This window comes from Bifidobacteriaceae bacterium, from assembly GCA_031281585.1.
Lineage (GTDB): Bacteria > Actinomycetota > Actinomycetes > Actinomycetales > WQXJ01 > JAIRTF01.
The window spans coordinates 1-57,671 of the sequence record JAITFE010000158.1 but is presented as its reverse complement, the minus strand read 5'-3'; the positions used below and the strand labels follow the sequence as shown (position 1 = coordinate 57,671).

The following is a 57,671-nucleotide window of genomic DNA, read 5'->3' as shown; positions in this document are numbered from 1 at the left end:
TCCAAGGGAAGAAATGGAACCGCGTTTCCAGCCATCATCATCAGGTTGACCGCGATGAACGCCCTAATCACGCCAAGTGAGTTGGCGCCGGCCGCCATCGGCAGAAGGAGCGCGCCCACCTGGGCCTGCATTACCACCCCGGCAAGGGCGACATCGACTTGGGCCCGACGGCACAACGCAACGCTGCCGGAAACGTCGCAGTACAGAAGAGGCACCGGACCCATGAACATGAATCCGATCCCTCGGGAACTCACGCCTGCGCGGGTCATGACTAACCCGTGAGCGAGCTCGTGCAATCCCGCCACGCCAAGTACCAGGGAAGCTGCGAGCACAGCGTGAAACGGATCCTTGACACAAGCGGGCGGGGCCCAGCATAGGAACGCGACTTGCGCCATGAGTCCTGCCAGTCCAAGGCACAGGCCAAGGCGACCGCGCAGCAGCACCGCCAGCGGGGCGAGAAACGCCAGTAGCCGCGAGGGGTCGATCAGTCTGACGGCAACCGCGAGCGGCGGACGAAACGCGATCCGGGAGCGGCGTGGCGGACCCGAGACCGGACCCGCCCGTCCCACGCGGGACACCAGTCCCAATGCCTCCATTGACGCGAGCGCCCGCTCCACGGATTCGGCATTGCGACCACAGCCCAACATGTCGCAAAGGTCATCGGCGTCGCGCGGGTCGCCTTCGGCGGCTAGAGCGTCGAAGAGGCGACCCGCGTCGCGGCCGAGTTGGAATACTCGACAATCCGAACGGGAGACGAGGAGAAGACCGCTATCGGCCTGGAGCCGCGACGTTGTTCCCGGCGCGGGCCGGAAGCGTGTTAGCAAGGCACTCACCGTCTCACTCGTCTCCTCGGATCGAAGCGCCGAATCGGTTGGCGGTGATCACCACCAGACGAATGAAGGGGCTTCGGTGGCGTCAAATTCAGTCACGGTCAGGTCAAGCTGGATATCAGAGTCGGCGGTGTTCATGCCTTATATTTCCTTTCGGGCGATGTCTGCGCGAAGAACCTCGGGGCCCTTCGCTCTTGCATCATTCATTACAGGCTGTGACGTAACGTCAAGGTCAAGCCGGATCCTGACTTCGCGGCTTGTGCGCGCGGTTTTGCGGTCTGATCAGGGGGAATGGGCTGCCTGAACAGTCAATCGCGCGCAGGGAACCGTCGCGCGGTACGTGCCAGCGCCCGCCCTTGCCGGTCAGGCCGACTCTTGGTTTCGGTCGTTCGTGGTCGCGGCTCCAGGTGACGGCGCGGTGGTAGTGGACTTGGGTCGTTGGACCGTGCAAGGCCTCTCCGCCATGCTGGCCAAGATCAGACCCGAGGCCACGGCCGCTGCATTTGCCCATGTGCTGATGCAGGCCTCTACGGTTGATGCGGCAGAATTCGCCGATTACGGCCTACCCGCCGCCGGCACCGCGCGCATGGCGGAACGCCTTCGCGCCGCTGCCGCAAGCCTGTGAAGAACGCGCCAGATTGCGCTTTCTTGACCGCCCACCCGCAGGAGGCGGGAGCCGGATTGGGCGACTACCTGGGCGTTTGGTTCAACGCCCATGACGACGGCCGGGACCGCGAACTCGGCAAGCCGATGCGCGGGGTGGCCGAATGCTGGACCCAGGCCGACTACTCGGAATTGGTCGCGGGCGCACGCTTCTTCGTCAAAGAGGGCAGCCGCTCGGTGGGCGAGGGCACCGTGCTGGAAACTTGGGAAGTCGGCTACCCCTGACCAGCCGGGTGCCGACGGCAGCCCGGCGCGCAGCCGCAGTTGGTCAGCCGAAGAGGCGCGCCCACAGGCCTTTTCGCCTGGCGGCGCCGTTTTCCACCTGCGCGTGGCGGCCGTCGCACCACTGGGACGCGGGCACGCCCGCCTTGACTTGGTCGACGTGCTGGCCACAGCCGGCCCAGGTGGTCTTGCCGCACACTCGGCAGGTGACAGGACGGCACATAAGGGTTTCCTCTGCTTCTCCAGAAATGGGGACGGTACCTTTTTCGATTTGTGTCTTTGGGTTCTGCTGCTGACCCGCGCATCGCCCGCTCCGCTCCCACGCGCGGCGCCGCTTGGCCTCTCAGGCGAGCATCATGAAGAGTTTCTCGTAATCCTGGACGGTCATGCCCGCGTCAGCGTCCAGGCCGGGCGGGCCAGCAGCCTGGGCGGCGGCGGGATCCGGGGAGGTCCCCGCGCCCGCATCGCGGCTGAAACAGCGTTTCAAGCCGGAGGCCACTATGGCGAAGCCGGCACGGTCCACCGCGGCGGACACCGCCGCCAGCTGCGTGATGACCGCCCGGCAATCCGTGCCGGCCTCGACCGCTCTGATCACCGCGCCCAACTGGCCCTGGGCGCGGTTCAACCGGTTCAGCACTTGACGCCGGACGGCGGCCGGCTCCTGGGCCGCGACTGATTGATCGGCGGGGGTTTCGGTCATGGTTTTCCTCCAGTCGAGCGTTTCGCGCAGGGTTCGGTCATGGTTCTGCCCCGCAGTTCACCAGGTCGGAGACCGAGTCCCCCAGCCAGGCGCGCAGCGTCGCCATGCCGCCGGACAGCGTGCGTGATTCGAGCCCGGCGGCGGTCAGAATGCGGTGGGCGGTGTAGCTGCGGACGCCAGATTCGCACAAAACGGCTATCTGACGCCCACCGGCCAGTTCGCGTACTTCAGCCAGGCGCCCGCGCAGAGCAGTGTGCGGAACGTTGACCGCGCCCGCAAGGTGCCCGGCCGCGAACTCATCCGGTGAGCGCACGTCAAGCAGCAGGGCCTGGTTGGTCGCCCAATCCAATTCGTCGGACTGCCAGAGCCGGGTCTGGCCGGTGACCACGTTGTCAGCAACCAATCCCACCATTGTCACCGGGTCACGTGGAGCGCCGTACGGCGGCGAATAGCACAGGTCCAAGTCCATCAAGTCGGGGGCGGTCATTCCCGCCCGAATCGCCGTGGCGATCACGTCGATCCGCTTGTCCACGCCGACGGGGCCGACCGCCTGCGCTCCCAAGAGAGCTCCCGTGGCCGGGTCGAAGTGGGCCACCAGGTGCAGGCGCTGGGCTCCGGGCAGCCATTCGACGTGTTGCGCCGCGTGAACGTGCACGGTGGCGAACTCCCGCCCGGCGGCGCGCAAGGCGGCGCGGTTCGCGCCGGTCATCGCGGCCGTCAAACCGCCGACCCGCACTATGGCCGTGCCCAACGGCCTGGGGATGGCCCGCGCCCCCGGCGCCCCAATCGCGTCAGCAACCAAGCGGCCCGCGCGAACTGCGGGCCCGGCCAAGGCGACGGGCTTCCGGGTGCCCGTGACGGCATCGGTGCTGAGGGTGGCGTCCCCGACCGCCCAAACGTGCGGCAGGTTGGTCCGGCCGTGGTGATCGACCAGGATCGCGCCGCGCTCGGACACCACACCCGCAGCCTCGAAGGGGGCGGTGTCCGGTTTGGCGCCAACGCTCAGGAGGACCATGTCGGCGTCCACCACCTCGCCACTGGACAGGTGAACGGCGCTGTGCCGGACGGCATCGGACACCTTCTCAGCCTTGACGCCGGTGCGGACGTCCACGCCCAACCGGCGCAATTCGTCGCCGACCAGCCACGCCAACTCCGGTTCGAGAGGCGGTAGAACCTGGTTGGCCAGTTCCACCAGCGTGACATTCAAGCCGCGCGACCGCAGCGCCTCTGCGGCCTCAAGCCCAATGAACCCCGCTCCCAAGACAACTGCCCTGTTTGCGCCGCTGGCCGCGCCTTGGGCCAGCGCGCGCAGGACGGCGGCGTCTTCGATTGTGCGCAGGGCGCGCACGCGCGGATTCCGCGGGTTCTTCAGCCCGTCGCCGGGCGGGAGGATCGGCGTGGCGCCCGGGGCCAGGATGAGTTCGTCGTAGGGCAGGTCGAACTCTTGAGCGCCCGCCCGGACGCGCGCCGTCTGATCCTCCGGATTCAACCCCAGGACCTCATGTCCCACACGCACATCCAGCGCGAGTGCCGCTTCCAGAGACTCTGGCGTGTGCAGCAACAGGCTCTCTTGATCCGGGACCTCGCCGCCCAGGTAATACGGCAGCCCACAGCCCGCGAAGGAAACGTGCCGGCCCCTTTCGAGCACGGTCACCCGTGCAGACTCATCCAGCCGCCGCAGCCGCGCCGCCGCAGCCATTCCGCCGGCAACGCCGCCAACCACAACGATCCTCGGGCTCCGCATGCTACAACCATATACCCCTGGGGGTATTTGAGCCAATCCCTCGGCGTGCGGCGCTGGGACGTGCGGGCGTCGGCCCCCGCTACCCATGTTGCGGCGGAGATAGGCGTCGATCGACATGGATTGCCGTGGAAAGCCGCAGTCGCACCAAGAGCCGTCCCCATGAACCCATTCGCCCTCGCGTTCACCGTCACCCCGCCCGCGCTGGCGGCCGAGAACGGCAGACGCAGGCCTTCGGGCGGGCTTGGCAAACGGCCCGTGAAGCGCCCGCACGCACGCCTTCCCACAAGGGTCTTGACGTCGCCTGCTCCGCTGCCAGACCGCCCAACGGCATCGACGCCCTGCTGAACGACGAAGTGTTGACGTTTCTTCGCCGGGCCGAACGCCTTGATCTTGGCCACCTGACCGACATGGCCGTGGCTCAGGCGATCCAAGATCCGATCGCGAACGGGGGGAGGGTGGTCGCCCCGGAAGCGCTCAGTCCCCGAACCAGGACGGCCGGCGACGACCGGTACGATGCCTCCAGGAGTCGAGCCGCTAGCAAGACACCCCGCCCTGGCACACGCGGTTGTCGGATCGGGCCGGGTGACATCCGGAAGCTTGAAGGTAGAACTATGATCCGCCGACGAACCGTTCGGTGCTGGTTGCCGCTGAGCAGCGGCACCCTCGCCGCAAGCCTTGTGCTCGCCGGGTGCCACGGGGGAGGCTTCCCCGCTTCCCCAACTCCGCTGCACGACGCCACTCAAGATACCCCGGCAACAGGGGCGCCAACGGCCGCCGAGGCCGCCCGGCTCGGCATCCCGCTTGACACCGAGACGCCGCTCGGCGAGTACTTGCCCTACGCCAACGGGCCCGAGGGCAGCTATGCGGCGCAGCAGGCGCTTTACGCGCGGAATCACGATGCCGCCGAACAGGCGATCGCCCAGTGCATGAAGGAGCGCGGATTCGACTATCAGCCTGAACCGTGGGAGCCGGTTCCCCAGCCGATGGTCTTCCCTTCGGTGGATGAATTGCCTCTGCCCTGGCTGCCTGACACCCGTGAAGAGGTGGCGGCAAGAGGTTATGGCAAGCTCGCCGCGGAGGATTACGGCGACTCGGGCGAGGATCCGCCGAAGCAGCCCTACCGCGAAGCCCTGAATGACGCGGGAAAGGAAGCGTTCGACTTGGCCCTGACCGGCCCCGATCCCTACGCGCAAGACCAGGCAGACACGCCTGTCGCCTGCTCTTTGGTCGGCCAACAAGCGGCCTCCATCGACATGTCCGTTGATGCCGGAAACGCGGGCTACGACGCCTTTTGGCAGGAATTCGGGGACCTGCTGCTGGCCGTCAACGAAATGTCATTCGTCAAAGACGCCAAGATGCAGGCGCTCGTGAGCGAGTACCGGAGTTGCATGCTGGACGCGGGCTTCGACATAGCCGGCGGCAACATGCATTCCGCGGAGGAAGCCACGCCGTGGGCGTCCTTCGTGATGGCGTTGAGGACCAAGCCCGACGGTTCGCTGGGCAACTCGTGGACTCATTACGCCAGCGAGGAGGAGACGCCCGCCGACGAGCGCAGCCTCCTGGGCACCGACGGGGAACGGCGCATCGCCGTGGCGGACTTCGACTGCCGCCAAGCCACGGACTACGAAGCGGTCTTCCTCGAGGAGTATCTGTCTTGGGAGCAGGACTTCGTCGACGCCCACAAACCGGACCTTGAGAAAATGAAGGCCTACGCGGCCGCGTGACCAGGTTTCGGACCGGCTCGTGCGGTTCCCCCACGCCGACGGGGCCGGCTCAGTTCAAACCGACGGCATCCGCGGCGGCAAGCATCCCGTCGAGGTCCGCCCTGTGGGCGTCGCCGAAAGCTTGCTCGATCACGATTCGCCTGGCCAGCAGGCGGCTGAAATAGTCGGTTTGGGCCCCGCGTCGGCTCGGGGTGCTTGGCGGCTACTTCCCCCGAGCAACCTCCGGGTCCTTCGCTGCCCGGACCGTAGTCATGGCCATAAACAGCTCTGTCGTATTCGGCGCGGGCTTGCTCACCAAGCGAATCGGCATACCCGGCATTCGCGCCGGACACAGGTGTCTCTTCACCACTGGACGGAGCGGTCAGACCATGGCCCCGGCGTTCGACCTGACGACGATCGCCGGACAACAGCGGCAACGCGAGACTCGTGAAAGTCGCACCGATTGGCTGGGGTCCGGCGGGGCCGGAATCAGGTTCTTCGGGATAGCACTTCAACCCCGCAGCGGCCACGCAGTTCGCCAATTGCCCTTGGCTGTTTCCCTTCGCCCCTTGGCTGGTTAAATGTCGGTTGGGGTCTAATGATTGTGGTTTGCGGGTCCCAAGAGAAGTCGGCGGCGGAGCTGAAGCGCCGCCCCGCCGGCCATCAGCAGGCACAACACTCCCAGCGTCCGGGTGCCCGCGTGGTTCGCGCCGGTCACCGGCAGGTCGCCGCCGGACGGCGGCGAAGGCGGCGGCGCTGAAGACGGCGGCGAACCCGCGTCGGCCGCTAACACGCCGAACGGAGCCGAGTACAAACCGGACATCTCGCCGGCCAATTCCAACCGGTGGCCGCCCAGCGCGAAGTCGCCGGGAACCTCCCAGGAGAACGCCACGCGGCCGTCGCCGTCAGCCACGGCCTGGCCGACTCGCACCGGCTCAGAACGGACCACGGCGTCAACCCGCTCGCCCGGCTGGAAATTCAATCCCGCGAGCTCCAGCACCGAGCCACGCTCCGCCGTCGCAGACGCCACTACCCTTGGAACGCCGACCCGCCAGGTCACAGCGCTGTCCCCGGCGGTGGAAACCTGCTCGACCCGAAGCACGTCACCCTCCCTGGCGGCGGGCTGGAGCACGCATGACCAGCCGCCATCCGAACCGACCGCCACAGAGCACAACACGACGCCATCCAGCGACACGGTCACCGCAGCGCCCGGCGCCCCGAAGCCCGCCAACCGCGAACCGTCAGACACCCCCACGACCGAGACCTGCGCATTCGACGGAGACGCAGAGGCCGATGGGCCGGAGCTGGGATTGGGACCAGGGTCCGGGCTCGAAGAGGGACCAGGGCCCTGCGAAGGACCAGTCGAGGCGCTGGGATCCGGGCCAGACGACGGTGTTGGCGACAACCCCGGTTGGGGGCTGGAAGACGGGTCGGGACTGGAAGACGGGTCGGGGCCAGACGACGGACTCGGGTCAGGACCCAGCGACGGGTCAGGGCCCGCAGACCCGCTCGGCGACGGGTCGGGGCCAGGCCCGGAGGACGGGAGCGGGCCCGAAGACGGACTGGGGCGGGGCGACCCGCTCGGGTCCGGATCAGGGCCCGCAGAAGGATCCAGACTGCCGGGAACAGTTGGCGACGGATCGGAACTGGGGCCCGAAGACGGGCCGCCCGACGGCTCAGGGCTCGGGGAGAGCACCGGCTCGAACACCGCCACAGCCGGGGAGCCTTCCGTGATCGCCACACCCTCGGCCACAGCTGTCACGCCGTACCCGCCGGGAATCTCAGAGGTCACCGCCAAGCGAGCCGACCCGTCCACGGCCGTCACAATCGACACCACCGCCGGGCCCTCGGACAAACCAACCCGGACACCGACGGGAACCGAAAACTCCACGTCCCGGCCCGCCAAATAGGTACCGTCCCCATTTGTGACCCACGCCGTCACGAACACCGGCGAAACGCCATCGGCCGCACCGGGCCCGCCCGCCTCCAAACGCGATAAGCCAGGGCCGGAAACCGGCACCCGCGTCGGGTCCGCCGACTGGCTGGATGAAGGGCTCGGATCCGGGCCAGAGGTCGGTGACGGGCTAGGGGACGGATTCGCCGACGCGCTCGCTGAGAGGCTAGGGGACGGACTCTGAACGACGCTCGGGGAGGGGCTGGGCTCCGGGACGGGGCTCTCCGACGGGGAGGGCGACGGCTCCGGGCTCGCCGTCGGGCTCGGGGACGGGTCCGGCGTCGGGCTCGCCGTCGGGCTTGGGGACGGGTCCAGGGGCTGGGCGAACGCGACCACGGCCGGGGAGCCCTCCGTGATCGCCACCCCGTTGACGCGGGCGGTGACCGGATAGGACCCGGCGGCATCGGACGTCAGGGCCAACACCGCCGCGCCTGTCGCGTCCGTCGCCACCAGGATGACGGCCGGTCCCGGTGAGGATCCGGCGCGGACCCCGAAGGGGATTGAGAACGACACGTCGCGGCCCGCCAGCGGGGCGCCGGAACCGTTTGTCACGTGGGCCGTGACCGACCGGGTGGTGACGCCATCGGCGGGGGTGGCGGACCCGGCGGCCGCCTCCAGGCGCGACAGGCCGGGGCCCGAGACGGGCAACTCGCCCGGTGGCTCGAGCGCGGGCAGCCACTCCCATTCCAGGGTGCGGTTGAACCGCTCGACCGCCACCTGGCCCTGGTCGTTGACGGTGAAGACACCCGTCCAGTCGCCAACGCTGCCGGTGCGCCACAACACGGCGCCGGCTTGGTCCGTGATCACGAAGTCGTTGTCGGCTTGGAAGACCGCCTTGGCGGCGCCGGCGGTGGGCGTGGCCCGGACCTCGGCGCCGTCGTAGTACTCCACCAGGCGGCCGTCCGCCTCCCAAACCACCTTGACTCGGCCGTTCGGCGAGGTGATGGCGTCGCCCGGGGCCAACGTTCGACCAGGCGCCCAGAAGGCGCCCTCCGGCGGTCCGGCCACAATCCAGGCCGCCGCCTGGTCGGTTGTTTGGGCGGCCCCTTCCCCGCGTGCCGCCTGGGCCCAGATCCTGGACCAGCCGCCGGTGGCCCATGGCAGGTCGACCCGGTAGCGGCAGACGAACTCGCCGTCCACGGGCTGGGGATTCACGTCTGACAGGATGGTGAAGCCGGTGTGATAGCCGCACGTCACCGTGGTGGACGCGGAAACGTCCGAATCGGCCGCGTCGCGCGCGGCCAGGACCATGTCGATGACGGAACCGGTGGAGACCAGGAAGTCGTAATGCGCAGTCGCGCCGGTCAGCGTGGTGATCCTCCCGTCGCCGACTATCCGCTGCACCTGGAGCCGCAAGGGCGCCGGTCCGGTCGCGACGGGCGACTGCGGGACCGTCACAGGCGCGGCCCCCGCCGGGACGGCGGTCAAGCCCCCCACCAGATAGGTGCCCGCGCCCTCGGCGGAAGCCTGAGCGGCCGGAACCACACGCCCAAACACGTCCATCACCTGCGCGGAGGCGGGCAGCGTCACACCCCCGCCCCAGGTCACGGCCCGCACTTCGCCCTGCGAGCAGGTGGCGCCCTTCGCCTCCGGGTTGTCGCACGTGAAATACACCGTCTTGCCGGAGCCGTGGGTTTCGATCTTCGCCGCCGACATCCCCGCCAGATGACGCGTCACCAGGGACAGCGAGTAGTAGGCGGGGCGCGGCGACAAATCGTCCCGCGTGATTCCCCACAGGTACGAGTTCCCCTCCAGCAGTTCCTGCCAGTAGAAGACGAAGACCCTCTCGTAACCGGCCGCGAAGCCTTCCGCGTAGGTCTGCGCCAAGCGTTCGGCCTGGAGCTTTTCCGATGGGCGTTCGGATCCGGCCGCGTCGGCGTGGATGTCGACCCCGGTCTCCGTCAGCCACAAGGACTTGTCGGTCAGCCCGGCGGCCGGGGCACCCAGGCCGGCCGCGGTTGTCGCCTCTTGCGTCTTGTTTTGCGCGGCGAACTCAGTCAGGCCGGTGTTCCCGCCGGAGGCGTAGCCGTAGAAATGGTGGTTGCGCGTGTCGAAGTCGTTGGTCACGGCGTTGGCGTAGGTTTCAGTCTCATACCGGCCCACCGGGCCGGATGAGCCGATCAGGACGCGGATTTCCGGGCGGACCGACTTGACCCCGGCCGTGAACGCCTTCAGGCCGGAGGCGTATTCGAACGGCCGCCCGTTGAAGAATGAGCCGGCCTGCTCGTTCCAGTATTCGACCGCTTCCACCAGCGGCCCCAAATTGCGGGCGTATTCCTGCCCGAACTTGTACACCTGGGCGTAGTCCAAGGGGATGTTGGGCTCGGCGGCGCCGCCGGGGCGGGCGCACGCCGGCGCGTCCTGGAACACGTGCACCACGGCCAACCCGTTGTCCACGAAGTCTTCCGCGACCGCGCCGTAGGTCCGCACCGCGCTGTTGCCCAGATACCGCCCCTGCGTGTTCCACGTTTGGCAGTCGTAGACGTCGGCCCACCTCAGCCGGTCGCGGACGCTGCCGACCCCGGCTTTCGCGATCATTGACGCGGAGCGCCCGTCCCGGTACGCGGCGGCGTTTGGCCACGACAGACCCGCGTCCAACCCGAACCGCGCCTCTTGCGGGACCTCCCCGGCGGGCACGGCGGTCAGGGAGCTGGTCCAGGAACCCCGGGCGACGGCATCGTCCGATGCCGTGAACGTCGCCGTCACGTCGTAGTAGCCCTGCGCCACCGCGGGCACGGTCACCGCGGTGGACCCGTCGGCGGCGCGGACCGCCGACGCGCGGTACGCCTCCACGCCGTCCACGTCCGTCAAAACGACCTCGAGCGGGCCGCGGGCGGACGCGGGGGTCACGTTGAAGGCCCAAGTCGCGGATTCGCCTGCGGTGATCGCGACGGGCTGGTCGCCGGCGGGCGCCACGTGGGTGCTGGGCAGCGCCTCCACCGCCGCCACCCGCCACGTGCCGGAGATCGCGCCGCTGGAGGCGGCTGTGGCCCGCGCGGCCACCGAGACGGACGCCGCCCCGGCCGGAACCGGCAACGTGTCAGACCAGTCCAGCCCGGCGAAAGAGTGAATCCAAGGCCCGAACACCTTCGATCCCACCGTGGCGCCCTGCGCGTTCTTGAAGGTCACCACGACCTCGCCGCGCAAGCGTGACAAGTCGCCGCCCAACCGGGCGTTCAGCCGGACGGCCGCCAACCCGTCCACGGGGCAGACCACGGCCGCCGAGGTGACAGCCTGGGACGGCTCCGAGGCCGATGCCGTCAACTCGCCGACGGGTCCGGCGCAGACCAGCGGTTCCGGGCTTTGGGACGGGCTAGGAGAAGGGCTCGCCGACGGGCTTGGGGACGGATCCGGGCTGGGCTCCGGACTTGGCTCCGGGCTGGCCGAGGCGCTCGGGGAAGGGCCGGGCGCGGCCTCGAACGAGAAATCCGCCTCGCCGACCACATCCGAGCCGATCCGCACAATCAGATGAACCGTCGCGGACGCGTCAGCGGACACCGCCACCGCCGCCACGCCCAACGCCGAGGACGCCATCGCCAAAGGATTCGCGTCCAGACGCCCGCCCGTGGCCGGGTCGACAAAGAACGCCGAAGCAGCCGGGGACAACTCAAACGAAACCTCCACGTCGCCCCGCGGCAAACCCGCCACGTCCGTCACCGCCACCGACGCGGCGTGGACCCCGGACGCCGGATCGACCACACCCGACGAACCCTGGAACGACAACCGGATCGCCTCCAAGTCCAGAGCCGCCGGCCAGCTTTCCGGCGGGTTCAGGCCAACCGCCGCCACGACCTCCGAATCAAGCAGCGCCGGGTCGTGAACACCGCCCTTGAAGTCCGCGAACAGGCCGAACGCGCCGTTGTAGCTCCACACGGCGCGACCCAAGTTGCGTTCCTCCAGGAGCTTGGTCATGGAGCTGAGCCAGGTCAGACGGTCGGCGCGGGGCGCCTCCCCCCCGTACACGCCGTACTCGCCCGCGTAGACGGGCACACCGCGCATGTTCGCGAACAACGCCACGGTGTCGAGCCGTTTGGCCAGATAGGCGACGGTGCCCTTCTCCGCGTAACGCGTCCAGTCGTCGTGGCCGTAGACGCTCAACCCCTGGGGCTCCTCCTCCGGCCAGCGGGCCGGATCCCATGGGAACGGAATGCCCATGCCGGCCAGCACGCCCGCAGAGGTGGCGGGGGTGCCCTGCATGGTGAAAATGCCCGGCTCATAGAAGTGGAATGTGTAAATGATCGGCCCGTCATCCGTGTACAGGTCCTCGTAGCGCGGCAGGACCTCCACGTCCTGGGTCCACTGCTGCACGTCGAACAAGAATGTGGAGTTGCCCGCGACATGGCCCACGATGATCGGATGAAGCTTGTCCTTGCCGCGAATGGCCCGGACCGCGTCTTCCTGCGCCTCGCCCCACAGTTTGGTCGACGCGCGCGACGCGCTGCCCTGCGGGGGGACCGGTTCGTTCAGGACCTCGAAGTACAGCATGTCGGTTGGATAGGCCGTGTAGTCCCCGTAATGCTCGGCGACCTGCTCCCAGATGGGCGCCAAACCGTCCGTCAAGTCCGTGAACTCAATGGTCGTCTTGGGGTGGTAGTCGATCACCACCTTGATTCCGCGCGCGAACGCCCAGCCGATGGCCCGGTCAAGGGCCGGCAACAGCCGGGAATCCAACTCGTAGCCGTTCTCGGCGGAAGACATTCCGTTGAAGTCCACCGCGATGCGCACATGGTCAATGCCTAGTTTCCGCATCGTGTCGAAGTCGGCCTCCGTGTACCGGTTCAGGTGGGACTGCTCATCCAAGAACGGCCAGTCCGGCACGCCGTCGCCCGTCAGATCGACGCCTTGGAACCAGTGATGCAGGCTGACGCCCTTGTGCAAGCCGGAATCCAACGGCGCGGGGTCTCCGCCCGGTTCCGGCCACACCGCCTCTACCGGCCCGAACACAACCCGCGCGGGCGAACCCTCGGTGATCGTGACGCCGTCCACCACCGCGCTGACCGAGTACCACCCAGGCGCCCCGGACAGGGCCAGCACCGCCGCACCCTGCGCGTCCGTGGTCACGGACACGAAGGCCGGACCTGAAGTCAAGCCAGCCGTGACGCCATGGGGGATTGAGAACGCGACTTCGCGGCCCGGCAAGACGGCGCCGTCCCCGTCTGTCACGTACGCCGTGACCGTCGAATTGGACACCTCAAGGCGCGTCAGTCCCGGACCTGAAACCGGCGGCTCTGACTTTGGCCAGGTTGACGGCGGGTTGAAGCCGATCGCGTCGAGTGCCTTGAGGTTGAGTTTGTCCGGGTCATGGGTGCGTGTCTTCCAATCGAAGATGCCGAACCCGTACGTGTAGTCCCAGACCGCGCGGCCTATGTTCCGCTCTTCCAACAACTCGGTCACGGTCCTCAACCAGGTCAGGGCGTCATCCTCGGGCGCCGCCCAGTAAAGGCCGTACTCCCCGCACCACACCGGCACGTTCCGGTCCCGCGCAAATTGGACCACCGCGTCCATCATGGCCGTCAGGTACTCCACGCTGGCGTTCTCCGGGTAGGTCGCCCACAGTGCTTTGTCCGCCTCGGTGACGCCGGCCGGCGCAGTGGCCGGCCATTCGGCCTCCGGGTCCAGCGGGAACGGCATTTCGATCTGTTGCGTCCATCCCCGCAGCCCTTGGTGGGTGAACAAAGCGGGCGTGTAGAAATGGAAAGTGTAAACGAACGGGCCCGGGTACTTGTCCTCATAGCGGGGCAGCGCGTCCGCCAGGTTGACCAGGTTCCCGCTTTCGCTCAGAACATGGGTCACCACCACAGTGTGGGTCTGGTCCACCTGGCGGATCTCCGCGACCGCGGCCTCCTGCAGGGCGCCCCAATCGGCCGCCGTCGCCGCGATGCCCCGGTCAGGCTCGTTCAGGATCTCGTAGTAGACCGAATGGGCCGGGTAACCCTTGTAGTGTTCGGCGACTTGGCGCCAGATGGCAGGCAGGCCCTCCGCCAATTCGGTGAACGGCGGCGCGTTCACGGGGTGGTAGTCGATCACCACTTTGATACCGCGGTCATTCGCCCACTTGATAGCCCCGTCCAACGGACCCCACAAGCGCGAATCGATCTGGTAGTCGTCCCCCGCCGGGGCCAGCTGGTCAAAGCTCACCGGCAGGCGCACATGATCCACGCCCAGGTTCTTCAACACGTCGAAGTCGGCCTCTGCGTACGGGTAGGGGTCGCCGGGAGGATTCAGGAACGGCCACTCCACGCCGCCGTCCCCGTCCACATCGGTCGGCTGGAACCATTGGGCCAGATTGACGCCCTTGTTCAGCCCGGAGGCGACTGGGGCGGCGGCGGCGACCGTCATGTCAGCCGACCGCGCGTAGGCGGCGTAATGGTTGGGCCAGAAGGTGACTGCCATGGCGCTGAGACGTTTGCCCAGGTCGTCTTGGGTCACCGTGTAGGTGGCCGCGGTCGCGCCGTCAATCACCGAGTCGTTCCGGTACCACCGCCACAAGAGCTGGGTCTGGGTGTTCGCCGTGGCGGATGGGTGGCCGCCGACGGCGGCCAAGGTGGTGCCGGGGGCGACTGTGCTCGGGGCCGCCGCGTCGGCGGAGCCCGCCTCCGGGGTGCCGTTCGCGGCCGCGATCGTCACCGTGACCGGGCCCAGGCGCCAGCGGACCTCGCCCGAATCGGCGAGCAACGCCAGCGAGCCGTCGTCCAACACGGCCAGCCAGGCGACCTGAGCGTCCCCGCCGTGCGTGGCCCAGCGCACCGTGCCGTCGGCGTTGTAAAGCACCAAGTTGCCGCCGTTGGAGAAAACCAATCTGGTGGCGCCGTCGGTGTCCGCCCGCCACGTCTCACGCCCGTCCTGGCGCAACTCAAGCTTGCCGTTCTCCAGCCAGGTGAAGACAGTCCCGCCGTCTGGCGACCGCAACTGGTCGCCGGGCGCGAACACGTGTCCCAGCTGTGCGAACGACCCGGCGGGAGGCCCGCCCCGCAATGCCACTCGCACCAGGTCGCCGCCCCCGGAGGCGGTCTTGACCACCGCATAGCCGCTTTGCCCGGTCGCCAGCCCCGCCCGGAAGCGGCAGGTGAACACGCCCGCCACCGCCGTTGGCGACGCCTGCCCCAACACCTCTAGGCCGGGCCCCGCCTCGCATGCCACCTGGACCAAGCCGCTCGCGTCATCCCGCTGCGCGGTCCAGGCGCGCGCCGCCACGGTGACTTCATCGCCCACCCCGGCCGTCACCTCGGCGTTGCGGGTGGACCCGCTCTGTGGGACGGGTGGCGCCGCGCCGCCTACGGTCACGCCCGCGACCTCCAGGTGCGCGGCCGGCACGGCGGCGGCGGGCGCGGCCGTCGGCGTGCTCACCGACTCGACCCCGCCCGGCAGTTGCGCAATGCCGGTCACCAGGTACGGGGCCGCGCCCGTCCGGGTGGCGGCCGCAACGCTGGCCGCACGTCCGAACACGTCTGCCACGACGGCATCGGCGGGCAGGTTTGCCCCTCCGCCCCACGTCACCGCCGCGTAGGCGCCGTCTGCCCGCTGGAAGTAGACGGTCCGGCCGCCCTCGCCGTGGGTCACGGTCGCCGCCACCTTGGCGCCGGCCAGGTGGTCGGTCAGGACGGCCAGCGCCAAGGCCGCGGGGCGCGGGGACAGGTCCTTCCGCACAATGCCGAAGGAACCGTGATCGGGCTCGTTGTGCTCCTGCCAGGCGAACTCGAAAACCCGCTCGTACCCGGCGGCGAACCCCTGCGCGTAGCTCTTGACCAGGTATTCGGCCTGTTTGAGCTCGTCTGCGGCGAAGGAGCCGGCGGCGTCCCGGTTGACGGCGTAACCGGTCTCCGTCAGCCAGCCCGGCTTGGCGGCCACGCCGGCCGCCGCCTCCACCTGGGCGATCGACGCGGACATGGCCGGCCACGGGTTCGTCATAGCGGACGGGTCCGCCAAGCGGAACTCCACCAGGTCCGTCGGTTCGCCGGAGTTGAAGGGGTTGCCCCGGTAAAAGTGCTGGTTGCGGACGTCGAAGTAGGGAGCGGCGTTGTTGGCGTAGACCTCCTCCATGAACAGCCCCGGATAATCCGCCGAACCGCCCATGACCACCCGGACCGGATCCTGGCCCGGCTTCAGCGCGACCGACTTGACGCCAGCCGCGAACGCCTTCAGAAAGCTCGCGTACTGGTACGCGTATCCCCTGAAGAAGGCGGTCGCGTTCGGCTCGTTCCACACCTCGACCGAGCGTTGTCCGTTCGCCAGCGCCCACTCGGCGTAGGCGCGGCCGTAAGAATAGGCGGCGTCGTAATCGGTGGGCGCGGCCGTGGCGTCCTGGTTGGCCCCGGGCCGCGCACACGCCGGAGAGCTCTCGAACAGCTGCACGTCCTCAACGCCAACGGCTTTCAGTTCGGCGTTGACCAGTTTGGCACGGCCGCCGCCGGGCTCGCTCCAGTCTGCGCAATCAGGTTGCGCCTCGCCCCAGGCCATCCGGTCGCGGGCCGAGCCGACGCCCAGTTCGGCCAGCATGGCGGCCGAGCGGCGCGAAACCTCGGCCGGGGAAGACCGGAAACTCAGTTGCGCGTCAACGCCAAACCGCTGGTCAACGACGGGTTCTGCGGCCGGGAGCACCGCGAATGAGCTGTCCCACACGCCCCATTCGCCTCCGGCGCCCCTGAACCGCGCCGCCACGGTGTAATACCCCACGCCCAGTTGGTCCAGGCCACCGCCCTGAACTCTGATCGGAGAGTCTCCGCTGGCGGCCGTCCGCGTGACGGTCCGGGCGGCGACTTCCTCTCCGGCGAGATCTTTGACCTGGAACTCAAGGGTTCCGGACACCGCGGGCACGGGTTCGAAGCTCCAGGAGGGGGAGGCCTCGCCTCGGCGGAACAGGGTCTGCTCAAAGCTGTAGGACTGGGAGCCGAATGTCTCCCCGACGGGGTCCAGCACCACGCCCGGCCGCACCGCCACGTCTGACAGCGTCAGCGTCCCCTCCCTGGGGGTTTGCGCCTCCGATTTGACCGTCGCAGACAGCCTGACCGTCGCCGCGTCTTGCGGGACCAGCACTGATTCGTCCAGCCGAAGGCTATCGAACTGGCCGAACCAGGAGCCCACCCGGTAGCGGTGGACGCTGCCGACCTGGGCCATCTTCGCCGACAGTTTCGCCTCGCGGCCGCCCGCCGCCCCGCGGACGTTGAGCTCATCGCCGTTGGCGTCGAAGAAGCGCACGTCAAGCGACCCCTCCGCCCATTCCAGGGTCGAATCAACCATCGCGCTGATCGTGACCGCCTGCTGGCCGTCCGGCAGCGGGCAGACCCAGGCGCCGGCCGATTCGGCCGCAGGCACCCGGACCACCAGTTGGTCGCCCCCGCCGGCTGAGTTCGCGCAATTCGCCAACACGTCCGCCACCTGCACGGCACCCAAGTCCAGCACTTTGGCTTTCCCGCCGCCGTCGAACTCCACCAGGCCGTCGCAGGTCCCACCCCAGTCGGACGGCACAGCGTACAAGTGCACTGCCTGTTCTCCGCGCTGCGCCACCGGGATGGTCAGGTTCGTGAAGTAGTACGCGCCCCCCACGACGTTCGGATACCACTCCCCGGCCACCTTCCAGGTCGAATTGTTTGCCGCGTATGGCGAACTGAAGCCGTAACGTTGGCTCAGGTCGGCGTTCTCACAGGTCGCCCCCACGGTCGCCACCATCCGCGAGACGCCGGCCAGGGCTTGCCAGTCGAACGCCCACGCCTGGGCGATCCGCACCTTGCCGGGCTCGGGAGAAGTCAAGTCCGCCGCGGCGATCCAGCCCTTCAACCGCGAGTGGGTGACCTGCACCCAGTCCTGCGCCAAGGCCCGCCCAACGGCTTCGTAGGCGACAACCGTGATCCGCCGGCCCTCCAAGCCGCCGTTCCTCAGGTCTTTGGCCGTCACCGCGTACTCGGGGCCCTCGCCAATCCACTGGCTGTCAGACGTCTCCAAGTCGTACCAGCGGTAGTGGGCAATCCCCTCGATGTCCGTTTGGACCCCCACCGTCTGGCCCAGGTAGGCGGACCCGGCGATCTTGAACTCGCCGGCCGCGCGGCCGGTCAGGCCGACCCTCACCCGGTCCTCGAGCCCGTCCCAGGCGGCGGTCGCGGAGACGAACCCCGGCACCGACCAGGTGTAGATCCCGTCCGCGTAGGTCTGGACGTGCCCGGGGACGTCCCCCACCACGTTGAACTGGCAGCGGTAGCCGCCGGATATGGCCGCCGATGCCGTCTGGTCGACCTCGATCCCCGGCCCGGCCTGGCACGCGAACCGAATGTCCGGGTCGCCCGACACGTCCAGGTTGTCCGCCCCGGCCCGCGCTTGCACGTCCAGGGTGAGCACGTCGCCGGCTTTGACGCCCAGCACGGCCTCCCTGTCGACTTCGTGGTCAATCCCCTGCGGTTCCGGCACCGGGTTCTTGTAGGCGGTGCGCGGCGGCGGGTCCTGCCCGTTGATCTTGACTCCGCCGGACCCCAGCCGGAACTGAGCGCCCTCCGAGATCTGCGCCGAGGCCTCCCCGCCGGACCCGGGCGCGGTCACCGGGACGGAGTTCCCGTCCAAGGTCACCCCGGACACCAGGAACGGCGAGTAGGACTCAAACGCCGTCCGGGCGGGGGCCAGCGCGTCGACGGCCCGCCCGTACATGTTCTTGGCCGTGGCGTCCGGGCCGAAGCTGGCCAGCGTCTTGGAGCCGTCCCAGGTGACGGCGGTCTGGTCGGCGAAGTAAACGGTGGTGCCGGTGTAGAAGCCAGCCCCTTGGGTGGTCTCGACTTTCACAACCTGCTTGTCTTGGACGTGGCGGATCAGCGCCGCCGTGGCGGCCAGCGCCGGACGCGGCGACAACACCTGCGAGCGCCCGTCCCGGTAGGTGTCGCTTTTCTCGTTGCGCGTCAGCCCCCACACCGCCGCGCACACGTCGGTGTTGCTGGTTTGCGGGCACTGTTCCAACAGGGTTTGCCAGTAGAAGGCGTAGACCCTTTCGGCCCCCCCGGCGAACGCCGCCGCGTAGGACTGGACCACCCGCTCGGCGGCCTTCTTCTCCTCCGCCGCCAAGTCGAAGCCCCCGGCGGTCGGCTTGTAGGAGTCGGCCAGCTCCGTTATCCAGACCGGCTTGTCGCCAACGCCGCCAGCCTGGTCAATGGCTCGCTTTGTGCCCACGTCCACCTGGGGGGTGCCGCCTGCCAGCTTGTCCACGTCGAACCAGCCCACGTTGGGGTGGGGCGAGGACGGGTACCAGTGCTCGTTGCGGGTGTCGAAAGAGTCCGCGGTGTTGTTCCCCAACACCTCCTGCTCGTACAGCGCGCCAGTCCGGTCTTTCAACCGGTAGCCCTCAGTGTTCATGGGGGTGTAAGAGCCGGTCAGCACCCGCATTTCCGGGTGGACCGACTTGACCCCGGCGGCGAAGAACTTCAACACGGACGCGTATTGGTACGGGTGGCCGGAGAAGAATTGGGACAGGACCGGCTCGTTCGCCACCTCGATCGAAGTGACGTGGGGCCACATCTTGGTGGCGAGCATCTTGCCCTGCGCGAACGCCTCGTCCAGGTTGTAGGGCTGGACCACGCTGGCGCGGTAGCCGGCGGAGTTGCTGACCGTCACGACCTCCAAGCCGCCGTCTTCTGCCAGCACCCGAGCCACGTTGTCCATGCAGCGGACTTCGCCTTCGCAGCTGGCGGTGCCGGCGGCCTCCAACTCGGCCAGCCGGAACCGGTCCCGGACCGAGCCCAAGCCCAGCACCCGCATCCATTGGGCCTCTTGCCGGATCTGCGCCAGGCTGTGCTCCGACCAGGTCAGCCCCGCGTCCACGCCGAAGCGGCGGGTCGCGTCCTGGTCCACCAGCCCGTCCACCAGCACCACCGCCCCCGTCCAGTCTGACGCGCCGGGGAAGGCGGCCGCCACGTCGTAATATCCGGGCTGAAGGGTCCCGGCGGGGATGTTCACGGTCAAACCGGCCCCGGCGCGGGTCGCCGGGTGGCTTGTCACCACGCCGTCGTCTCTGGTCAACGTGAAGGTCAAGGATCCCGCCGCGTCCGCGGGCTCGACTTGAAAGCCCCACGCCAGCGGCTCTCCGACCGTCGCCGCGAACGGCGCCGTCCCCTTTTCCGCCTCCCGCAGCACAACGTTCGGCGCGTCCCCGTCGTTCTCATCCGCCGATGCCGTCAAGTTGGCCACCAGCCCCACCCCGACCACCAGCGCCACGGCCGCCCCGGCTCCCAAGAGCGCCCGGTACGCCCGGAACGCCCTGCTCCAACGCGTGGACATGGCCTACACCTCTGCTTCTCTGGGTCGGACGACTCCGGCAAGAGACTCCGCCGGAGCCCCGGCGCTGGCTCGCGTGGCCGTCGAGCGGGGACGGCGCCTTCGCAACATAGAGGATTACCTTTCACGAGGGCATGAAAACGGAAACTCCCCCTGAGTCAACCTGGGGCCCCTTTGGCGGCGCGTCCCCCAGATGGGGGACAGCTAGGCGCAACGGCCCAGGCCAGCGCGTTGACGGGCCGCCAATCCGTAAATCCCGGGAAATGGTGGGGAATACCGCCCTTCAGGCAACTGCCGGCGGCGCGGCTGTGGCGAGGCCCGCTCGCCGGGGAAGTTTGGGGTACCGGCCCGGCGGCCCGGCTAGCGTGTGCTTGCGCCGCTGCTATAGCGAATCCGCACCCCCAACCGCCGAGCGAGCGCGCGCGCCGGACCGGTACCCCATTGACCAGTCCTTGAACCAAACGGGGGGCGGCACACACCATAGGAAGTGACCCAGTCCGTACTTCGAGCCCTGGAAACTCGAATAATCCAATTCGGTCAATGACCCCGTGCGTCCCGACCACCGCCCAATTGAGACCCGCGTTTTTCGGTAACGCCGTCTGGCCGCGCGCGGCCCTTAAGGCCGCCGCGCTCGCCAGGCCCCTTTTGCGGCAAGGACCCCAACCCGACCGCTATCAGCACCCGAAAAACGCCGATCGTCTCAGGGCGCCTTGGGAGGTGTTCTGGACGAACGGGGTGATTACTAGCCAACCGCCTTCGGCGGATTCGCGCGTCCCCCAAATGGGGGAATCTGAGCCTTCTTGGCGGTCCGGTCCAGGCCGCATGACGCGGGCGGCGCTCCGCGTCGAAGAGCGACCGGGGCTCACGCCAGCACCAGGGTCGCCTCGCCTGTCTCGTTCGCCGCCAGGGTGACGGCCACAGGGGGCACGCCGCTCAACTCGACTGAATACGCGCCGGGATACAGGCGGTCGAACAGGACGGCGGCGCCGTTGTACTGTTGCGCGGCCCCGACTGCCGCGCCCCCGGCCGAAGCCCACAGGGTGATCGGCCGGGCGATCCCGTCCCAATTGGCCACGTCGACCCGCAGCCGGGCGGCCAGGTCGTAGGCCTCGAAGGTCACCAGCCGGTCCGCGCCTGGGGCGAGGGTTGAGACGGCCTGGGTTGGTTTGGCGGCTCCGCCAGGCGCCACATAGGTTCCCGGCCCGTGTCCGCCCAACAGCCTGGCCTGATAGTCGCCGCCGGTCGCGGACGGCTGCACCAAGAAGAAGGCCCAGCCCTCCTCGTTGGTGTACGCGGTCCTGGCGAACCGGCCGCCGCCGCGCAATTCGACCAGGATCCCGTCACGGGGAGCGTCGGCTTTGTCCCCGCCCATCCCCTTGACCTCGACCGTGACCGCGGCGAACCCCGGCGTCAAACCCGCGCGCGGGGGAAGATGCGGCGGCAGCAGCTTTGGGGCCGTGTGGCCGGAGGCTTGGGCGCTCGCCGCCTCCCGCCAAGCTGTCACGGTCACCAGAGAGGACCACCCCTCCGCGTGGCGAGCCGCCGCCGAATCCACGCACAAGCTGGCGTCCAAACCGCCCAGGGTGACGCTGCGCGTCACGTCGCAGCGTTGGCCGTCCGTTGCGACCGAGTGCTCCGCGTTCAGGCCGCCCGCGTTCGGGGCTCCTTCCACGTTCGGGTTCACCGCCTCCCGGTTGGCACCGCGGCGCGGCTCGGCGGGAGCGACCGCCAACACCCCAAGAGCCTTTCGCCATGTCACAAACAATCAGCATCCACTGAAACGCACCCGGACAGATGTTCGCGTCCCCCAAACGGGGGACTTTGGCGCGGCGACCCGGCCGCTAGATCAGGTCGCGGGCCAGCGCCTCGGCGACGGCAGCCGCGCGATCGGCCACGTCTAGTTTCATGTAGATCCTGGTCAGCAGCGTCTTGATGGTAGACGGAGCCACGTACAGCTCCTCCGCGATTTCAATGTTGGACATTCCCTTGGCGACCAGCCGCAGGATTTCCGTCTCCCTTTTCGACAAGCCGCCTTTGCGGTTCGCCAAAGCAGCCTTGACCTCGGCGGTCAACACGGCGCGCCCCGCCGCCACCCGCCGCACCGCCTGGGCGAAGACCTCCGGGCGGCTGGCTTTGATCAGGTATTCGGCGGCCCCCGCCGCTATGGCCTCTTTGATGCGGGCGTCCGATTCGAACACCGTCACGGCCAAGACCTGCGTGTTCGCTCCCGCACGGGTCGAGTCGGCCAGGATTTGAGAAATGGCCCAGATGCCGCCTCTGCCGGGCATTTCCAAATCCATCATGACCACATCCGGTGCCGTCTCGCGGACCACCCGCACGCCTTCCTCGCCAGTGCTCGCCTCGCCGATCACTTCGATATCCGGGCTTTCCCGCAGCAAATCCACCATGCCGCGCCGCACCACGGGGTGATCGTCCACCACGACAACGGTTATGGCGAGCGAGTCGTCTGCCTCCGGCGTTGCCGCAGTTGGGGAATTGCCAAACACCATGGGGTCAACATTGACACGAATTGCCGCTCCGCGGCCATTTAGGCTGGCCGACAAGACGACATTTTCACCTAAAACTTCCCCCGGCCCCGCTGTCCCGCAAAGCCGCACCCCGACGGCCCCGGGGTCACGGCGCCGCCCGAGCGTCAGTCCCCCACCGGGGTAGGCACCGTGGCGGTGATGACCGAACCGTCCGCCCTGACGGCTCCCGTGATGTCGCGCGCCGTGGGCGCGCCCAGCAGGCGCGGGCCTTGATCCGCCAACGGCACGGCCACAGGGCCGCCGGGCCCGACTTCCACGCGCTCGCCCCGCACCCAAACGGTGGTCGCGGTCCCTTCCAACAAGGTGAACTCGATCCGTTCCTGCGTCAGCAACACGCCGAGTCGCGTGCCGCAGAAGGCGAGCTTGAATGAGACCCCGTCCCACAGTTCCGGCAACCGCGGCTCGAATGACAACTGGCCCTCCCAGTCCCGCAGCCCGGCGAAGCCGAACACCAGCGAAGACCACACTCCGCCGGCGGAGGCGACGTGCACGCCGTCAACGGCGTTCCCGTGCAGGTTGCTCAGATCCACGTAGAGCGCGGCGTAGAAGTACTTTTGGGCCAATTCCTGGTAGCCGACCTCCGCCGCCATGATCGCCTGCGCCACGGCGCTGAGCGAGGAGTCACCGGTGGTCAGCGGATCGTAATAGTCGAAATCCGCCAGCTTCTCCTCAGCCGTGAAATCCTTCGAGCAAAGGAACTGCGCCAGCACCACGTCCGTTTGCTTGAGGACCTGGAAGCGGTAGATGACCAGCGGATGGTAATGAAGCAACAACGGCCGCTTGGAGGCCGGCGTGGCCGCCAAGTCCCACAGCTCCTTTTGCAGGAATTGATCGTCCTGCGGGTGAATCCCCAGCGACGGATCGTAGGGGATGTGCATGGCCTCGGCCGCCTCCAGCCATTCGCCCGGCTCCTCCGGGCGCAGCCCCAAACGCGCCACGGCCTTGCCATAGGCCACCTCGTTGTTGTCTTTCAGCAGGTAAACGGCCCGCGCCGCCGCCCGCAGGTTGAACCGCGCCATGACGTTGGTGAAAAGATTGTCATTCACCACCGTGGTGTATTCGTCCGGCCCCGTCACGCCGTGGATATAGAACTCGACCGGGGCGCCGCGCCCGGGTTCGCGCATAAACCCAAGCCCCTGCCACATGCGGGCCGTCTCGACCAGAATGTCAATCGCCTCGCGCTCCAGGAAGCCGAAGTCGTCGCTCGCCCGCAGGTATTGCGTCAACGCGTACGCGACGTCCGCGTCGATGTGATACTGCGCGGTCCCCGCGGCGTAGAAGGCGGACGCCTCCTCGCCGTTGATGGTTCGCCACGGGTAGAGGGCGCCGACTTCCGACAATTCGAGCGCCCGCCGCCGCGCGGCATCGAGCATGGTGTAGCGGAACCGCAAAGCGTTGCGGGCCCAACGCGGCGTGGTGTAGGTCAGGAAAGGCAGAACGTAGATTTCCGAATCCCAGAAATAGTGCCCCGAATAGCCCGAGCCGGTGACACCCTTGGCCGGAATGCCCACGCCCTCCGCCCGCGCCGAGGCCTGGAGGACTTGGAACAGGTTCCAGCGCACCGCCTGCTGGGTGGCGCCCTGCCCCAGCACCTCCACATCAGACCGGTCCCAGAAGCGGTCCAGGAACTGGCGTTGATCCTCGGCCAGGCCGGCGGCTCCGCGCTCCGCGCCCCGGCCCAAGGTCAACCGGCAGCGCTCCCGCAACTCCGTCGGGGGGACGCCGCGGGACGTGTGATACGCCACCAGTTTGGTCAGCCGCACCGGCACCCCGGCCCGCGCCTTGACGGTGAACCGGGTCTCCGCCTGGTCATCCGAAACCAGGTCGGTCCGGGAGAACTCGTTGTCCGTGACCAGTTCGTGCGCTGCCCCCACCGTCACCGTCATGCCCGAGTTGGCGCACCGGTAGCCCAGGAACACCGGCCCGTCGGCGCCGTCTTGCTCCGCCAACTCCGGCAGCAGCACCCGCTCCGGGAAGGTCTCGGTCTTGCGCGGATCCCATGCCGGGTTGCCCGCGTCCGGGCCGGAGACGTGGTATTCGTCCTCGCCGTCTTGTCGGTTGATGATCCCGGAGGACAGCGTCACCGGCGCGTCGCGGTCAACCGTCACCTCATAGGTCATCAGCGCCAAATGCCGCTCCGTCAACGAAGTCATCCGCGTTGTGACAATTCTGGCCAGCTTGCCGGACGGCGTCCGCCAAACCAGGTGCCGTTTGAGCTGGCCCGTCCTGAAGTCCAGCGTGCGGCGGTATTCCTGCAAGTCGGCGACGGTCAGCAAGAGCGGCTCGTCGTCAATGTAGAGCCGAATGACCTTGGCGTCCGGAACGTTGACCATGGTCTGGCCCACGGTCGCGAAGCCGTAGGCGTCCTCCGCGTGGCGAATGCGGAAAGTCTCGTGGAACCCGTTTATGTAGGTGCCGTGCTCGTAGGCGACCCGGCCCTCCTCCGGATTGCCGCGCATGCCCATGTAGCCGTTGCCGACCGCGAACAGCGTCTCGGTCACCCCAATGTCGCGTTGGTCGTACGCGACTTCGGCCAACCGCCACGGGTCGACCGGGAAGCGCGTGCGGTCCAGCGGGTCTTCAATCGGCTGCCAAGCCATAGCCGGTCCTCCTTCGGGTGCTGGTCGCCTCGCCCGAGGGTCCGGGTCCGGCCGTGGTGGCTTGCGGTTTTCGGTGCTGGGCCGCGCCGCGGCAACGCCCAGCTTGCCACACCCGGCGACACTATCCTCCGCCCGCGCCCCCGAGGCGCAAAAACGGCCCACCCCGCGTCACAATCTGGACTCCCGCGCCCCAATTCGATAACGAAAGGATCACGTTTCGGTCACTCTGCCAGGTCGGCGCGCCCGCGAACCTCGTCTGTTCTATAGGCCACCCGCGAAAGGCCGGGCGTATCCACCCCCCCTCCTCGAAAGCCGCGTTTTGTCCAGCGCGATCCGCGTTCGTCCGGGCCGCCGGGCGAGCGGCGGGACCGAAGCAGACAGAATGGGGCTCTGGCGGGCAACCGCCGGCCGGAATCCGGCTCTCGCGGAGGCGAGTGGACGGAATCCCGGCTTTCGCGGCGTCGGCGAAGCGGACTAGTCTGAACCAATCATGACCCGGCTAGACCTGCCCACCCGCGTCCCGCGCCGCAAGCCGTCCCTGCGCAAGCGAGCCGTCCAAATGGTTGGCTGGGTCGGCTTTGTGGGCGGCGGTTTGCTGACGCCCCGCCTGGCCGCCAAGGCGGCGGCCCGCATCTGGTGCAAGCTCCCCGGCAACCCCGGCCGCCGCAAGGACAACCGGCCCTGGCCCGGCTCCATCAGCCGAATCCCCACCGTCTTGGGCTCCGACCTGGTGGTCGAGACCTGGGAGCCGCACAGCCACCCTTCCGCCGATGCCGCCCAGCCGCCCCCAGCCTCCCCGCCGGCCCGGCAACCCGCGCCCGCGCCCGACAGTTCCGCGCCGGCCCAGGGCCACTCACCCGCCGCCGATGCCGCCCAGCCGGCCGCCGGCCGCCCGGCCCGCGCGGGCTGGTCTTCTGCGGCCGAATCCGAACCCAAGACCGTTCTCCTGGTCCATGGTTGGGGCGGGTGGCGCGGCCAAGTTGCCGCCTTCGTCGAGCCGCTCACCCGAGCCGGGTTCAGGGTGGTGTCCTTCGACGCGCTGTCGCATGGCGACTCGGGGCCGGGAGAGCACGGCCCAACCCACTCAAGCGGCGGCGAACTGATGCGGTCTCTGAAAAAGGTGGCGGACGGGATCGGGCAACCGTATGGCGTGATAGCCCACTCGCTGGGCTGCGCGGCGGCATGCCGTTGCTACCTCAACGGGAGTGCGGAGTTTGAGAAGCTGACGCTGGTTTCGCCCAGTCCGGACATGCGGGCGGTGGCGAAGACGTTCGCGCGCAAACTGGGGTTCGGCAAGCGGGCGGAGCGAATGCTGACGGAGGAAATGGAAAAGCGGGCCCACGTCAAGCTGGCGGACTTCGACATCGCGGAAATGGGGGCGAGCGGGCTGTTGCCGGACGCTTTGGTCATCCACGACGCGGTGGACAAGGAATCCCCCTACCGTGTTGCGCAGGGGATCGCGGCCTCTTGGGCCGGCGCCACGCTGGTGACGACCGAGGGCCTGGGCCATCACCGGATCCTGATCGACCCGGCGGTGGTGGCGGCCGCCGCGGCGAACATGATCGACTGATTTCGGGAGGGAGTGGGGACCGGCTATGGAGGGAAGCGTCCTGTTCATTGGCGGCACTGGGACTATCTCATGGTGGTGCGTGCGGGCGGCCCAACAGGCGGGCTGGAACGTCAGCGCGGTGGGGCGGGGGTTGTCGCAAATCCGGCCGCTGCCGGACGGGGTGGAATGGATCAAGGCGGACGTGACGGACTCGGGCTCCTTGCAGGTGGCGCTGGCCGGGCGCGAATTCGACGTGGTGGCGGACTTCTTGTCCTTCGACGTGGCCCGGCTGAGGCGGAACGTCGAGCTGCTGGCCGGCCGGTGTGGGCAGTACATTTTCATTTCCACGGCCTCGGCGTATCAGAAGCCTGTCGCTTCCCTGCCGATCACCGAGTCGACGCCGCTCGTCAACCCGTTCTGGCAATACTCCCGCGACAAGATCGCATGCGAGGATTACTTGGTCGACTTGGTCCGGCGGGAGGGCTTCCCGGCCACCATTGTCCGGCCGTCCCACACCTACGATGCCGCCATGTCGGTGACCCTGGGCGGCTGGACCGACGTGGCGCGCATGCGGGCGGGCAAACCCGTGATTGTGCAGGGCGACGGCACGTCGCTGTGGACTTTGACGCACGCCTCAGACTTCGCCTATTGCTTTGTGCCGCTGTTCGCCGACCGCCGGGCCATTGGGAACACGTTCCACATCACGGGCGACGAGGTCGCCCCGTGGGACGCGATCTACCGGGACCTGGCTTTGGCCGCGGGGGTCAAGAACCCGACGCTGGTCCACGTGTCCTCTTCGATGATCGGCCGGTTCATCCCGGAGGCGCTGGACGGGTTGATTGGCGACAAAGCCCACTCGGTGGTCTTCGACAACTCGAAGGTGCGGGCGATCGCGTCCGGGTTCGCGCAGAAGATCCCCTGGCGGGTCGGCGCTGCCCAATACGTCAGCTTCCACGATTCCCACCCGCATTTGGCCGTGCCCTCGCCGGAACTGGACGCGGCCTTTGACAAGCTGGCGGCCTTGTAGGCCCTGATTCGGCCGCGTGATCCGTTATCGCCCCACGCTCCGGCGGGCATGATTGACCTCAAACGGCCACCGAAGCCAGTTTCAGGTCAATCCGGCCGCGCCCGAAGTCGGTAGGAAGCCTGGCGCGCAGCGGGCTCCGGGCACGAAGGCCCCCTTTTATCCACAGGCGGCCGCCTTGTCAAGTTAGGCAGCTGGTCCTCGTTTCCGCAGGTCACCGCTCTATCCACAGGTGTTCAACCATGTTATTCACAGGGTGCACCTCTCTTTCCACAGGGCATTGCCGCGCTTCTTCGCCCCTGTGGAAAACTCTGGGTATAACTCTGTCTCGCTCCAGACCGCCGCAATGACGCCAGCCGGGCCCCGGTGGTCAAGATGGCCTCCCGCACGGCCAGTCTGACCAACGACAGCGGACTGTCACTGGGACCGGTCGGACCGTGTGGCCCGTCTTACGGCCCCGCCCGAGGTCATCATCGACTGCCGGCCGCGGCGCCACGCCCCGGCTTTTCGGACCGGGTCTATGGCCTCAGGAGCGCCGCCGGGACCACATGCACTCCGTCGGGACGGGTGTAGGCGCGCGGGCCTGTGGTGACGCAGACTTTGGCGGCGACCTGACCGGGCAGGGCGCTCTCAAGCCAGTTGAGATGACGGACGTCTTTGTCCAGCGCGGCTGCCGCCAGCTTCACCTCCAGGGCCACAATCGACCGGCCGCGCTGCACCACAAAGTCCACCTCCCGGTGCCCGGACACCGTGCGCAAGTGGAAGAGCTTTGCGCCGCAAGCGGCGGCGTAAGTCTGAAGGCTCAAGGCCACCAACGACTCGAACAGGCGGCCCAACAGCGAGCCGCCTTGCAGACCCAGCGGGTCCGGCCCGGGTCCGGCGAACAAGGTGTTCGAGGTCATGTCCGCCAGCCTGGCGGCCAGCGCCGGGTCGGCCAAGTAGTGCTTGGACGCCTTGACCAGCGGGGTCGCAAGGCCTGTGCCGGCGGCGTCCCAGGCCGGGACCGGGTCGACCAGCCACAGGGATGCCAAGGTGTCCCGGTACGCCAGTGTTTGCGCCTTCGACGGCTTGTCGCCAACGCCCCACGTGGCCGCATCCAAGATGGTGGTGTAGCTCGCGGTACTGCCACTCGCCAACGCGTAGGCCCTCATCCAACCCCTCAACAACTGCGGCTTGCGCACCGTCAGGCCTTGCTCGGGGAACTCCTTGGCGACCACGGCCTCAAGGTAGCCGTCAAGTGCCCTGTCCCGCGCGTGGACGGGAAGGTCCCGGATCGCCGGGAAGCCGGATCTAAGGATTTCGTCAACGTAGTCCGCCAACCTCAGCTTTGATTCGCCCGCGACCGGGCTGGCCTCCCCGTCGCCCAAGAGCCGCCCGAGACTCACTCCGCCGCCCTCAAGGCGCTCCGCAAGCGACAACGGCCGCATTCGGATCGGCAGAATTCTGCCTGCCCCCGAATGAATCCGCGCCCCACGGGGCGCCGAACTGCCCGTAAGAACAAAACGTCCCGGCCGGGGTTCCTGGTCCACCCACTGCCGGACCTCATCCCAAATCCAGGGTGCCCGCTGCCATTCATCGAGCAAAACTGGTTCGGCGGCGGCGGCCACCGCAGCCGGATCCGCCTCGACATTCAGCAGCACATTGCGGCTGGCCAGGGCAAACACCGATCTCGCGACCCGCTCGGCGGTGCGGGTTTTCCCCACCGCTTTCGCGCCCTCGAGCGCGACTGCGGGAAGCGCCGCCAACATCTCGGCAAGATCGGCGTCCACGATCCTCGGAAGATAGCGACTCGAAGCCACGGCGGCGTCCCCCTCCTGAGCGTCTAGTAGTCGTTTCCACCCTACCGCAGTAGTCGTTTCCACCCTGCCTTAGCAGTCGTTTCCGCCCCACGGCGGACGCCACCGGCAGCTCAACCTGGGGAAACACGCCGGGGCCCGCAGACGGCATCGGGCAACGGGCGGCCAAAGCGGCTAAACGCGAAAGGCGGGCGTGCGCCGGGTCGGTCGGGCGCCTTCTGGAGCCGGGCCGCGGACGCCCGGAGCCTAACGGCCTCCGGGCTGGAGCTGGTTGTGCGCGAGGGGGGAGTTGAACCCCCATGCCCTTGCGGGCACACGGACCTGAACCGTGCGCGTCTGCCTATTCCGCCACTCGCGCGCAAGCGATGAGGCTAGCATGAAATGCGTCTACGGGGAATCTGGGACGTGGTCTGACCGCCAGACCTATGGGCTCGGGGGAAGGAAGTCGTTACCATTGGCTACGTTCTTGCAGTGGGGAGGGATAGCGGATGGCATTCCTCGACCGGTTTGAGAAAGGCGTTGAGCGCGCAGTCAACGGCGCTTTCGCCAAAGCATCACGTAGTGAGGTGAAACCAGTGGACCTGGCTTCGGCGCTCCGGCGCGAGTTGGATGACAAGGCGGCCGTGTTGGCCCGCGGCCGCGCCGTGGTGCCCAACGAATTCGTCATTGAGCTTTCGACTCAAGATTTCGACCGCATTTTGGACTGGGGCGCGGAGGCGATGGGGGAAGAGCTCCAGGAAGGCGTGGCCCAACACGCCGCCTCGCAGCGCTACGCCTTTGTGGGGCCGGTTTCCGTCACGTTCGAGGAGGACCCCGAACTCGAGGTGGGCGTCTTCCGGGTCCGTTCGGAGACGGTCCGGGGCGCCGTCGCGCCGGCCGGGCCGGCGCCGGCCACCTCCCGGCACCCGATTGTGGACATAGACGGCCAGCGCTACCTGCTGACCGGGCCGGTCACGGTGATCGGACGCGGCTCGGACGCGGACATCATCGTGGAGGACACGGGCGTCTCGCGGCGGCACGTCGAGATCCGGCTCACGCCGGACGGCCCGATCGCCACCGACCTGGGCTCCACCAACGGCACCTTCGTGGAGGGACACCGCATCACCAACGCTTTGCTGGTGGACGGCAACACGTTGACCGTCGGGCGCACCCAAGTGGTCTTTTGGACCGGCGAATCCACCGACTTGGGTTTTGATCCTGAGAACTAACGCCCGCCCCAACTAAGGTTGACGCATGGGAGAGCTGTCGGTCTCGTTGCTCCGGCTGGGCTATTTGCTGGTGCTATGGCTGTTCGTGCTGGCGGCCCTGGTGACGTTGCGCCGCGACATTTACGGGACCACGATCCGGCGGCGGGACGCCGTGCCGAACGACCGGCCGAACTCAAAGCGCCGGCAGCGAGTCGCCGTGCCCGCCGAATTCGCCGCCGCCACGCCCGCCCTGCCGCACGCGGTCACGCCCCACGCCGCCCCGCTCGCAGCCCCTGCCGCCACGCCGGTCCGGCAGGGGGTCCCGACCCGGTTGGTCGTCAAGTCCGGTCCGCTGCGCGGCACCACGCTGCCCCTGACCCGGGCGCCGGTCGTGATCGGCCGCTCCTCGACCGCCAATTTGGTTTTGGACGACGACTTCGCTTCGGGACGCCACGCCCAACTGGTACCTCGCAATGGCGGCTGGGTGCTGGAAGACTTGGGCTCGACCAACGGCACGTTCCTTGGCCGTGAGAGAATTGCGGCCCCGATCGAAGTGACGGCGGGCCAGTCGATCCGGATCGGCAACACGACATTGGAGGTGCTGAAGTAGCGTGACCATAGCCCTCCGCTACGCGGTGCGTTCAGACATCGGGTTGACACGCGCCAACAACCAGGATTCGGCGTACGCCGGGCCGCATTTGCTGGTTGTAGCGGACGGCATGGGCGGCCACGCGGGCGGCGACATCGCCTCCTCGGTGGCGATCGCGCATCTGGCACCGCTGGACGAGGAAACGCCGACCTCCGACCAGGGCGCCCAGGCTTTGGAGGCGGCCGTCGAGGCGGCGCATGACGAGTTGCTGGAACGCGTCGAGGAGGATCAAGAGCTGGCCGGCCTGGGCACCACTATCACCACTTTGCTCCGAACGGGCGACCGCCTGATCCTGGGGCACATCGGCGATTCGCGCGCCTACCTGCTCAGAGACGGAAAGCTGGAGCAGGTCACCAACGACCACACGTTTGTGCAGTACTTGGTGGACAGCGGCAAATTGGAGCCCGACCAGGCGGAGCGCCATCCCCAGCGCTCATTGCTCCTTCGGGTCTTGGGGGACGTCGAGTTGTCCGGCGGCTTGGACATCTCGGTCCGCAAGGCGGAGCCCGGCGACCGCTGGCTGCTCTGCTCCGACGGCCTGTCCGGGGTGGTCTCCCAGGCGACGCTCCAGCGCACTTTGCTTGAGGAGAGCGAACCCGAGAACTGCGCCGAGCTGCTGATCGAGCTGGCTCTGCGCGGCGGGGGTCCGGACAACGTCACCTGCATTGTGGCCGACGTGCTGGACATTGACGACCTCCCCGCCGAAGAAGTCCCCTCGACGGCGGCCCAGGTCGCGGGCGCGGCCGCGATCGACCGCCACCGGCCAACGCGGGGCGGCGGCGGCGCGGCCGCCAAGGCGGCGTCTTTGGTGCAGTCGGCCAAGCCGGAGGACGGCCCGGGATTGCCGGATTCGCGCCGCCGCAGGCCGGTGGGCCGCCGGCTGGTTTGGGCGGCCGTCATCCTGGCCATCCTCGCGCTGGCGGCGGCCGGCCTCTACTGGGCGTATTCGTGGAGCCAGGACCAGTATTACGTGGGCGAGGCGGACGGCAACGTGGCCATCTACCAGGGCATCCCCCAGGAGGTGTTCGGCCTGGACCTCTCCCACGTCGCCCGCCGCACCGCCTACAGCGTGGAGTCCGACCTGACCGAGCTCTACCAGGAGCAGGTGCAGCAGGCCTCCCAGCGTCACGTCACGCTCGAACAGGCCGAGGCATGGGTGGACGATGCCGTGGCCGAGTCACGCTCCAACCGTCAAGACACGCCTCCCGCCCGACGGGAGTCCGCCAGGCCGTCCCCCGGCAACGCGACCACGCAGCCCAGTTCATCCCCAGGAGCCCCTTCCCCAGGCAGTTCGGGCGCCGCCAACACCAACGACCCGGGCGGCCAACCCTCCGCGGGAGGCTAACCGTGGCCACCGTGCTGCCCGGAGGCGCCAGACCTGGCCGCTGGGCTGAGCTGCTGCTCCTGGTTTTCGCTCTGGGGTTGTCTTTCTTCGCGTACGCCCAGGTCGCCTTGGCTGTGACCGGTGAGCTGCCGGCCCAGATGACGGTCCAGTGCGGCGGCTTCACCGTGCTGGTGCTGGTGGTGCATTTGATCCTGCGGTGGAGAGCGCCCTACGCCGATCCGGTCATCCTGCCGGTCGCGGTCTTGCTCAACGGGGTGGGCTTGGCGATGATCTACCGGTTGTCGCTGCGTTACGAGGAGCGCGGGGTAGACCCGGGTTCGGCCATCGCCTCGAAGCAACTGGTCTGGACGGTGCTCGGCCTGGTGGCGGCGGCGGTGACTGTGACCTGGCTGCGGGACCACCGGTCCCTACGCCGCTTCACCTACACCGCCATGATCCTGGGCCTGGTCGGGCTGGTCGCGCCTTTGGCGCCGTGGATTGGGCGCAGCATCAACGGTTCGCGGATCTGGATCCACGTTGGCCCGCTGTCGTTCCAGCCGGCCGAGGTGTCGAAGATCGCCCTGGCGGTCTTCTTCGCCGGGTATCTGGTCACCCGGCGCGACTCGATGGCGCTGGCCGGCCCCAGGGTGGCGGGCTTGCAGCTTCCGCGCCTGCGGGACATGGGGCCGATCATGCTGGCCTGGGTGATCTCGGTGGGCTTGTTGGTGTTCGAACGCGACCTGGGCACGTCCCTGCTGATCTTCGGCTTGTTCGTGGTCATGATCTACGTGGCGACCAACCGGCCGTCGTGGATTGTGATCGGGCTGGCGCTGTTCTCCGGCGGCGTGGTGGCGGCGTACCGGCTGTTCTCCCACGTGCAGCACCGGGTGGAGATCTGGTTGACCCCGTTCGACCAGCGGCTGTATGAGGCCAGAGGCGGCTCCGGCCAGTTGGTTCAAGGCCTGTTCGGGCTGGCCAACGGGGGGCTGTTCGGCACGGGCCTGGGGCGGGGGCGGCCGGACATCACGCCGCTCGCCTACTCCGATTTCATCTTCGCCGCGCTGGGGGAGGAACTGGGGCTGACGGGGGTGATGGCCATCCTGGTGATCTACCTGGTGTTGGTGGAACGCGGTCTGAGAACCGCGATCGGCATCCGCGACGGCTTCGGCAAGCTCCTGGCCACCGGCCTCGCGTTCACCTTGGCCTTCCAGCTGTTCGTGGTGGTGGGCGGCGTCACGCGGGTGATCCCGCTGACTGGGCTGGTGACGCCGTTCTTGGCCTACGGCGGCTCGGCGCTGCTCGCGAACTGGATCGTGGTGGCGCTGCTGCTGCGGATTTCCGACGGCGCGAGGCGACCTCCGCCGGCCACCTCGGAGATCGACATCGGGCCGGTGTTGCAGGCAGAAGCGGCGCGGGCGGCATCGTCCGCCTCTTCGGCGCGGGCCGGCGGCGCGGCCGGGCGGCCCAAGAAGAGGGCGGCGGACCCGCCGGCGGACCAAATCGCGACCGAGGCGGTGAGGCGACCGTGAACCGCGAGATCCGGCGGGTCAGCCTTGTGGTCACGGCCATGATCCTCGCCCTGTTGGTGGCCTCCAGCGTGATCCAGTTCGCCGCCGCGGGCGAGCTTCGGCTGGACCCCCGCAACTCGCGGACCTTCTACAACTCCTTCGACCGCGACCGGGGGCCCATCATCGCGGGCGGGGGCACCATCCTGGCCCAGTCGAAGAAGGTCGACGACGACTACTCCTACCAGCGGCTTTACGCGGGCGGCCCGCTTTACGCGCCCGTCACCGGCTACGTGACGGTGGTCGGGCCGCCATCCGGGCTGGAGTTGATCGAGAACGAGGTCCTTGAGGGCACGGCCGACTCCTTGTTCTGGACCCGCGTGCAGGACGTGTTCACAGGCAAGAAGCCGACCGGCGGGGCGGTCGAGCTGACGATCGACCCGCAGGTCCAGCAGGCTGCCTGGGACGCCCTGGGCGACGCGCGGGGCGCCGCGGTGGTGATGGACGCCAAGACCGGCGAGATCATGGCGATGGTGTCGAAGCCGTCCTTCGACCCGAACGCCTTGGCGGTCCACGACCCGGCGGCTGTGCAATCCGCCTACGAGGCGTTGGAGAACGACCCGGCCGGCCCGCTCCACAACCGGGCGATCGCCGGGAACCTGTACCCGCCCGGGTCGACTTTCAAGCTGATCACCGCCGCCGCCGCCCTGGAATCCGGACGGTACCAGGCCGACAGCGAACTGGAGGCCCCGGACGCCCTCGACTTGCCGAACAGCTCCAGGAAGCTGACCAACTTCGGCGAGTCGACCTGCGCCGCAGACGGCGTCATGACCCTGGAGCAGGCCATGACCGTGTCCTGCAACACCGCCTTCGGCTGGCTGGGCATGGAACTGGGCGCGAACGCCCTTGCCCGCCAGGCCGAACGGTTCGGGTTCGGCCAGGACCTGTCCATTCCGCTGTACGTGGTGCCCTCGGTCTTCCCCAACGGCATGGACCGGGCCCAGACCGCGATGGCCGCGATCGGCCAATTCGACGACAGGGTGACGCCGCTGCAGATGGCGATGGTCGCCGGGGCCATCGCCAACGGCGGGCGGGAGATGAAGCCCCGCCTGGTCCGGTCGGAGCGGGCGGCCGACATGAGCGTGGTGTCCCAGGGCACCGCCGAGGAAATGGGCCGGCCGATCAGCGCCGACACCGCCGCCACGCTGAAAGACATGATGATCCAGGTCGCCGAGAAGGGAACCGGGACCCGTGCGCGGGTCGAGGGCGTCACCGTCGGAGCCAAGACCGGGACCGCCGAGACGGCGTCCGGCCAGGCGCCCGACGTGTGGACCGTCGCCTTCGGCGAGGCGCACGGCCGCACGGTGGCGCTGGCCGTCGTGGTGGAGGACGGCGGCGCGCGCGGCAAGTCCGGGTCTGGCGGCACAGTCGCAGCGCCCATGGTGGCGTCCATCCTGGGGGCGGTCTTCCAATGATCGCCCAGACCGGACTGATGCTGGCGGACGGCCGCTACAAGCTAGTCTCGCGAATCGCCGTTGGCGGCATGGGGGAGGTTTGGCGCGCCCACGACCTCCTGGCCGACAAGCCCGTGGCGATCAAGGTCTTGCGCCAGGAGTTCACCGGCGACCAGACGTCGCTCAAGCGGCTCCGGATCGAGGCCCGCAACGCCTCGCTCCTGAACCACCCGAACATCACGACGGTCCACGACTACCGCGAACACGAGGGCACCGGCTATCTGGTGATGGAGTACGTGGACGGCCAATCCCTGGCCGACGTGCTGGCCGCCCATTCGATCATCGCCCCGATGCGTTTGCTGCCCATCCTGATCCAATCGGCCCTCGGGTTGCACGCCGCCCACTCCGCCGGGGTGGTCCACCGCGACGTCAAGCCGGGCAACATCTTGTTGGGGCCCTCCGACCACGTCAAGCTGACCGACTTCGGCATCTCGGTGGCGCACGGCCAGTTGGCTTTGACGGACACCGGCAAAGTCATGGGGACCGCCCAGTACTTGGCGCCGGAGCAGGCGCTGGGCAACCCGGCCACCCCCGCGGGCGACCTCTATTCGCTCGGCGTGATCGCCTACGAGGCGTTGGCGGGACGGCGGCCATTTCGCGGAGCGAACTATGTCGCCATTGCCTTGTCGCAGGTCAACGACATGCCGCCGCCGTTGCCCGGCACCGTTGAGCGCTCGCTCGCGGCGTTGGTGATGCAACTGCTGAACAAGGACCCCGCCAAGCGTCCAACCGACGGCGCCCAGTTGGCGAGTTTGTTCGGCGAGGCCCTGGAAACCCACCGCCACCTGGCGGGACGTTTGCTGGCCTCCCGCAGCGGCGAGGGGCCCTTGCCCCGTTCCAGGCGGGCGGGCGGGCCGCCCAGAACGGCCGAGCAGCCTGCCGTGCCGGCCCGTTCCCTCATGCCGCCGCCCGCACCGGCCACGGACGTGGGCCCGGTCGTCGGGGAGGTGACCCCTCCGGCGGCGGTCCCAGGGCAGACCGCGCCGACCGAGGTCGCCCCCCTGGCCAGCGGCGTGGCGGAGCCAGCCAACGCCGACCAGACGGAGCGAGCCGCGGGCGGCGGCCAATCCGGCGGCCTCACGCCGACCGGCGAGCCGGGCTCGCAGGGTCCGCCGCCTGCAATCGCGGCGGCCAGTCTCGAACAATTGGCCAAACCTGAGGTTGCGGCCGCGCCGATCCCGCCGGGCGGCCTCGGCGAAGCGGCGGGGGCCAATGATGCGGCGGCGCGCGACGAAGCGGCGGGACCCGCCGACGCCGCGGCACCCAGCGACGCCGCAGGACCCGACGAACCGGCGGGGCCTGGCGACGCGGCCGTTCCCGGCGGCGTGACAAAGGTCGGCGACGGGGCGGGATCCGCCGGCGCGGCACAGCCCGCCGGCGCGGCGGGACCTGGCGCGGCGCGGCCTGGCGATGCGGCGGGACCCAGTGGCGGTGCTGGACCGACGGCGCCGGGCGCGCCCGCTCTCGGCGCGGGGCAGACCGGACCACGGGGACGGGAAGCCGGGGTGGACGGCCGCCGGCACCAGCGGCGGGGCCCGGACGCGCCGCCGCCCACGTCTCCGCTGAGCCAGGCGGCGCCCGGACTACCACCCTTGCCTTCGGCCGCCGACTTGGCCAGACCCCTTGGGCAGCCGGCCGCACAGATCCAGCCGGGTGTGGCCGCAGCCGAGCCCCCAGCGGGCCAATCAGCTTCACCGGCCCCCTCGGCCCCACTGGGCCAACCGGGCCAATCCGGTCGGACGGGCCCGGCGGCCACTGAAGCCCCTTCCCCGCCGGCCGGCCGACCAAGGCGGCGGGTCCGCCTCCGCGACTGGCTTTGGGCCATCTTGGCCGGGGCCGGACTGCTGATCATTGTCCTGATCGGACTGTTGACGGTGATCACCGCGAACGCCCAACCGCTTGCGCCGGTCTGGCTCACCGCGACACGGGCGGCGCCCGCCACGCAGGGCGGGGTAAGTATAGTTAGCACGGTGCCCGAATTGGGCCCAATCACGGAAAGGTAGATCGGTGGCGGACTTCACTCCACGGATCCTGGCCGGCCGCTACGAGGTGGGCGAGCTGATCGGCCGCGGCGGCATGGCCGAGGTCCATGTCGGCCGCGACACCCGCCTTGGGCGGACCGTCGCCATCAAGCTGCTGCGGTCTGACCTGGCCCGGGATCCGTCCTTCCAGACTCGTTTCAGGCGCGAGGCCCAGGCGGCGGCCTCGCTCAACCATCCGGCCATTGTGTCGGTGTATGACACCGGCGAGGACGTTGTGACCGACGCGGCCGGCGTGACCCATCATCTGCCGTTCATCATCATGGAATACGTGGAGGGCCACACCCTGCGCGAACTGATGCATGACGGCACCGCGTTGCCAATCGACGAGGCGACGGACATCACCATCGGGGTGCTCTCAGCCCTTCAATACGCGCACCACGCCGGGATTGTGCACAGGGACATCAAGCCCGGCAACATCATGTTGACGGCCGCGGGCCAAGTCAAGGTCATGGACTTCGGCATTGCCCGCGCGCTGGCGGAGACCTCCGATTCGGTCACTCAGACACAAGCCGTGATCGGCACCGCCCAGTACCTCTCGCCGGAACAGGCGCGGGGTGAAAACGTGGACGCCCGCTCCGACCTGTATTCGACGGGCTGCGTCCTGTTTGAGCTTCTGACCGGTCGGCCGCCTTTCCAAGGCGATTCGGCCGTGGCCGTGGCCTATCAGCACGTGCGCGAATACCCGGTGCCGCCTTCGGCCTACGCCCCGGACGTGCCGGCGGTGCTGGACCAGATCGTCATCAAGGCGCTGACGAAGGACCGAAACCACCGTTACGCCACCGCGTCGGAGTTCTTGGCCGACTTGCAGGCCTCCAAGCACGGCGGCCGGGTGTCGGCTCCTCCGGTGATGCCCGTGACCGATGACGCCACCCAGGTGATCAGCCCGGCCACCAGTCCCACTTTGGCCGTGCCGCCGGCCAGTTTCCCGCCGCCCCCGGCCCCGCCGGGCGCGTCGCCGTTCAACCAGGCCGGGATTCTGCCGAACGCCAGCCGGGTGGCGGAGCAAGAGGCGGCGGACCGGGCCAGGCGCCGCAAGCGGATCACCATCATTTCGGTGATCGCGGGACTGCTGGTGGTGGCCCTGGCCATTGTCGCGATCCTCATGCTCCGCGACCGGGAACCGGACCCGGGGCCCACGGGTCCCACCGGGCCGGCCACCGCGGTGGTGCCCAAGGTGCCGACAAGCCGGAGCGTCGCAGACGCCGTGGCGGCGCTGGAAGACCTCGAGTTGAAGGCCGAAGAGGGCACCCCCGAAACCAGCGAGAGCGTTCCCAAGGGGCAAGTGACCCGTTTCGACCCCGCCACCGGCCAGTCGGTCAAAGTCGGCGACACGGTTAAGTACTTCGTGTCGCTTGGCCCCAGCGAGGTGACCGTTCCGGATGTCGCGGGCCTGACCCAGGACGAGGCCCGCAAAAAGCTGCTTGACGCCAACCTCAAGCCCGCCATCGCGACCAAGTCGGTGGATGACGCGAGGGTGCCGGCGGACAGGGTGGTTGGAACCGACCCGGCCTTCGAGGCGCCTGTGACAGTGGGTCAGGAGGTGACTTTGCTGGTCTCAACCGGCAAGACCAAGGTTCCCGACTGCGCTGGCAAGACCCAAGCCGAATGCTCGGACATCCTCTCCACGGCCGGGCTGCGCCTGGGCGACACGAAGACCGAGGTCTCGGACAGCGTGGAAGCCGGCAAGATCATCCGAACAGAACCCGCCAAGGATCAAATCCTGCTCCAAAACTCGCCGGTCGTGGCCGTGATCGCGGAAGCCCCGAAGCAGGTCACCGTTCCGGACGTGACCAACTGGGATGTGGACGCCGCCAAAGCCCACCTGGTGTCCCTCGGCCTGAAGGTGGAAGAGCAGCGGTCATACGATCCGAACATCGGGGCCAACCAGGTGATCCGGACCGAACCGGGGCCGGGCGACAAACTGAATGCGGGGGACACGATCATCTTGGTCATCTCACGCGGGCCGGATCCGGCGTCTCCGCCGCCCAGCCCTCCCACCAACTGAAGCGGTGTGTCGCGCCCCTCTTCGTCGCGGACGCGACACACCTCCAGCTTGACCGCTAAACTGCCTCCTCGTCGGGCCCGGTCCAGGCCCCGGCAATTCTAGGAAGCCCCCAGGAGTCCGCATGCTAGGCGACATCCCGCTGACTGATCCGTCAGCCGATGAAGAGCCGGCGCGCGAATGGCGGCGCTACCTCGCGATTGTCCTGGTCTTGGCGGCGGCGCTCAGTTGGCTGGCGCTGTGGTGGCCGCGGCCGGCGCCCGCCGCCCCCGTGCCTCTCGTGGTGTCCGAAACCGTCCCGGCCGTTCCGACCGCCGACAAGTCCGATCCGCCGGCTCCGCCGCCGGACGGCCCCTATCCGATCGCCCTGTTGCCCGGCGACGTCACCGCCTATGACTCGCCCGGCGGCGAGCCGTCCGGAACGGTGGCCGGCGAGTGGTGGGGCTACCAGTCCCAACTGCCCGTCATAGACCAGGTGGACGGCTTCTTGCAGGTCCGGCTGCAGCAGCGGCCCAACGAGTCGACCGCGTGGATCGCGGCCGAGGGAATCGAGATCACAACCACCCCGTACCGGATAGAGGTCGACTTGGAGGCCCATCGGGTCAGGCTGCTGAAGCTGGGCGAGGTTGTGATGGACGTGCCCGCCATAGTGGGCCGCCCGGCCACCCCCACGCCCGCCGGACGGTTCTTCGTCACCATGCTCCAGCCGGGGCCTTCGGCCGGCTACGGCAAGCAGGTGCTGGTGTTGTCCGCCCATTCGGAGACGATCGACAACTGGCAGGGTTCGGGCGACGCGGTCACCGCGATCCACGGCCCGTTGGGCAATGAGGCCTCCATCGACGCCGCCGGAGCGATCTCGAATGGCTGCGTGCGCGTCCACATGGCGGATCTGGACGCCTTGGCGGCGGTGGTCCCCCCCGGCGCCCCGGTGGACATCGCCTAGACCGAGGGCTGTGTTCGCCTAGGGCAGGTCGAACCCGCCCAGCGACTGCGTGGACTCGACCGTGGTGGGCTCCTCGTCCCCCACCGTCACGTGGTTGAACGGCAAGAGCGGCGACAGCCATGGGAAGAAGGTTGTGAAGCAGATAGCCACAATCGCCGCCGCCACAGCGGCGAAGAGCATGATTTTGACCCACCAGGGGCCGGGCGCGTAGCGCCATAGCCAACCGTACATTTCGCGTTCACCCCTGCCCGGTTAGTTCTTCGAGCGGACCCTCGGACTTGTCGGCCCAGTAGGCCAACTCGCCCCAGATGACATAGCGTTCGGCGGCCGAGAACATGGGGTGGCAAGTCGTCATGGTCAAGATCCGCTTGGTCGGCTTGGTGTCCTCCTCGTTGGGCACCGGCCAGATCACGCGCACGTCCTTCGGCTTGACGATCTCGCGGCCGTAAACCTTGTAGACGAAGTAGTACTGGGCGGTCTCCACGATCAGCGAATCGCCGTCCAACAGCTCCGCCACCCGGTTGTACGGCTTGCCGTAGGTGGTCCGGTGCGCGGAAGTGGCGAAGTTGCCAACCTCGCCCGGCCCTTGTGTGCCCTCGTAGTGGCCGATCAGGCCCTTATTGAGTATTTTTACTCGGTCGGTGCCCTCGACGATCGGCACCTGGTAGTCCAGCCCCCAGCGCGGCACGTGCATAATCCCCCAGGCGTCGCCGAAGGCCGGCACCGCCAGCGGGTTCTCGTCAACCGGCGGCGCGTCCACGGCCGGGTCGTGGCGCGGCGCCCACGGCGAGCCCTCGGCGGGGGCCGCCGGCTCGATCCAGGCCTGGTCTTTGACGATCTCCTGGCGGATGTCCTGGGCCTCCGCGTTGGCCTCCACGTCGGTCCAGACCAACTCCCAAACCACGTAGAGACCAAGCAGCACGCCCAAGGTGATCAGCAGTTCGCCTATCACGCCGACTACCGCCGCGCCGTGGCGCTTGCGGCGCTGCTCAGAGCGCTGGCGGCGGCTGACGCCCGGCTCTGTTCGGCGGCCGTCCGGGAGTCCCGCCGGCGCCGGATCATCCGGCAAGAAACTCATGGTCCAGTTCAGTCCTCTGCTTGCAACGTTGGGCCCAGCGCCCTCGCGTACCGTAGCGCCGATGACACGGCCGTGTCACCTGCGATGGTCAGCTTAGCCTCGTCCACAGTGCTCCACGTCAACCCGAGCCGGCTAGCGCGTTCGCGGTAAGCGCGAACCACCGGCGAAACGTCAAGGCGCTCACGCATCGCCCCAGCCGGCCCGATGGCGGCTATGGAGTACGGCGGCGAATAAACCCGGCCGCCCACCAAGATGACGTTGCCGACGCACTTGATGACCGTCGCGGAGGTCACGCGGTGTCCCTGAACCGCCACGACTTCGGCCCCTCCCGCCCACAGGGCGTTGAGGACGGCGTCAATGTCTTGCTGGTGGACCAACAGGTCGGCGCCGGGCGCGGACGGGCCGTTCAGGACCCCACGGGACAGGTCGGCGTCGTTCAGGGTCACGGTCAAGCCCGGTCCCGAGACTTCGGCGGCGCCCGCCGCCACCGTCACCTCCAAGGCGGGGGCGGTCAGGGCCGGCGCGGCGGCCCCAACCAGCCCGGCGACCTCGTCAGCCAACGCGGCCTGACGCTCTTGGAGGTCCTCGACCTCGCGGTCACGCGCGGTCACCAGGCCGCGCAGTCCTGGTGCGTCCCGCAGGTCCGACGTCCAACCCGAGGTCGCGTTCCAGGTGAACAGCCAGCCGGCCAGCACCGCCACCAATCCGACCGAAAGGGCCTGACGGGGCGCTGAGGTCCTCGAAGCGTTGGGACGGCGTGGCCGCATCTGCCGAATTGCCCTTTCGTTGCTCAGTCTGAGTACCCTGTTACAAGATATCCGCACTTCCGCTCAGCCAGTGCGCCCGGCGGGCGCCAAGAAGACGGCTGAGCCCACATCCGAGGGAGAACTAAGGTGCCTGAGTCAAGGTCGCGTCGCAAGAAGAAGCGGACCTATATCGCCCCGCCCGTTTCCAAGGCGCCCAAGCCCTCGCCGCAGTGGTGGGCCCCCGTCATGGTTTCCGTCATGCTGTTGGGCCTGGTCTGGGTGGTTGTCTACTACCTTTCCCAGGGCGCGTTGCCCATCCGGCAAATCGGGAACTGGAACCTGGCGATCGGCTTCGGCTTGATTCTGGGCGGCTTTGGGATGACCGCGGGCTGGCGCTAGCCGCCAGGCCGGCCCAGGAGTTCGCGCGGCAGGCGCCGCGGGCCCGTCGCCCGGTCTCCGGCGGCTCCATCCCCAAGTGGGGATAAGCCTGGGGAAAACTACATCCCTGTAATTCCTCCGCCACAGCGGTTTTCCACAGAACAAGGCCAAAGCGGCCTGCCAAGACGGGGTTTTTCCACATTTGGGGGCAGTTTGTCCACAGGTGCCTTTGGAAAACCCAAGGCGGCGCTCAGCTTGGCGCCCCCAAGCTCCACGACCATGGCGAGGCCGTCAAAAACACCACCGCCGCGATCGCCACGGGCACCACGACCGCGACAACCCACGCGCGGCGCCGGCGCTCGGACGGACGCGCGCGGATATACGCCAGAGCCATCGCCCCGCCAGTCAACAGGCCGCCCACATGCCCCTGCCACGAGATGTTCGGCACCGTGAAGCTCAGCACCAGGTTCAGGCCGATCACGGTCATGATCCCGTTGATGCTCCCGCCCAGCCGACGCCCCGCCAGGAGCGCGGCCGCGAACAACCCGAACACCGCCCCGGAGGCGCCAAGCGTCCCGGTCAGTGCGGCGGCCCCGTTGAACTCGACCAGCCTGAACCAGATCAAGACCAACGCGTGGCCCCCAAGAGCCGAGCCAAGGTACAGGGCCGCGAGCCGCGAGCGCCCGAACAACTGCTCCATGAAGCTTCCGACCACCCACAGGGCGTACATGTTGAACGCCAGATGGAGCACGCCGCCGTGGAGGAACGCGGCGGTGACGATCCGCCACGGCTGATACCACTCCGCCGCGGGCATAAAGACCCACTCGGAGGTCAGCCGCCCGCCGGAGGCCTGCTGGGCCACGAAGACCGCCACGCACAAGGCGATGGCGGTGATTGTGACCACCGGCGCCCCGCCGGAGATGGGCGCGCCCAAGGCCGAACGGGCCACCGGCATTTGCCTGGCCGCCTGGCGGACGCAGTCGGGGCAGTGGACGCCCACAGCCGCCGGAACCTGGCATTCGGGGCAGACCGCGCGGCCACAGCGCTGGCAGCGCACAAACGCGGGACGGTTCGGATGCCGGTAACAGCGCGAACCGTCGGCCTCGAGCGGGCCGGTTCCGGCGGCATCGGTCACCGGAGGATGTCCACCGACTCAATGGCGACGGGCTCCAGCGGACGGTCGTTGCGGTCCACGGGCGTTGTGGCGATGGCGTCCACGACCTGGCGCGAGGCCTGGTCGCCAACGCGTCCAAAAATGGTGTGGGCGGTGTTGAGATGCGGGGTTGGCGCCACGGTGATGAAGAACTGCGACCCGTTGGTGCCGCGCCCGTTCCTCAGGCCCGCGTTGGCCATGGCCACCAGGTACGGCTCTGAGAAGGTGCGGGTGGGGACGATCTCGTCGTCGAAGTCATAGCCGGGGCCGCCCGTGCCTTTGCCCAACCGGTCGCCGGTTTGGATCATGAAGCCGTCAATGACCCGGTGGAAGGGAACGTCGACATAGAACGGCCCCGCGCCGGGCTGGCCGGTGGCCGGGTCGCGCCAGGGCTTGGACCCTTCGGCCAAGCCGACAAAGTTGGCAACCGTGTTGGGCGCGGTGTCCTCGAACAAATCGAACTGGATGTCACCTTTGGAAGTGTGAAGAATCGCTTGCATCTGGCCATCTTCCCACGTCCTGGCGCGGAGCGGGTCCCCCGGCGGATCGGGCTCGGCTGCCGCCCAGGCCTTGCCCGGCGGCGGACATGCCACGCGCCGCCTGACAGCCCGGGCGCAGATAGCCCTAGCATGGGTTAAGCATGTTGCCAAGCCCGGCAGCAGCTTGACAGATTCTAAGGAGAATCCCATGGCCAAGTTACGCTCTTGTTGTGTCAGCGCCAGTCCGGCCCCGAACGGTGCGCCGTGGGCCGGCAAAGCCGTCGAACTAGCCGGGTCGGCCAAGTCTGTCGCAACCACCGTCGCCGAACTGATCGCCGCCAAGACGGGCCCGCGCCTGGGCGCCGCTTGGGAATGGGCCTCGCCGCGCGTCGAGGCGGCCTGGCGGAAGGGCATCACCGCCGCCGCCCCCAAGGTCGAGGAGGCCGCCCGAGCCTTGGCGCCCCGTGTTGACGACGCCCGCGACGCCATTGTCGAAAGGGCGCTGCCGGCGATTGTCGCGGCCGTCGATTCGGCCGCGCGCGCCGCCGCAGACGCCGCCGCCGCCCCCGTTCGGCAAGCGCGGCAGGCCAAGCGCCGCCGCGCCGCCAAAGCGGTCGGGTGGGGTTTGGCGGGCGCCGCCGCCGCCGGGGTTGTCTTCTGGCTGTGGCGGCAAACCCGCCCGGTGACAGACCCGTGGGCCGAGGAGGATTGGGAAGACTTCGAAGCCCCGCCGGAGGAAGACATGGCGGACGCCGCCGGAGACGCCGCCGAAGCCGTTGGCGAAGCCGCCGGCCACGCTGTCAAGGCCGTCACAGACGTCGCCAAGAAGGCCGGGGACGCCGTGAAGAAGGCTGGCGACGCGGTCAAGAAGGCCGCCGCCGATGCCGTGCACCAGTCCGAGGACAAGGCCTCGCCCGAGTCCTAAACCGTCTGGGAGCCCTTGGCGGCGCGGGCTTTCGGTCCGCCCGCGCGGGCCGCAGGCCCCCTACCCGGCCAACACCGTGCGGATCGCCGCCGGCGCCGTGCGGTCCAGGAACTCGAAGCCATGCGCCTCGAGCACGCCTGGCCGCACTGGCTGGGAGGCCAGCAGCAGGTCTTCCGCGGCGCCGTCCAGGGCCGCCCGCAACACCCCGGCCGGGACGGCCAGCCGGTGCGGGCGGCGAAGGGCGTGGGCCACCGCCCCCGTGACTTCGCCCGCTGTGGCCAAGGTGGGGCCGACCAGGTTGACGGGTCCCCTGATCGACTCGTCCCGCAGGGCGAACGCCCAAGCCCGGACCTCGTCCCGCAGGGAGATCCAGGGCCAGAATTGACGCCCGTCGCCGAACCGGGCGCCCAAGCCCAGTCTTGTGGCCGCCGCGAGCGGCTTCAGCGTGCCCTCACCGCGCCCCAGGACCATGCCGGTGCGGGCGCGGACCAGGCGCGTCGCCGAGGCCGCGGGCAGCGCGGCCGCCTCCCAGGCCCGGACCACCGCCGCCAAGAATCCCGAACCCGACGGCGAAGACTCCGTCAGCGCCTCCGGTTGCAAATCCGCCCGCGTGGGGGCCGCATCGCCGTAGAACCCGGTGGCGCTGGCGGACACCCAGACCTTGGGCGGGTCGTCGGCCCGCAAGATGGCTTGGGCCAGCGCGCTGGCCGAATCAACCCTTGAGTCCATGATTTCCCGGCGGTACGCCTTGGTCCACGGCAACCGGGCGATCGGGGCCCCGCCAAGCGAGGCGACGGCATCGGCCCACGCTACCGCCGCCTGCGGAACTGTGCCGACCGTGCCCTCCCACGGGTACTCGGCGGCGGCGCGGGCGGGACGCCGGACCAGGACTCTGACCTCGGCCCCCTCGGTTTCCAACTGGGCGCGCAAAGCCCGGCCGATCATTCCGGACGCCCCCGCCATCAGAATCCTCATTCTGGCAACCCTACGCCCGCACCGTGTCTCAACGGGTGAGACGCCGGGCAGGGCGCCGACCCGTGACCGGAACCAGCGCCTTACCGTCATCCCCAGCGGCCCGGTCAACCGCCATTCGCACGCAAGGAGGACCTCATGACGGCTTTGATCATCACCGAGTCCTGCTTCGGCAACACCACCGCGCTGGCTGGGGCGATCGCCGAGGCGTTGTCCGGGGCGGGCGGCATGTCCGTTGAGTCGCTCCCCGTGGCGGACGCGCCCCAGTCCGTTCCGGACGGCACCGATCTGCTGATCCTGGCCGCTCCGACGCACGATTACTCGTTGCCCAGGCCCCGCACCCGGGCTCGCGCGGCGGCTCGGGGAGGCCAGGCGGCCGAACCGGGCCTGCGGGAGTGGATCGCGGGCCTGGACGGCCGGGAAGACGTCAAGGTTGTGACGGTGGACACCGCCTTCAAGACCGGTTTCACGCCGTCCACCGCCGCCAAGACCGCCGCGCGGCTGATGGCGCGGGCGGGCTTCTCCCACGTCCGGCGCGGCGCCACCTTCTGCGTCTCCGACTACGCCGGACCGCTTGACGACGGGGAGTTGATCCGCGCCCGGGCTTGGGCCGTCACGCTGGCCGCGGGACTGCGCTCTCTGCCGCGTTCCCGCGCGCGGACCGCCTGAACGGCTGTTTGAGAACCCGCGCCCGGAAATGCCAGCACCAGATTGGTGGCGGCGGTTGCGGGCGGCCGGGACGGCTCAGGGGAGGCGGCGGGCCAGGCGGTAGGCGGTCTGGTCGTCCGGCGGCCCAATCCCGCCCACCGGCTCGTAATCCCCGCCGTAGACCGACTCGGCGTAGCCCTCCGCCCCGCCCGGGTCGTTGCTCCAGCCGCTCATCGGGTCCAGCAGCACGTAGTCCGGCTGCACCCGGTCGGCGTAGTCGCCAATCCAGTACACGACATGGTCCGTGGCGAGCTGCGTGATCAGCCCGCGATCCGAGGCGACGGAGGCCCCGTCCGGAATCAGCTCCAGCACCCGGGCCGCCTGGTCCGCCCTGGGCGAGGGAGCGTAAGTGTCCGGTCTGGTCAGTTTGCCCAACGGGAACCAGGCCGTCGCCACAACAGCGAACGCCAGGCTCGCGGCCACCGTCACGCGCGCAACGCCGCGCGGCCACCGCCGTTTCGAGGCCCGCCAACGCCCCAACACGTCGAGCGCCGCCAGAAACACCATTGGCATCAGGATCATCGAATAGTGCCACATGGTGCCCCAGTGCGCCGAGTCGGTCGAGGCGAACCGCCAGAACAGGGTGGGCAGGGCCACCAGGCTCCAGCGCGACAGCCAGCAGGTGCCCATGACCACGGCGCTGACCAGCGCCAGCGTCTTGAGTTTGACCGGCGGCTCAAGAATGCCCACGATCAGCCCCAACGCCCCGCCGGTCTGGTCGACTTTCCCCCAGTAGTACCAGTCGCCGCCTTTGAAAGCCGGCATGAGCAGCCCGAACACCAGGACGAAAGCCGTCAAACCCCCGCCGATCAGCAACAATCCCGCCCGGCATTCAGGCCACCACGCGTCCCGGTTCCGCGCGGCGGCCTCCCGGCGGCGGAGCCACCAGCCGTGCCCGGCCATCACCGCCCCGAACGCGATCACAGTCAGGCCCATGTCCTCCTTGACCGTGACGGTGGCCGCAGCCCACAGGGCGGCGGCGGTCCACCGCTGATCCAACGCGGCGGCCAGCGCGAAGGCCAGCATTGGCACGGCGAAGGCGTATTCGTGGAACTGGGCGTCCACGCCGGTCTGCAATCCCCAGCTGAGGGCGTAGGCCGCTCCAAACGCCAGCCCCGACCAGCGTCCCAGCCGCCGGCGGGCCAGGGCTGTCACAGGGACAATCGACAGGGCGACCAGCACGCATTGGGCCACCAGCAACGTCACCGGCGAGGGGAAGACCCGGTAGAAGGGGGCCAGAAGCGCCAGGATGGGCGAGAAATGGTCGCCGAGTTGGTTTGCGCCCGGCCCTTTGATGTCCACGATCGGCGGCCCGAAATGCGCGTAGCCCTTGACCGCCTGCTCAAAGATCGCCAGGTCCAGCGACGGCGCGTCCTGCCTGTGCCACCGGGCCAGTGTCAGCGTCAGGTAAAGGGCGAACCCGAGTCCGGCGACCGCCCAGGCGATCCAATCCGCCTGGGCCGCCCTTCGGCGCAGCCACGCGACCGCCGGAGCCCAGCGCCGCCCGGCCAACGCCTGCCCAAGGCGAGCGGACAGACGGGCGCCGCCAGACGGCATCGGCGGGGTCACCAACGCGGGCAAATCGATCGGCCGGACATAGGGCCATCCTAGATGCCCGTCGCGGCCGTCAGCCTGACCCGCTCGCCGGCAGGCGAGATTCAAGCTCCGCGATATAGCCGTCGATCCGCCGTTCCCATTCCACCGGTTGGCCCTCGGCCATGCGCTCGTCTTCCCGCAGACGGTGGAGGGCCCTCAAGGTCGCCTGGAGGTCGGCGTCGAAGTCCCTGATCGGCCAGATGTAGACCCGCCCCAACTGGACAAACAGCCACGCGGCGGCGAACACGACCTCGCCTTCGTCGTCCTCGGCGGCTATCCCCTCTCGCCAGTATTCGCGCAGCGACGATTTGTCCATCAGGTCGCCAAACCAGTCGGCGCCCCCGTCGCTCTCCCAGGGCTCGTCTCCCCAGCACCCCATTTGCGGGCCTCCTTTCCGGCTGAGAGCGTCGCGAGGGCGCTCAGTCGTGGAAATGGTAGCGCTCACGTGCGAGCGCCGGGCCGTTAGGCGAGCGGGCCGATCATGATACGGCGACTGTGGCGGGGGCAGGTTGGTTTTGTGGCAGTATTTGCGGTGCGGAACAGGGAGGCATTCATGCGACTTGACTTGACGGCGAGGGAAGCCCACTGGTTTTGGGACGAACTTGAGACCAACGCTATCAGCTTCACCCCGGGGGAGGGCGCCGACTGGTCTTGGTTCACCTTTCAACGAGGCGTTGCAGACGATCCCGAATACCCGGACATGAACACCGTCCACGTCGAATTGGACGACCAATCGCAGGGAGGCTATTACGACCTGGCCGGCGTGTTGTTCTTGCCGGATCGAATTGAGATCGCGTTCGCCAAGGACCAGCTTTTCCTCGACCGCTACAGGACCGCCTGCATTCTGTTGCCGGAACCGGTGGACCGGCGGATCGTGGATTTCTTCGCCAACGGGCTGTTCCTTGGCAACCGGATCTCCTACGGCTCGGAGTTTCCGGAAAACGACCGCGTGGAACAGACCGAGTTCCCGCACATGATTGACGATCAAGAAGTCTGAAAACGTGTCTCCAGCGTCGCCGGAGCTCCTCGCCGAGCCGTTAGGCGAGCGGGCCGATCATGATACGGCGACCGTGGCGGGGATGAGTCAGCCCAGGCAAATGCCCGCGCCCTGAAAAAGGGCCAGGTCCTCCTCGTCGTGGGTGGCGATGGCGACGTCCTTGTCGCGGAGCCGCTCGCGCACATGCTCCCGCACGGCGGGCAGGCTCTCGGCGTCGATTCCTTTGAAGGGCTCGTCCAGGCAGACCAGTTCGGCGTCCGGCGCCAGTGCCCGCGCCAGGCAGACGCGGCGGCGTTGGCCGCCAGACAGGTCGCGCACCCGGCGGCGCCAGGCTTCCTCGGGGAGGCCCAACGCCTGGAACTCGGCGGCGATCTGTTTGTCGCCGATCTTGCCCGGGTGCGTCACGCGGACGTTGCCGATGGCCGTGAGGTGCTCCAAGAGCCGGTCGTCCTGAAAAACGGCCGCCTTGCGGGCGGGGGCGGCGATGGTGCCCGCAGAGGGTGCCAGCAGGCCCAGAATGAGCTTCAACAGCGTCGTCTTGCCTGAGCCGTTGGCGCCGGTGACGGCCAACACCGAGCCTCGCGCGCTGACGCCCCTAAGGACGGGCGCCGAATCGTAGGCGAAGCTGACGTCGGAGATCACAATGATTTCGCGTACCCCCTGCCCAGAGAGGACTCGAGCGCCGCCAGCGCCCTCAGCGCCAGCTTCTCGAACGCGAACGAGCAGGCCACGATCACCGCGGTCCAGCAGAACAGGTCGGCTGTGGCCAGGAAGAGCTTCGCCTCGTAAAGGCGTTCGCCAATGGATCCGTCCGGCAGGCCGATCACCTCGGCGGAGACGCCGGCCTTCCACGCCAGGCCGATCCCGACGCGGCAGGCGGCGGTGAAGTACGGCAGCACGGCGGGCAGCCTGATCGCCGCCAACCGCCGCCCGGACGGCATCGCGAACACGGTCGCCAACTCGTCCAAGGCGACGTCCTTGCGGGCTATACCCTCCTCGACGTTCGCGAAGACGATTGGCAGCACCATCAGCGCGGAGATGGTGACCGACAACCACGCCGAGTCGGCCCAGATCAACACCAGGACTATGAAGGAGACCACCGGCACGGACCGGATAGCCCGCACCGCGGGCGAGATCAGCGCGTCCGCCCAGCGGCCCAAGGAGGCCAGCCAGGCCAGCAAGACGCCCGCCGCGGCTGCGGCCGTGAAGCCGACGGCGATGCGGACCGCCGAATAGGCGACCGTCGCCCAGAAACTCGGCGTGGGGACCAGTCGGCCGAAGGTCGCCACGACGTCCACCGGCGACGCCAGGAGCACGCCGTTGCCGACCAGCAGCGCGGCCACCTGCCAGACGCCGACCCAGAAGACGGCGGCGACCAGGCGCCGGGCGCGGAGCCCCTCAAGCGCCGTAGTAGAAGGCATCGTCTGGCGGGGCGCCGCCAACGGACGCTGGATCCGCTTGGAAGAGCACATCCAAGTAGGCCGAGACCGCCGCCTTGCACTCCGGGCCGCTCAGGAACGCCAAGTGGGAGCCTGGGATGGCCGCCTCGGCGACTTCGGGGCTGGGGACTATCCCGAGGTTCGCGATGAGCGGCGCCACATCGCCGGGGTTCGCGTTGGTGTATTCGATTGAGGCCCGGTAGTCCTCCAGAAACACGTCGAAGGCCTCGCCGTGGTCCGCCGGGAACTGGTCCGCGACCACCAGAACGCCCGTGACCAGGGCGGTGTCGGAGACCTTGTCCCATTCCGCCGTCAAGTCGATGGCGCGCACCAGGGAAGGGTCGTTCGCCAACGCCGTCGTCACGTACGGTTCGGGCAGCACCGCGACGGCCGCGTCTTCGGCCGCGAGACGGGTCGCCACCTCGGAGGCCTCGCTGAGGTACTCGACAGCGGCGTCCACGCCGTTTTTGGCGAGAAGGTACTCCAGCACGTATTGGGGCGTGGTTCCCTTTCCGGCGGAGAAGACCTTCTTGCCGGCCAGGTCGGCCAAGCCGAGAACTTGTTCGTTCTTGGCGACCACGTGGAGCACTCCGAGGGTGTTGACGGCGGCCACTTTGATTTGCGCGCCTTTGGAGTAGAGCACGGCGGCGAGGTTGGCCGGAATGGCGGCCACCTCGGTCTGGCCCTTGACCAAGCCCGGGCTGATCTCGTCGGGTGAGCCGTGCAGAGACAGTTCGAACCGCACCGGGGACGCGTCCGCTTGCCGGTCCAGCGCCCAGGCCAGGCCCATCGTGGTGGGTCCTTTCAGGGCCGCCACCTTGGCGGTGACTTGCGGCGCGGCGGGCGGCGCGGTTGGCGCGGCCGGCGGCGACCCAGATTCGGACTCCGGCGCGCAAGCGCACACGCCGGCCAAGAGCGCCGTTGTCAGCGCGGCGACCAGTCTTGCCTTCATTTCTTGCCCTTCGTGCTCAGGCTCGCGTCACCAAGTCAAGCAAGGAGAACTCGCGGGCGGCGTCATCGCCCTCGGCGATCAACTCGTTGAATCTACCGCGCGGAGTGTAGGTCGTGTGCAACAGGTCATGCGAGAGGTGGCCGCACGGCGAGCCCAGGTAGTCCGCGTACAGGCGTTGCACGTCCGGGTTCTCATGCGACTTGCGCAGAGTCTTGGCCTCGTCCGCCCCGTAGATCGCCTGGAGGCGCTTTTCCCGGATGGCCGGGGTGGTGGGGCGCGGTTGGCCGCCGCCGCTGATGCAGCCGCCGGGGCAGCCCATCACCTCGATGAACAGATAAGGCGATTCGCCCTTCGCGACCTGTTCCATGAGGATGTCGGCGCCCGCCAGGCCGCTGGTGACGGCCACCTTGACCTCCACGCCGTCCAGGAAGGCGTACTCCGGCAACGGCTCTTCGATTGTGAAAGCCGCCTCCTTGATGCGCTCCAAGCCGACGATCGGAGTCACATGCAACCCGTTGGAAGGCAGTTCTCTGCCGGTCACCAGTTCGTAGACAGTGCGCAGGGCCGCCTCCATGACGCCGCCGGTGACGCCGAAGATGTCCGCCGCTCCGGTCGAGAGCCCCAACGGGGAGTCGAAATCGCTGTCCTCCAGGGAGGCGAAGTCGATGCCCGCCTCCTTGATCATCTTTGCCAATTCGCGCGTGGTGAGCACGGCGTCCACGTTCGCCACCCCGCCGTTGGCCATCTCGGGCCGCGAGATCTCGAATTTCTTGGCGGTGCACGGCATCACCGAGACCACGTACATGTCCTTCGGGTCCACCCCGATCCGTTCGGCGTAGAAGGATTTGGCCACCGCGCCGAGCATTGTGTGGGGGGACTTGCAGCTGGACAGGTGGTCGAGCTGCCCTGGGAAGGCGTGCTCGATGTGCTTGACCCAGCCCGGGCTGCAGCTTGTGATCATGGGCAGCGCCGCCGGCCCGCCGCCGGTCAGCGCCGCGCTGACCCGGCTTAAGAACTCCGTGCCCTCTTCCATGATCGTCAGGTCGGCGGCGAAGTTCGTGTCGAAGACGTCGTCGAACCCCAGCAGCCTTAGCGCCCTGGCCAGCTTCCCGGTCACCAAGGTCCCAGGCGCCATCCCGAACTCTTCGCCCAGCGCGGCCCGGATCGCCGGCGCGACCTGGACAACGGTCCGTTTGCCCGCGTCGTCCAGGGCGTTCCAGACTTTCCCGATGCCGTCCGCCTCGTTCAGCGCCCCCACCGGGCACACCACGGTGCATTGTCCGCAATAGGAGCAGTCGACGTTGTTCAGCGAGAGGTTCGCCGCCGGCCCCACAACGGTCTGGAAGCCGCGGTTCTGCGCGTTCAGGATCCCGACCTGTTGGACCTGGTTGCAAACGGTGACGCAGCGGCGGCACAGGATGCACTTGCTCGTGTCGCGGTAAAGCGCGGGCGACAGGTCCAGGGCGCCGAGGCTGGTTTCGCCGCCGAAGCGGGACTCTGCCACGCCGAGCAGTTGGCCAAGGCTCTGCAATTCGCAGTTCTGGTTGCGCACGCAGCTGAGGCAGTCCCTGGGGTGGTCGGAGAGAATGAGCTCATAAAGCATCTTGCGGGCTTTTCGGACCGTCCTGGTGTTGGTCCGCACAACCATGCCCTCGCGCACCGGCGCCATGCATGACGCCTGCAGGGTGCGGGCCCCTTCGACTTCTACCACGCAGATGCGGCAGGCGCCGAACGCGTGGACGCCTTCCAGGTAGCACAACGTCGGTATGCGGATGCTGTTCGCCTGGGCGGTTTCCAGAATGGTGGCCCCTGCGGTCGCCTCAATCTCCCGGCCGTTGATGGTTACGTTGACCACCGTCTAGCTCCTGTCACAGCGCAGGCACCGCTTCGATTCAGCGATGGCGTTCAGTTTGTTGTAACCCTTGATCACTTCGAGGAAGTTGTCGGTGCGGTCCTCGGGGCTCATGGCCTCTATCGGGAGCCGGGCGTGGGGCTCGATCTCGCCGGCCTCGTCCGGCGGCGGCGGGAAGGCGACCTCCGGCCCCTTGTTCAAGATGCCTTTGCCGCCCAGGTACGCGTCGATTTGGGCGGCGGCGTTCTTCCCGTCGGCGATGGCGGTGATCGCCACATCCGCGCCGCGCGCGAAGTCGCCGCCAATGAAGACGCCGTCTCCGGCCTCCGCTCCCAAAAGGCCCCGATCGGGTGATTGGCCCACCGCCGCGATGAGCATGTCCAGCTTGATTACGAAGGTCGCGCCCTCCACCGGGCGGACCCACCGCCGCCCGGCCTTGTCGAAGCCGTGGAATTCCATGCGGACGCACTCGAGCGCTTCGGCCCGCTCGCCGCCGAGGACTCGGAGCGGCGCGCCCAGCGGCAGGATCTCCACCCCTTCCTCCGATGCCTCGCGGATCTCCGAGGTGTCCGCCGGCATGTCGGCCACTTCGCGCCGGTAGAGGATCGTGACCTTGGCCGCGCCCAGGCGCACGGCGGCGCGGGCGGCATCGAACGCCGTGCTCCCCCCGCCCACTACGACCACCTTCCCCTCGGCCCGGGCCCCGTGGCCAAGGTTGACTCCGCGCAGAAAGTCCAGGCCGTGGACCACTCCGGGGAGCTCCTCGCCCTCAATCCGCAACCGGTTCGACAGCTGTGCCCCGGCCGCGACGTAGACCGCCTGGTGCGCTTGCCTCAGCTCCTCAAAGGTGAAGTCCACGCCCACCTCGGTGTTCAGCCGGATCTCGACGCCCTCCGCTTTGATCAGCTCGACCTCCCGCAGCAAGATCTCGTTGGGCAGCCGGTATTCGGGAATGCCGTACGCCAAGACCCCGCCCGGCAGCGGAGCGCGGTCGTAGACCACAACGTCGTGGCCGAACCGCGCCAGGTAGTGGGCGCAGGTCAGGCCGGACGGCCCGGCGCCCACAATGCCGACGCTCTGGCCGGTCTTCGGGCTGAAACTGTCGGAGCCCAGCGAGATTCCCTCTTCGAACGCCCGGTCGGCGACGAACCGCTTCAAAGAGCAAATCGCGAGCGCCTCGTCCGTCTGCGCCCGCCGGCACTTCGCCTCGCACGGATGGGTGCAGATTGTGCCGCACACGCCGGGCAGCGGGTTTTCGCGGCGGGTCGCGTGGTAGGCCTCGCTGTAGCGGCCCTCGGCCAGCAGCGCCAGGTAGCCGGGAATGTTGACCGAGACCGGGCACGCGTTCTGGCAGGGCGAGGTGAAGAGGCTGGAGCAAACCCCGGCCCGGCAGTGTTTGTCCCGGATGTGCTCCTCGTATTCCTCCCGGAAATAGGTGATGGTGCTCAGCACGGGATTCGGCGCGGACTGCCCCAGGCCGCACATGGCGGTCTGCTGGATGTAGAAGCACAACTCCTGCATCAGCTCGATATCGCCGTCCTCGCCACCGCCGGTGGTGATGCGCGTCAGGATTTCCAGGAGCCGTTTCGTCCCAATGCGGCAGGGCACGCATTTGCCGCACGATTCGTCTTGGATGAAATCCATGAAATAGCGGGCGGTGTCGACCATGCAGGTGTCCTCGTCCATGACGACCAGTCCGCCCGACCCCATGATCGCGCCGAGCCGCATGATCGACTCGTAGTCCACCGGTGTGTCCAGGAACTCTCTGGTGATGCAGCCGCCGGAGGGCCCGCCGGCCTGCACCGATTTGAGCGACTTCCCGTCCGGGATTCCCCCGCCGATCGTGAAGAGCAGGTCGCCCATCGACGTGCCCATGGGGACCTCCACAATCCCGGTGTTCACTATGTCGCCGGCGAGGGCGAAAACCTTCGTCCCCTTGCTGGTTTCGGTGCCGATCCCGGCGTACCAGTCGGCGCCGTTGAGGATTATCGGCGGCACGTTGGCCAGGGTTTCAACGTTGTTGATGATGGTGGGGCAACCGAACAGGCCGCTCTCAAATGGGAACGGCGGCTTTTGGCGGGGCTCGCCGCGCAAACCCTCGATCGAGTTCATCAGCGCCGTCTCTTCGCCGCACACAAACGCCCCCGCCCCGATTCGGATCTCCAGGTCGAAGAAGAAATCCGAGCCGAATAGAGGCACGCCCAGGAGCCCCGCGTCTCGAGCCTGCTCTATGGCGTCCGTCAACCGCTGCACCGCGATCGGGTACTCGGCCCTCAGGTACACGAACCCTTGGCTCGCGCCGATCGCGTAGGCGCCGATCATCATGCCCTCGATGACCGTGTGCGGGTCGCCTTCCAGGATGCTGCGGTCCATGAAAGCGCCCGGATCGCCCTCGTCGGCGTTGCAAACGATATACTTCTTTTCCCCCGCCGCCCGCCGGCACAGATCCCATTTGACCCCGGTGGGAAAGCCGGCCCCGCCCCGGCCGCGCAGACCGCTCCGCCGCACCGTCTCCACGACTTCCGCCGGCGTCATCGTCTGCAGCGCTTTTTCCAGGCCGAGATAACCGCCGGAAATAAAGTATTGACTGCTCCGCTCCGGATTGATCTGTCCGCAGTTAGCCAGCACTATCCGCTGTTGGCGCGCGTAAAAATTGACGTTTTCGTAAGTCGCCGCACATTCGCCCGTCGCCGGGTCGCGGTAGAGCAGCCGCTCCGCTTTTTCCCCGCCGACGACGTCCCGCTCCATGATCTCCCGGATATCGGAGGGTTTCACCTTCGTGTAAAAAGTCTTATCCGGCTCGATCACAACGATCGGCCCCTGCTCGCAAAAACCGTGACAGCCGGTGGAACGCACGCGCGCCCTGTCTTCCAGCCCGCGAGCCGCGATCTCTTCCCGCACTATTTCGATCAGCCGGCTGGCGCCCGAGGAAGCGCAGCCCGTGCCGGCGCAGACCAGGATCTGCTTGACGGGCAGTTCGGCCGGATGCGTAATGCGGGCGATCTGCTCGCGCCGCTGCCGGCGGCAGTCCTCGTCGTCGTGGCACAGCGGCCCGCTGATCCGGCAGCTCACGTACCTGGCGCAGGGCGTCGCGGCCGTGTGCGTACATTGGGGGCAGCAGGCGTAGGATAAAGTTATCATGGCTTTCCGCCTCTATTCGTATTGATCAAGTATTTCCGCCGCTTTTTCCGGAACCAGGGCGCCGAAAACCTTATCGTTCACGGTCAGCACCGGCGCCAGTCCGCAGGCGCCGATACAGTTCACGGTTTCCAATGTGAAGCGGCCGTCCCCGGAAGTAGCGCCCGCCGTAATATCCAGCTTTTTTTCCAGCGCGCGCAGCACTTTCAGCGCCCCGCGCACATGACAGGCCGTGCCCATACAGCAGCGGATCAGGTTTTCCCCCGTCGGCTCCAGACGGAACTGAGCGTAGAACGTCGCCACGCCGTAGACTTCCGCGACGGGAATGTCCGTCCCTTCCGCCACCGCCTCCAGAACCGGCCGGGGCAGGTAGCCGTATATGCGCTGGGCCGCCTGCAGAATCGGAATGAGCCGGCCCGGTTCGCTCCGGCGTTCCGCCATCAGAGCTTTCAGGCGTTCCGCTTTTTCGTCCGCTCGCGCCATGTCGTCCCTCCGTCAAATTGTTATCTTTT

39 protein-coding genes and 1 tRNA gene are annotated in these 57,671 nt (G+C 68.4%); 17 read left to right on the top strand and 23 right to left on the bottom strand.

What is annotated here, in order from left to right; translation table 11 throughout:
• Nucleotides 1-1,293: 1,293 nt before the first annotated feature.
• Nucleotides 1,294-1,455, top strand: a complete 162-nt coding sequence (locus LBC97_16380) for a hypothetical protein (protein ID MDR2567593.1) — start codon at nucleotides 1,294-1,296, stop codon at nucleotides 1,453-1,455.
• Nucleotides 1,456-1,478: 23 nt separating this feature from the next.
• Nucleotides 1,479-1,718: a hypothetical protein gene (locus tag LBC97_16375; GenBank protein ID MDR2567592.1), complete on the top strand. Its 240-nt coding sequence runs from the start codon at nucleotides 1,479-1,481 to the stop codon at nucleotides 1,716-1,718.
• A gap of 43 nt (nucleotides 1,719-1,761) precedes the next feature.
• On the opposite strand, the gene LBC97_16370 is transcribed toward LBC97_16375, so the two are convergent.
• From LBC97_16370 to LBC97_16360, 3 genes are all read right to left on the bottom strand, one after another.
• Nucleotides 1,762-1,938 (bottom strand): hypothetical protein, encoded by a 177-nt coding sequence (locus tag LBC97_16370; GenBank protein MDR2567591.1) that lies wholly within the window; start codon nucleotides 1,936-1,938, stop codon nucleotides 1,762-1,764.
• Nucleotides 1,939-2,058: 120 nt separating this feature from the next.
• Complete coding sequence (locus LBC97_16365; protein ID MDR2567590.1) at nucleotides 2,059-2,415, bottom strand: metal-sensitive transcriptional regulator; 357 nt, start codon at nucleotides 2,413-2,415, stop codon at nucleotides 2,059-2,061.
• A 37-nt stretch (nucleotides 2,416-2,452) separates the two neighbouring features.
• On the bottom strand, nucleotides 2,453-4,159 hold the full coding sequence (locus LBC97_16360) for an FAD-dependent oxidoreductase (protein MDR2567589.1): 1,707 nt from the start codon (nucleotides 4,157-4,159) through the stop codon (nucleotides 2,453-2,455).
• A gap of 611 nt (nucleotides 4,160-4,770) precedes the next feature.
• Between LBC97_16360 and LBC97_16355 the strand changes: the two genes are divergently transcribed.
• On the top strand, nucleotides 4,771-5,883 hold the full coding sequence (locus tag LBC97_16355) for a hypothetical protein (protein MDR2567588.1): 1,113 nt from the start codon (nucleotides 4,771-4,773) through the stop codon (nucleotides 5,881-5,883).
• A gap of 574 nt (nucleotides 5,884-6,457) precedes the next feature.
• On the opposite strand, the gene LBC97_16350 is transcribed toward LBC97_16355, so the two are convergent.
• From LBC97_16350 to LBC97_16335, 4 genes are all read right to left on the bottom strand, one after another.
• Nucleotides 6,458-20,065: a cellulase family glycosylhydrolase gene (locus LBC97_16350; GenBank protein ID MDR2567587.1), complete on the bottom strand. Its 13,608-nt coding sequence runs from the start codon at nucleotides 20,063-20,065 to the stop codon at nucleotides 6,458-6,460.
• A gap of 859 nt (nucleotides 20,066-20,924) precedes the next feature.
• Entirely contained in the window at nucleotides 20,925-21,797 is an 873-nt protein-coding gene (locus tag LBC97_16345; GenBank protein ID MDR2567586.1) for a hypothetical protein, read from the bottom strand.
• A 106-nt stretch (nucleotides 21,798-21,903) separates the two neighbouring features.
• Nucleotides 21,904-22,572, bottom strand: coding sequence for a response regulator transcription factor (locus LBC97_16340; GenBank protein ID MDR2567585.1), 669 nt, complete (start codon nucleotides 22,570-22,572; stop codon nucleotides 21,904-21,906).
• Between the two features lie 143 nt (nucleotides 22,573-22,715).
• On the bottom strand, nucleotides 22,716-25,211 hold the full coding sequence (locus tag LBC97_16335; GenBank protein ID MDR2567584.1) for a hypothetical protein: 2,496 nt from the start codon (nucleotides 25,209-25,211) through the stop codon (nucleotides 22,716-22,718).
• A gap of 490 nt (nucleotides 25,212-25,701) precedes the next feature.
• On the opposite strand from LBC97_16335, the gene LBC97_16330 reads away from it, so the two are divergent.
• Nucleotides 25,702-26,781 carry an alpha/beta hydrolase gene (locus LBC97_16330; protein MDR2567583.1) on the top strand — a complete coding sequence of 360 codons (1,080 nt, stop codon included), beginning with the start codon at nucleotides 25,702-25,704 and terminating at the stop codon, nucleotides 26,779-26,781.
• A gap of 25 nt (nucleotides 26,782-26,806) precedes the next feature.
• Nucleotides 26,807-27,787, top strand: coding sequence for an NAD-dependent epimerase/dehydratase family protein (locus LBC97_16325; protein MDR2567582.1), 981 nt, complete (start codon nucleotides 26,807-26,809; stop codon nucleotides 27,785-27,787).
• Between the two features lie 515 nt (nucleotides 27,788-28,302).
• On the opposite strand, the gene LBC97_16320 is transcribed toward LBC97_16325, so the two are convergent.
• A complete protein-coding gene (locus LBC97_16320) occupies nucleotides 28,303-29,553 on the bottom strand; it encodes a DUF4143 domain-containing protein (protein ID MDR2567581.1) in 1,251 nt (416 codons plus the stop codon).
• A gap of 301 nt (nucleotides 29,554-29,854) precedes the next feature.
• Nucleotides 29,855-29,938: transfer RNA gene (locus tag LBC97_16315), tRNA-Leu, on the bottom strand.
• Between the two features lie 130 nt (nucleotides 29,939-30,068).
• On the opposite strand from LBC97_16315, the gene LBC97_16310 reads away from it, so the two are divergent.
• The 8 genes from LBC97_16310 (at nucleotide 30,069) to LBC97_16275 (ending at nucleotide 40,746) form a co-directional block, all read left to right on the top strand.
• The gene (locus tag LBC97_16310) at nucleotides 30,069-30,788 is read left to right on the top strand and encodes a DUF3662 and FHA domain-containing protein (protein ID MDR2567580.1); all 720 of its coding nucleotides are present in this window, start codon (nucleotides 30,069-30,071) and stop codon (nucleotides 30,786-30,788) included.
• Nucleotides 30,789-30,813: 25 nt separating this feature from the next.
• On the top strand, nucleotides 30,814-31,377 hold the full coding sequence (locus tag LBC97_16305) for an FHA domain-containing protein (protein MDR2567579.1): 564 nt from the start codon (nucleotides 30,814-30,816) through the stop codon (nucleotides 31,375-31,377).
• Nucleotide 31,378: 1 nt separating this feature from the next.
• A complete protein-coding gene (locus LBC97_16300) occupies nucleotides 31,379-32,761 on the top strand; it encodes a protein phosphatase 2C domain-containing protein (GenBank protein MDR2567578.1) in 1,383 nt (460 codons plus the stop codon).
• A 2-nt stretch (nucleotides 32,762-32,763) separates the two neighbouring features.
• On the top strand, nucleotides 32,764-34,269 hold the full coding sequence (locus tag LBC97_16295) for an FtsW/RodA/SpoVE family cell cycle protein (GenBank protein MDR2567577.1): 1,506 nt from the start codon (nucleotides 32,764-32,766) through the stop codon (nucleotides 34,267-34,269).
• A complete protein-coding gene (locus LBC97_16290; GenBank protein ID MDR2567576.1) occupies nucleotides 34,266-35,720 on the top strand; it encodes a penicillin-binding protein 2 in 1,455 nt (484 codons plus the stop codon). Before LBC97_16295 ends, LBC97_16290 begins: the two co-directional genes overlap by 4 nt.
• Complete coding sequence (locus LBC97_16285; GenBank protein MDR2567575.1) at nucleotides 35,717-37,762, top strand: protein kinase; 2,046 nt, start codon at nucleotides 35,717-35,719, stop codon at nucleotides 37,760-37,762. Before LBC97_16290 ends, LBC97_16285 begins: the two co-directional genes overlap by 4 nt.
• Before the next feature lie 4 nt (nucleotides 37,763-37,766).
• Nucleotides 37,767-39,806, top strand: a complete 2,040-nt coding sequence (gene pknB / locus LBC97_16280) for a Stk1 family PASTA domain-containing Ser/Thr kinase (protein MDR2567574.1) — start codon at nucleotides 37,767-37,769, stop codon at nucleotides 39,804-39,806.
• Nucleotides 39,807-39,927: 121 nt separating this feature from the next.
• On the top strand, nucleotides 39,928-40,746 hold the full coding sequence (locus LBC97_16275; GenBank protein ID MDR2567573.1) for a L,D-transpeptidase: 819 nt from the start codon (nucleotides 39,928-39,930) through the stop codon (nucleotides 40,744-40,746).
• 18 nt (nucleotides 40,747-40,764) lie between these two features.
• Here LBC97_16275 and LBC97_16270 read toward each other — a convergent pair whose 3' ends face one another.
• The 3 genes from LBC97_16270 to LBC97_16260 are packed head-to-tail and all read right to left on the bottom strand — an operon-like array spanning nucleotide 40,765 to nucleotide 42,591.
• On the bottom strand, nucleotides 40,765-40,977 hold the full coding sequence (locus LBC97_16270; protein MDR2567572.1) for a hypothetical protein: 213 nt from the start codon (nucleotides 40,975-40,977) through the stop codon (nucleotides 40,765-40,767).
• Nucleotides 40,978-40,984: 7 nt separating this feature from the next.
• Complete coding sequence (locus LBC97_16265; protein ID MDR2567571.1) at nucleotides 40,985-41,824, bottom strand: class E sortase; 840 nt, start codon at nucleotides 41,822-41,824, stop codon at nucleotides 40,985-40,987.
• A gap of 8 nt (nucleotides 41,825-41,832) precedes the next feature.
• Nucleotides 41,833-42,591: a DUF881 domain-containing protein gene (locus LBC97_16260; protein MDR2567570.1), complete on the bottom strand. Its 759-nt coding sequence runs from the start codon at nucleotides 42,589-42,591 to the stop codon at nucleotides 41,833-41,835.
• A gap of 126 nt (nucleotides 42,592-42,717) precedes the next feature.
• Here LBC97_16260 and LBC97_16255 point away from each other — a divergent pair, with 126 nt between their 5' ends.
• The gene (locus tag LBC97_16255) at nucleotides 42,718-42,969 is read left to right on the top strand and encodes a cell division protein CrgA (GenBank protein ID MDR2567569.1); all 252 of its coding nucleotides are present in this window, start codon (nucleotides 42,718-42,720) and stop codon (nucleotides 42,967-42,969) included.
• A gap of 229 nt (nucleotides 42,970-43,198) precedes the next feature.
• Here LBC97_16255 and LBC97_16250 read toward each other — a convergent pair whose 3' ends face one another.
• Complete coding sequence (locus LBC97_16250) at nucleotides 43,199-44,083, bottom strand: rhomboid family intramembrane serine protease (GenBank protein ID MDR2567568.1); 885 nt, start codon at nucleotides 44,081-44,083, stop codon at nucleotides 43,199-43,201.
• Nucleotides 44,080-44,601, bottom strand: a complete 522-nt coding sequence (locus LBC97_16245) for a peptidylprolyl isomerase (GenBank protein ID MDR2567567.1) — start codon at nucleotides 44,599-44,601, stop codon at nucleotides 44,080-44,082. The genes LBC97_16250 and LBC97_16245 overlap by 4 nt, the downstream gene beginning before the upstream one ends.
• Before the next feature lie 187 nt (nucleotides 44,602-44,788).
• Here LBC97_16245 and LBC97_16240 point away from each other — a divergent pair, with 187 nt between their 5' ends.
• Nucleotides 44,789-45,505, top strand: coding sequence for a hypothetical protein (locus tag LBC97_16240; protein ID MDR2567566.1), 717 nt, complete (start codon nucleotides 44,789-44,791; stop codon nucleotides 45,503-45,505).
• 60 nt (nucleotides 45,506-45,565) lie between these two features.
• Here LBC97_16240 and LBC97_16235 read toward each other — a convergent pair whose 3' ends face one another.
• Nucleotides 45,566-46,480, bottom strand: coding sequence for a TIGR01777 family oxidoreductase (locus tag LBC97_16235; protein MDR2567565.1), 915 nt, complete (start codon nucleotides 46,478-46,480; stop codon nucleotides 45,566-45,568).
• Nucleotides 46,481-46,615: 135 nt separating this feature from the next.
• Between LBC97_16235 and LBC97_16230 the strand changes: the two genes are divergently transcribed.
• Nucleotides 46,616-47,146 (top strand): hypothetical protein, encoded by a 531-nt coding sequence (locus LBC97_16230; protein ID MDR2567564.1) that lies wholly within the window; start codon nucleotides 46,616-46,618, stop codon nucleotides 47,144-47,146.
• A 75-nt stretch (nucleotides 47,147-47,221) separates the two neighbouring features.
• Here the strand turns inward: LBC97_16230 and LBC97_16225 are convergent, their stop codons facing one another.
• On the bottom strand, nucleotides 47,222-48,754 hold the full coding sequence (locus LBC97_16225; GenBank protein MDR2567563.1) for a DUF2079 domain-containing protein: 1,533 nt from the start codon (nucleotides 48,752-48,754) through the stop codon (nucleotides 47,222-47,224).
• A 58-nt stretch (nucleotides 48,755-48,812) separates the two neighbouring features.
• The gene (locus tag LBC97_16220; GenBank protein MDR2567562.1) at nucleotides 48,813-49,160 is read right to left on the bottom strand and encodes a hypothetical protein; all 348 of its coding nucleotides are present in this window, start codon (nucleotides 49,158-49,160) and stop codon (nucleotides 48,813-48,815) included.
• Between the two features lie 174 nt (nucleotides 49,161-49,334).
• On the opposite strand from LBC97_16220, the gene LBC97_16215 reads away from it, so the two are divergent.
• Entirely contained in the window at nucleotides 49,335-49,778 is a 444-nt protein-coding gene (locus tag LBC97_16215; GenBank protein MDR2567561.1) for a hypothetical protein, read from the top strand.
• Nucleotides 49,779-49,865: 87 nt separating this feature from the next.
• Here LBC97_16215 and LBC97_16210 read toward each other — a convergent pair whose 3' ends face one another.
• The 6 genes from LBC97_16210 to nuoE form a co-directional block, all read right to left on the bottom strand.
• Complete coding sequence (locus LBC97_16210; GenBank protein MDR2567560.1) at nucleotides 49,866-50,420, bottom strand: ATP-binding cassette domain-containing protein; 555 nt, start codon at nucleotides 50,418-50,420, stop codon at nucleotides 49,866-49,868.
• Complete coding sequence (locus LBC97_16205; GenBank protein ID MDR2567559.1) at nucleotides 50,417-51,199, bottom strand: ABC transporter permease subunit; 783 nt, start codon at nucleotides 51,197-51,199, stop codon at nucleotides 50,417-50,419. The genes LBC97_16210 and LBC97_16205 overlap by 4 nt, the downstream gene beginning before the upstream one ends.
• Complete coding sequence (locus LBC97_16200; protein ID MDR2567558.1) at nucleotides 51,177-52,169, bottom strand: ABC transporter substrate-binding protein; 993 nt, start codon at nucleotides 52,167-52,169, stop codon at nucleotides 51,177-51,179. Before LBC97_16200 ends, LBC97_16205 begins: the two co-directional genes overlap by 23 nt.
• Before the next feature lie 16 nt (nucleotides 52,170-52,185).
• The gene (locus LBC97_16195; GenBank protein ID MDR2567557.1) at nucleotides 52,186-54,024 is read right to left on the bottom strand and encodes a [FeFe] hydrogenase, group A; all 1,839 of its coding nucleotides are present in this window, start codon (nucleotides 54,022-54,024) and stop codon (nucleotides 52,186-52,188) included.
• 3 nt (nucleotides 54,025-54,027) lie between these two features.
• Nucleotides 54,028-57,093: an FAD-dependent oxidoreductase gene (locus tag LBC97_16190; GenBank protein ID MDR2567556.1), complete on the bottom strand. Its 3,066-nt coding sequence runs from the start codon at nucleotides 57,091-57,093 to the stop codon at nucleotides 54,028-54,030.
• Nucleotides 57,094-57,174: 81 nt separating this feature from the next.
• Nucleotides 57,175-57,642, bottom strand: coding sequence for an NADH-quinone oxidoreductase subunit NuoE (gene nuoE / locus LBC97_16185; GenBank protein ID MDR2567555.1), 468 nt, complete (start codon nucleotides 57,640-57,642; stop codon nucleotides 57,175-57,177).
• Nucleotides 57,643-57,671: the final 29 nt, after the last annotated feature.

Coding starts and splice junctions, on each gene's coding strand:
- LBC97_16275 (MDR2567573.1), top strand. CDS start 39,928: ATGCTAGGCGACATCCCGCTGACTGATCCGTCAGCCGATGAAGAGCCG.
- LBC97_16335 (MDR2567584.1), bottom strand. CDS start 25,211: ATGGCTTGGCAGCCGATTGAAGACCCGCTGGACCGCACGCGCTTCCCG.
- LBC97_16200 (MDR2567558.1), bottom strand. CDS start 52,169: ATGAAGGCAAGACTGGTCGCCGCGCTGACAACGGCGCTCTTGGCCGGC.
- LBC97_16230 (MDR2567564.1), top strand. CDS start 46,616: ATGACGGCTTTGATCATCACCGAGTCCTGCTTCGGCAACACCACCGCG.
- LBC97_16215 (MDR2567561.1), top strand. CDS start 49,335: ATGCGACTTGACTTGACGGCGAGGGAAGCCCACTGGTTTTGGGACGAA.
- LBC97_16365 (MDR2567590.1), bottom strand. CDS start 2,415: ATGACCGAAACCCCCGCCGATCAATCAGTCGCGGCCCAGGAGCCGGCC.
- LBC97_16310 (MDR2567580.1), top strand. CDS start 30,069: ATGGCATTCCTCGACCGGTTTGAGAAAGGCGTTGAGCGCGCAGTCAAC.
- LBC97_16350 (MDR2567587.1), bottom strand. CDS start 20,065: ATGTCCACGCGTTGGAGCAGGGCGTTCCGGGCGTACCGGGCGCTCTTG.
- LBC97_16245 (MDR2567567.1), bottom strand. CDS start 44,601: ATGCAAGCGATTCTTCACACTTCCAAAGGTGACATCCAGTTCGATTTG.
- LBC97_16325 (MDR2567582.1), top strand. CDS start 26,807: ATGGAGGGAAGCGTCCTGTTCATTGGCGGCACTGGGACTATCTCATGG.
- LBC97_16340 (MDR2567585.1), bottom strand. CDS start 22,572: ATGGTGTTTGGCAATTCCCCAACTGCGGCAACGCCGGAGGCAGACGAC.
- LBC97_16260 (MDR2567570.1), bottom strand. CDS start 42,591: ATGCGGCCACGCCGTCCCAACGCTTCGAGGACCTCAGCGCCCCGTCAG.
- LBC97_16305 (MDR2567579.1), top strand. CDS start 30,814: ATGGGAGAGCTGTCGGTCTCGTTGCTCCGGCTGGGCTATTTGCTGGTG.
- LBC97_16235 (MDR2567565.1), bottom strand. CDS start 46,480: ATGAGGATTCTGATGGCGGGGGCGTCCGGAATGATCGGCCGGGCTTTG.
- LBC97_16360 (MDR2567589.1), bottom strand. CDS start 4,159: ATGCGGAGCCCGAGGATCGTTGTGGTTGGCGGCGTTGCCGGCGGAATG.
- LBC97_16380 (MDR2567593.1), top strand. CDS start 1,294: ATGCTGGCCAAGATCAGACCCGAGGCCACGGCCGCTGCATTTGCCCAT.
- LBC97_16355 (MDR2567588.1), top strand. CDS start 4,771: ATGATCCGCCGACGAACCGTTCGGTGCTGGTTGCCGCTGAGCAGCGGC.
- nuoE (MDR2567555.1), bottom strand. CDS start 57,642: ATGGCGCGAGCGGACGAAAAAGCGGAACGCCTGAAAGCTCTGATGGCG.
- LBC97_16240 (MDR2567566.1), top strand. CDS start 44,789: ATGGCCAAGTTACGCTCTTGTTGTGTCAGCGCCAGTCCGGCCCCGAAC.
- LBC97_16285 (MDR2567575.1), top strand. CDS start 35,717: ATGATCGCCCAGACCGGACTGATGCTGGCGGACGGCCGCTACAAGCTA.
- LBC97_16330 (MDR2567583.1), top strand. CDS start 25,702: ATGACCCGGCTAGACCTGCCCACCCGCGTCCCGCGCCGCAAGCCGTCC.
- LBC97_16265 (MDR2567571.1), bottom strand. CDS start 41,824: ATGAGTTTCTTGCCGGATGATCCGGCGCCGGCGGGACTCCCGGACGGC.
- LBC97_16220 (MDR2567562.1), bottom strand. CDS start 49,160: ATGGGGTGCTGGGGAGACGAGCCCTGGGAGAGCGACGGGGGCGCCGAC.
- LBC97_16205 (MDR2567559.1), bottom strand. CDS start 51,199: ATGCCTTCTACTACGGCGCTTGAGGGGCTCCGCGCCCGGCGCCTGGTC.
- LBC97_16270 (MDR2567572.1), bottom strand. CDS start 40,977: ATGTACGGTTGGCTATGGCGCTACGCGCCCGGCCCCTGGTGGGTCAAA.
- LBC97_16370 (MDR2567591.1), bottom strand. CDS start 1,938: ATGTGCCGTCCTGTCACCTGCCGAGTGTGCGGCAAGACCACCTGGGCC.